Source organism: Alphaproteobacteria bacterium (assembly GCA_019635875.1).
GTDB lineage: Bacteria > Pseudomonadota > Alphaproteobacteria > Reyranellales > Reyranellaceae > JAFAZJ01.
The window spans coordinates 1-55,319 of sequence record JAHBYP010000008.1 but is presented as its reverse complement, the minus strand read 5'-3'; the positions used below and the strand labels follow the sequence as shown (position 1 = coordinate 55,319).

55 protein-coding genes (1 of these 55 running past the window's edge) are annotated in these 55,319 nt (G+C 69.9%); 19 read left to right on the top strand and 36 right to left on the bottom strand.

The annotated features are described in order from the left end of the window. The 11 genes from urtD to KF889_24160 form a co-directional block, all read right to left on the bottom strand. Positions 1-411, bottom strand: partial view of an urea ABC transporter ATP-binding protein UrtD gene (urtD, locus tag KF889_24210; protein ID MBX3502562.1) — the 5' end (the start) only. Its footprint begins 411 nt before the window's first position; the window shows 411 of its 822 coding nt (coding positions 1-411); it begins with the start codon at positions 409-411; the stop codon falls past the left edge of the window. After that, a complete protein-coding gene (urtC, locus tag KF889_24205; GenBank protein MBX3502561.1) occupies positions 357-1,520 on the bottom strand; it encodes an urea ABC transporter permease subunit UrtC in 1,164 nt (387 codons plus the stop codon). The genes urtD and urtC overlap by 55 nt, the downstream gene beginning before the upstream one ends. 10 nt (positions 1,521-1,530) lie before the next feature. After that, positions 1,531-3,156: an urea ABC transporter permease subunit UrtB gene (gene urtB / locus KF889_24200; GenBank protein MBX3502560.1), complete on the bottom strand. Its 1,626-nt coding sequence runs from the start codon at positions 3,154-3,156 to the stop codon at positions 1,531-1,533. Between the two features lie 133 nt (positions 3,157-3,289). Further along, positions 3,290-4,567 (bottom strand): urea ABC transporter substrate-binding protein, encoded by a 1,278-nt coding sequence (gene urtA / locus KF889_24195; GenBank protein ID MBX3502559.1) that lies wholly within the window; start codon positions 4,565-4,567, stop codon positions 3,290-3,292. Positions 4,568-4,810: 243 nt separating this feature from the next. Beyond that, positions 4,811-6,091 carry a cytochrome P450 gene (locus KF889_24190; GenBank protein MBX3502558.1) on the bottom strand — a complete coding sequence of 427 codons (1,281 nt, stop codon included), beginning with the start codon at positions 6,089-6,091 and terminating at the stop codon, positions 4,811-4,813. Then, positions 6,054-6,308 carry a DUF2442 domain-containing protein gene (locus KF889_24185; GenBank protein ID MBX3502557.1) on the bottom strand — a complete coding sequence of 85 codons (255 nt, stop codon included), beginning with the start codon at positions 6,306-6,308 and terminating at the stop codon, positions 6,054-6,056. Before KF889_24185 ends, KF889_24190 begins: the two co-directional genes overlap by 38 nt. Positions 6,309-6,312: 4 nt before the next feature. Further along, complete coding sequence (locus tag KF889_24180) at positions 6,313-6,573, bottom strand: DUF4160 domain-containing protein (protein ID MBX3502556.1); 261 nt, start codon at positions 6,571-6,573, stop codon at positions 6,313-6,315. Positions 6,574-6,589: 16 nt separating this feature from the next. Further along, entirely contained in the window at positions 6,590-8,380 is a 1,791-nt protein-coding gene (locus KF889_24175; GenBank protein ID MBX3502555.1) for an acyl-CoA dehydrogenase, read from the bottom strand. Positions 8,381-8,489: 109 nt separating this feature from the next. Continuing rightward, entirely contained in the window at positions 8,490-8,933 is a 444-nt protein-coding gene (locus KF889_24170; GenBank protein MBX3502554.1) for a type II toxin-antitoxin system HicB family antitoxin, read from the bottom strand. A 29-nt stretch (positions 8,934-8,962) separates the two neighbouring features. After that, complete coding sequence (locus KF889_24165) at positions 8,963-9,145, bottom strand: type II toxin-antitoxin system HicA family toxin (protein ID MBX3502553.1); 183 nt, start codon at positions 9,143-9,145, stop codon at positions 8,963-8,965. A 108-nt stretch (positions 9,146-9,253) separates the two neighbouring features. Then, positions 9,254-10,837 (bottom strand): FAD-dependent oxidoreductase, encoded by a 1,584-nt coding sequence (locus tag KF889_24160; GenBank protein ID MBX3502552.1) that lies wholly within the window; start codon positions 10,835-10,837, stop codon positions 9,254-9,256. Positions 10,838-11,093: 256 nt separating this feature from the next. Between KF889_24160 and KF889_24155 the strand changes: the two genes are divergently transcribed. From KF889_24155 to KF889_24140, 4 genes are all read left to right on the top strand, one after another. Then, complete coding sequence (locus tag KF889_24155) at positions 11,094-11,888, top strand: enoyl-CoA hydratase/isomerase family protein (protein MBX3502551.1); 795 nt, start codon at positions 11,094-11,096, stop codon at positions 11,886-11,888. Continuing rightward, positions 11,888-12,826, top strand: coding sequence for a hypothetical protein (locus KF889_24150; protein ID MBX3502550.1), 939 nt, complete (start codon positions 11,888-11,890; stop codon positions 12,824-12,826). The genes KF889_24155 and KF889_24150 overlap by 1 nt, the downstream gene beginning before the upstream one ends. 145 nt (positions 12,827-12,971) lie before the next feature. Next, complete coding sequence (locus KF889_24145) at positions 12,972-13,856, top strand: adenylate/guanylate cyclase domain-containing protein (protein ID MBX3502549.1); 885 nt, start codon at positions 12,972-12,974, stop codon at positions 13,854-13,856. Between the two features lie 76 nt (positions 13,857-13,932). Continuing rightward, complete coding sequence (locus KF889_24140) at positions 13,933-14,217, top strand: hypothetical protein (GenBank protein ID MBX3502548.1); 285 nt, start codon at positions 13,933-13,935, stop codon at positions 14,215-14,217. Between the two features lie 84 nt (positions 14,218-14,301). Here the strand turns inward: KF889_24140 and KF889_24135 are convergent, their stop codons facing one another. From KF889_24135 to KF889_24070, 14 genes are all read right to left on the bottom strand, one after another. Continuing rightward, positions 14,302-14,931, bottom strand: coding sequence for a TetR/AcrR family transcriptional regulator (locus KF889_24135; GenBank protein MBX3502547.1), 630 nt, complete (start codon positions 14,929-14,931; stop codon positions 14,302-14,304). Further along, on the bottom strand, positions 14,928-16,007 hold the full coding sequence (locus tag KF889_24130; protein MBX3502546.1) for an alpha/beta hydrolase: 1,080 nt from the start codon (positions 16,005-16,007) through the stop codon (positions 14,928-14,930). The genes KF889_24135 and KF889_24130 overlap by 4 nt, the downstream gene beginning before the upstream one ends. A 175-nt stretch (positions 16,008-16,182) precedes the next feature. Beyond that, positions 16,183-17,175 carry a tripartite tricarboxylate transporter substrate binding protein gene (locus tag KF889_24125; GenBank protein ID MBX3502545.1) on the bottom strand — a complete coding sequence of 331 codons (993 nt, stop codon included), beginning with the start codon at positions 17,173-17,175 and terminating at the stop codon, positions 16,183-16,185. A gap of 236 nt (positions 17,176-17,411) precedes the next feature. Then, positions 17,412-18,602 carry a CoA transferase gene (locus KF889_24120; GenBank protein MBX3502544.1) on the bottom strand — a complete coding sequence of 397 codons (1,191 nt, stop codon included), beginning with the start codon at positions 18,600-18,602 and terminating at the stop codon, positions 17,412-17,414. A 226-nt stretch (positions 18,603-18,828) separates the two neighbouring features. After that, on the bottom strand, positions 18,829-19,980 hold the full coding sequence (locus KF889_24115) for a TAXI family TRAP transporter solute-binding subunit (GenBank protein MBX3502543.1): 1,152 nt from the start codon (positions 19,978-19,980) through the stop codon (positions 18,829-18,831). 91 nt (positions 19,981-20,071) lie between these two features. Further along, complete coding sequence (locus tag KF889_24110) at positions 20,072-22,063, bottom strand: TRAP transporter fused permease subunit (protein MBX3502542.1); 1,992 nt, start codon at positions 22,061-22,063, stop codon at positions 20,072-20,074. Between the two features lie 37 nt (positions 22,064-22,100). Next, a complete protein-coding gene (locus KF889_24105; GenBank protein MBX3502541.1) occupies positions 22,101-23,261 on the bottom strand; it encodes a TAXI family TRAP transporter solute-binding subunit in 1,161 nt (386 codons plus the stop codon). A gap of 213 nt (positions 23,262-23,474) precedes the next feature. Continuing rightward, a complete protein-coding gene (locus tag KF889_24100) occupies positions 23,475-23,621 on the bottom strand; it encodes a hypothetical protein (protein MBX3502540.1) in 147 nt (48 codons plus the stop codon). 40 nt (positions 23,622-23,661) lie between these two features. Next, positions 23,662-23,901 (bottom strand): hypothetical protein, encoded by a 240-nt coding sequence (locus KF889_24095; protein MBX3502539.1) that lies wholly within the window; start codon positions 23,899-23,901, stop codon positions 23,662-23,664. A 6-nt stretch (positions 23,902-23,907) separates the two neighbouring features. Beyond that, the gene (locus KF889_24090) at positions 23,908-24,237 is read right to left on the bottom strand and encodes a hypothetical protein (protein ID MBX3502538.1); all 330 of its coding nucleotides are present in this window, start codon (positions 24,235-24,237) and stop codon (positions 23,908-23,910) included. A gap of 516 nt (positions 24,238-24,753) precedes the next feature. Continuing rightward, positions 24,754-26,433: a hypothetical protein gene (locus KF889_24085; protein ID MBX3502537.1), complete on the bottom strand. Its 1,680-nt coding sequence runs from the start codon at positions 26,431-26,433 to the stop codon at positions 24,754-24,756. Positions 26,434-26,567: 134 nt separating this feature from the next. Beyond that, on the bottom strand, positions 26,568-27,461 hold the full coding sequence (locus KF889_24080; GenBank protein ID MBX3502536.1) for a PRC-barrel domain-containing protein: 894 nt from the start codon (positions 27,459-27,461) through the stop codon (positions 26,568-26,570). A gap of 230 nt (positions 27,462-27,691) precedes the next feature. After that, entirely contained in the window at positions 27,692-27,871 is a 180-nt protein-coding gene (locus KF889_24075; protein MBX3502535.1) for a DUF1127 domain-containing protein, read from the bottom strand. 88 nt (positions 27,872-27,959) lie between these two features. After that, the gene (locus KF889_24070; protein MBX3502534.1) at positions 27,960-28,247 is read right to left on the bottom strand and encodes a hypothetical protein; all 288 of its coding nucleotides are present in this window, start codon (positions 28,245-28,247) and stop codon (positions 27,960-27,962) included. A 229-nt stretch (positions 28,248-28,476) separates the two neighbouring features. On the opposite strand from KF889_24070, the gene KF889_24065 reads away from it, so the two are divergent. From KF889_24065 to KF889_24035, 7 genes are all read left to right on the top strand, one after another. Beyond that, positions 28,477-29,487 (top strand): toprim domain-containing protein, encoded by a 1,011-nt coding sequence (locus KF889_24065; GenBank protein MBX3502533.1) that lies wholly within the window; start codon positions 28,477-28,479, stop codon positions 29,485-29,487. Positions 29,488-29,912: 425 nt separating this feature from the next. After that, a complete protein-coding gene (locus KF889_24060) occupies positions 29,913-31,232 on the top strand; it encodes a hypothetical protein (protein ID MBX3502532.1) in 1,320 nt (439 codons plus the stop codon). Continuing rightward, a complete protein-coding gene (locus KF889_24055) occupies positions 31,229-31,597 on the top strand; it encodes a hypothetical protein (GenBank protein ID MBX3502531.1) in 369 nt (122 codons plus the stop codon). The genes KF889_24060 and KF889_24055 overlap by 4 nt, the downstream gene beginning before the upstream one ends. 99 nt (positions 31,598-31,696) lie before the next feature. Next, complete coding sequence (locus KF889_24050; protein MBX3502530.1) at positions 31,697-31,906, top strand: hypothetical protein; 210 nt, start codon at positions 31,697-31,699, stop codon at positions 31,904-31,906. A gap of 84 nt (positions 31,907-31,990) precedes the next feature. Continuing rightward, positions 31,991-32,788, top strand: coding sequence for a hypothetical protein (locus tag KF889_24045; protein ID MBX3502529.1), 798 nt, complete (start codon positions 31,991-31,993; stop codon positions 32,786-32,788). A gap of 288 nt (positions 32,789-33,076) precedes the next feature. Further along, positions 33,077-33,649: a DUF1269 domain-containing protein gene (locus tag KF889_24040; protein MBX3502528.1), complete on the top strand. Its 573-nt coding sequence runs from the start codon at positions 33,077-33,079 to the stop codon at positions 33,647-33,649. 168 nt (positions 33,650-33,817) lie between these two features. Further along, positions 33,818-33,991, top strand: coding sequence for a hypothetical protein (locus tag KF889_24035; GenBank protein ID MBX3502527.1), 174 nt, complete (start codon positions 33,818-33,820; stop codon positions 33,989-33,991). Between the two features lie 98 nt (positions 33,992-34,089). On the opposite strand, the gene KF889_24030 is transcribed toward KF889_24035, so the two are convergent. The 4 genes from KF889_24030 to KF889_24015 form a co-directional block, all read right to left on the bottom strand. After that, positions 34,090-34,518, bottom strand: coding sequence for a DUF3592 domain-containing protein (locus KF889_24030; protein ID MBX3502526.1), 429 nt, complete (start codon positions 34,516-34,518; stop codon positions 34,090-34,092). 78 nt (positions 34,519-34,596) lie between these two features. Further along, positions 34,597-35,160, bottom strand: coding sequence for a hypothetical protein (locus KF889_24025; GenBank protein MBX3502525.1), 564 nt, complete (start codon positions 35,158-35,160; stop codon positions 34,597-34,599). A gap of 86 nt (positions 35,161-35,246) precedes the next feature. After that, positions 35,247-35,624, bottom strand: coding sequence for a cupin domain-containing protein (locus KF889_24020; GenBank protein ID MBX3502524.1), 378 nt, complete (start codon positions 35,622-35,624; stop codon positions 35,247-35,249). 145 nt (positions 35,625-35,769) lie between these two features. Further along, positions 35,770-36,744, bottom strand: coding sequence for a hydroxymethylglutaryl-CoA lyase (locus KF889_24015; GenBank protein MBX3502523.1), 975 nt, complete (start codon positions 36,742-36,744; stop codon positions 35,770-35,772). Positions 36,745-36,930: 186 nt separating this feature from the next. Here KF889_24015 and KF889_24010 point away from each other — a divergent pair, with 186 nt between their 5' ends. The 3 genes from KF889_24010 (at position 36,931) to KF889_24000 (ending at position 39,611) form a co-directional block, all read left to right on the top strand. Continuing rightward, positions 36,931-38,319 carry a PAS domain S-box protein gene (locus KF889_24010; protein ID MBX3502522.1) on the top strand — a complete coding sequence of 463 codons (1,389 nt, stop codon included), beginning with the start codon at positions 36,931-36,933 and terminating at the stop codon, positions 38,317-38,319. Positions 38,320-38,398: 79 nt separating this feature from the next. Next, positions 38,399-38,692, top strand: coding sequence for a hypothetical protein (locus tag KF889_24005; protein MBX3502521.1), 294 nt, complete (start codon positions 38,399-38,401; stop codon positions 38,690-38,692). 217 nt (positions 38,693-38,909) lie between these two features. Next, entirely contained in the window at positions 38,910-39,611 is a 702-nt protein-coding gene (locus KF889_24000) for a RibD family protein (protein MBX3502520.1), read from the top strand. Between the two features lie 130 nt (positions 39,612-39,741). Here KF889_24000 and KF889_23995 read toward each other — a convergent pair whose 3' ends face one another. From KF889_23995 to KF889_23980, 4 genes are all read right to left on the bottom strand, one after another. Beyond that, positions 39,742-40,434: a hypothetical protein gene (locus KF889_23995; protein ID MBX3502519.1), complete on the bottom strand. Its 693-nt coding sequence runs from the start codon at positions 40,432-40,434 to the stop codon at positions 39,742-39,744. 10 nt (positions 40,435-40,444) lie between these two features. Next, entirely contained in the window at positions 40,445-42,283 is a 1,839-nt protein-coding gene (locus KF889_23990; GenBank protein MBX3502518.1) for a caspase family protein, read from the bottom strand. A 188-nt stretch (positions 42,284-42,471) separates the two neighbouring features. Continuing rightward, on the bottom strand, positions 42,472-44,217 hold the full coding sequence (locus tag KF889_23985; protein MBX3502517.1) for a caspase family protein: 1,746 nt from the start codon (positions 44,215-44,217) through the stop codon (positions 42,472-42,474). A gap of 70 nt (positions 44,218-44,287) precedes the next feature. Beyond that, a complete protein-coding gene (locus KF889_23980; GenBank protein ID MBX3502516.1) occupies positions 44,288-44,656 on the bottom strand; it encodes a DUF2255 family protein in 369 nt (122 codons plus the stop codon). 79 nt (positions 44,657-44,735) lie between these two features. On the opposite strand from KF889_23980, the gene KF889_23975 reads away from it, so the two are divergent. Next, entirely contained in the window at positions 44,736-46,706 is a 1,971-nt protein-coding gene (locus KF889_23975) for an amylo-alpha-1,6-glucosidase (protein MBX3502515.1), read from the top strand. A gap of 89 nt (positions 46,707-46,795) precedes the next feature. On the opposite strand, the gene KF889_23970 is transcribed toward KF889_23975, so the two are convergent. Together KF889_23970 and KF889_23965 are read right to left on the bottom strand one after the other, a co-directional pair. After that, positions 46,796-48,307, bottom strand: a complete 1,512-nt coding sequence (locus KF889_23970) for a tripartite tricarboxylate transporter permease (GenBank protein MBX3502514.1) — start codon at positions 48,305-48,307, stop codon at positions 46,796-46,798. Between the two features lies 1 nt (position 48,308). Beyond that, positions 48,309-48,758, bottom strand: coding sequence for a tripartite tricarboxylate transporter TctB family protein (locus KF889_23965; GenBank protein MBX3502513.1), 450 nt, complete (start codon positions 48,756-48,758; stop codon positions 48,309-48,311). A 375-nt stretch (positions 48,759-49,133) separates the two neighbouring features. On the opposite strand from KF889_23965, the gene KF889_23960 reads away from it, so the two are divergent. From KF889_23960 to KF889_23945, 4 genes are all read left to right on the top strand, one after another. Further along, entirely contained in the window at positions 49,134-50,201 is a 1,068-nt protein-coding gene (locus KF889_23960; GenBank protein ID MBX3502512.1) for a phosphotransferase family protein, read from the top strand. A gap of 180 nt (positions 50,202-50,381) precedes the next feature. Further along, positions 50,382-51,002: a TetR family transcriptional regulator gene (locus tag KF889_23955; GenBank protein ID MBX3502511.1), complete on the top strand. Its 621-nt coding sequence runs from the start codon at positions 50,382-50,384 to the stop codon at positions 51,000-51,002. Positions 51,003-51,396: 394 nt separating this feature from the next. After that, the gene (locus tag KF889_23950) at positions 51,397-52,185 is read left to right on the top strand and encodes a hypothetical protein (protein ID MBX3502510.1); all 789 of its coding nucleotides are present in this window, start codon (positions 51,397-51,399) and stop codon (positions 52,183-52,185) included. Between the two features lie 254 nt (positions 52,186-52,439). Further along, positions 52,440-53,327 (top strand): hypothetical protein, encoded by an 888-nt coding sequence (locus KF889_23945; protein MBX3502509.1) that lies wholly within the window; start codon positions 52,440-52,442, stop codon positions 53,325-53,327. A gap of 207 nt (positions 53,328-53,534) precedes the next feature. On the opposite strand, the gene KF889_23940 is transcribed toward KF889_23945, so the two are convergent. After that, positions 53,535-55,142, bottom strand: coding sequence for an AMP-binding protein (locus KF889_23940; protein ID MBX3502508.1), 1,608 nt, complete (start codon positions 55,140-55,142; stop codon positions 53,535-53,537). Positions 55,143-55,319: the final 177 nt, after the last annotated feature.

The following is a 55,319-nucleotide window of genomic DNA, read 5'->3' as shown; positions in this document are numbered from 1 at the left end:
GCGGCTGTCGCGCGCGGCGAGCTCGAGGTTCTCGAACACGGTGAGGTTCTCGAACACCGTGGGCTTCTGGAACTTGCGCCCGATGCCGAGATTGGCGATCGCCGCCTCGTCGAGCTTGGTGAGGTCGGTGTCGACGCCGTAGATCACCGTGCCCTCGTCGGGCCGCGTCTTGCCGGTGATGACGTCCATCATGGTCGTCTTGCCGGCGCCGTTGGGGCCGATCACGGTGCGCAGCTCGCCGCGGTCGATCACCAGCGACAGCTCGTTGAGCGCCCTGAAGCCGTCGAAGCTCACCGACACGCCGTCGAGATAGAGCAGCGTCTCGGTGCGGCGCGGCGTGGCGGTGCGTTCTGCGCTCACGTCGCGGCCTCCGCCGCCTGAGCCTGTCGTGCCGCCGCGCGCGCGCGCCAGCGCTCGCGCTGGTCGGCGACCAGGCCGACCACGCCGCGCGGGAAGAGCAGGGTGACGACGATGAACAGCAGGCCGAGGAAGAACAGCCAGACCTCGGGCGCCGCGCCGGTCAGCCAGGTCTTGGCGATATTGACCAGGAAGGCGCCGATCACCGCGCCGGCCAGGGTGCCGCGGCCGCCGACCGCGACCCACAGCGCGATCTCGATGGACGCCGCGGGCGAGAACTCGCCGGGATTGATGATGCCGACCTGCGGCACGTAGAGCGCGCCGGCGACGCCCGATAGCATGGCGGCGACGACGAAGACGAAGAGCTTGGCGCCGGTCACCGAGTATCCCAGGAAGCGCACCCGGCTCTCGGCATCGCGCACCGCCAGCAGCACGCGGCCGAGCTTGGAGTTCACGATCCAGCGGCAGATCAGGAAGGTGGCGCCCAGCCCGACGGCCGAGGCGATCAGCAGGCCGACGCGCGTCGACTGCGCCTGCACCGGGAAGCCGAGGATGTCCTTGAAGTCGGTCAGCCCGTTGTTGCCGCCGAAGCCCATGTTGTTGCGGAAGAAGGCCAGCAGCAGGGCGAAGGTCATCGCCTGGGTGATGATCGACAGATACACGCCGGTGACGCGGCTGCGGAAGGTGAGCCAGCCGACGATCAGCGCCAGCAGGCCGGGCACCAGCACGACCATGATGACGGCGAACCAGAACATGTCGAAGCCGTGCCAGTACCAGGGCAGCTCCTTCCAGTTCAGGAACACCATGAAGTCCGGCAGCACCGCGTTCTTGTAGACGCCGCGATCGCCGATCTGGCGCATCAGGTACATGCCCATGCAGTAGCCGCCGAGCGCGAAGAAGGCGCCCTGGCCGAGGCTGAGGATTCCGGCGTAGCCCCAGATCAGGTCCATCGCCAGCGCCAGCATGGCGTAGGTGCAGTACTTGCCGATCAGCGGGATCAGGTAGTCCGGCACATGCGCGAACGAGCCGGTGGCGACCACGCGGTTGAGGATCGGCAGCAGCACGACAAGCGCGAAGCCGAAGGCGAGGAAGACGATCCAGCCTTGCGGCGTGAGCAGCGAGCGGCGCGGCGCGCCTGCCAGGGTGGCGGTGGTGTCGGTCATCGCCGCCTCCTCACGAATCGGCCGCGCGGCCCTTGAGCGCGAAGAGACCGCGCGGGCGCCGCTGGATGAAGAGGATGATGAAGACCAGCACGGCGACCTTGCCGAGCACCGCGCCGGCCACCGGCTCGAGCAGCTTGTTGATGATGCCCAGCGACAGCGCGCCCACCAGCGTGCCCAAGAGGTTGCCGACGCCGCCGAACACCACGACGAGGAAGGAGTCGACGATGTAGATCGTGCCGAGGTTGGGGCTGACATTGCCGACCTGGCTGAGCGCCACGCCGGCGATGCCGGCCAGCCCCGAGCCCAGGCCGAAGGTCAGCGCGTCGATGCGCGCCGTCGGAATGCCCATCGCCGCGGCCATGTCGCGGTTCTGCGTCACCGCGCGCATGTGCAGCCCGAAGCTGGTCCGGCGCAGCAGCGCGACGATGGCCAGCAGCACCATCAGGCAGAAGACGATGATGTAGAGCCGGTTCCAGGCGATGAAGAAGCCGGGGATCAGCTCGAAGCCGCCGGTCATCCAGGCCGGGTTGGCGACCTCCTTGTTCTGTGCGTCGAAGATCGAACGCACCGCCTGCTGCAGGATGAGACTGAGCCCCCAGGTCGCCAGCATGGTGTCGAGCGGCCGGCCGTAGAGGAAGCGGATCACCGTGCGCTCGATCAGGATGCCGACGGCGCCGGCGACGACGAAGGCGATCGGCACCGAGATCACCAGGTAGAAGCCGACCAGCTCGCGCGGCAGCAGGGCGCGGCAGACGATCTGCACCGTGAAGGCGGTGTAGGCGCCCAGCATGATCATCTCGCCATGCGCCATGTTGATCACGCCCATCACGCCGAAGGTGATGGCCAGGCCCACGGCGGCGAGCAGCAGCACCGAGCCCAGGCTGATGCCCTGGAAGACGTTCTCGGCGACGCCGATGACCGCCAGGGTGCGCTCGATCGAGGCCAGCGCCTCGGCGGCCGCCTTGCGCACCTCTTCCGGCGCGTCCCTGTCGTTGCTGACGCCGGACAGCAGGTTCTTGACCTGCGGATCGGCGGTGCCGGCCAGCGCGGCGATCGCCTTGACGCGCTCCTCGGGCGGGCCGGCACTGACCTTGGTGGCGTTGAGGCTGAAGCGGATGGCCGCCAGCACCTCGGGATCGCGCTCGCTCTTGAGCGCGCGCTCCAGCGCCTCGGCGGTCTCCGGCGTCGGGCTCTTGAAGGCCTCGCGTGCGGCGGCCAGGCGGGTGGCGCGATCGTCGCTGAACAGCGAGAGCTTGGACAGCGAGGCCGAGATCACGCCGCGCAGCCGGTTGTTGGCGCGCACCTTCTCGACGTCGTCGGCCGGCAGCTCGCCCAGCGCCTTGCCGCCGACCGCCTCGAAATAGCGGCTGCCGTCGGCGATCAGGGCGGCGCCGTCGGCCTTGCGGACATAGAGATTGCCGTCGCTCAGCGCCTTCAGCGCCGGCACCGCGCGGCCGTCGCCCAGCGCGCCGAGCTTCTCGGCGGCCTCGAGCTTCTCGCCGAAATCGTCGGAGGCGAGCCTTTTGATCAGCTCGTCGAATTGCTGCGCGCAGGCCGGGGACACGAGCGCCGTCGCTGCCAGCGCGACCCCCACCGCCACAGCCACGGCGCGCAGGCGCACCATCAGCCACGACATCGCACGATTCCTTGGGATCTTGGTTTGCTTGGCTGGCCTGCCGTCCCGCGCCAGGCGGGACGGCGGCTCGCGGAAAAAGCGGGTCGCGCCGGTTGGACTCGGAGCGACCCCAGACTACTGAACGCTTAGCGGACTAGTACTTCGGCTTCTCGCAGTTGCCGCAGACCCAGGGATAGGTCCAGTCGGCGGTGAGCTTGGCGCTCTCCGGGATGTACTTCGACCAGGCGTCGGCCTTCACCGGGCCCTTGGTCTGCCAGACGATCTCGAACTGGCCGTTGGCCTGGATCTCGCCGATCAGCACCGGCTTCGACAGGTGGTGGTTGGTGTTCATCACCGACTCGAAGCCGCCCGGCGCCATGACCTTCTGGCCGTAGAGCGCCTGGCGCACCGCGTCGACGTTGGTCGTGCCGGCCTGCTGGACGGCCTGGACCCACATCTTGAAGCCGATATAGGTGGCTTCCATCGGATCGTTGGTGACGCGCTTGTCGTTCTTGATGAAGGCCTTCCACTGCTTGATGAAGGCGTCGTTGACCGGGCTCTTCACCGACTGGAAGTAGTTCCACGCCGCCAGATGGCCGACGAGGTTGCGGGTGTCGATGCCGGCGAGCTCCTCCTCGCCGACCGAGAAGGCCACCACGGGCACGTCCTTGGCCTTGATGCCGGCGTTGGCCAGCTCCTTGTAGAACGGCACGTTGGCGTCGCCGTTGATGGTCGAGACCACGGCGGTCTTCTTGCCGGCCGAGGCGAACTTCTTGATGTCCGCCACGATCGTCTGCCAGTCGGCGTGACCGAACGGCGTGTAGTTGATCATGATGTCTTCCTGCTTCACGCCCTTGGCTTTCAGGAAGGCCTCGAGGATCTTGTTGGTCGTGCGCGGATAGACGTAGTCGGTGCCGGCCAGGACCCAGCGCTTCACCTCGCCGCCTTCCTTGCTCATCAGGTACTCGACCGCCGGGATCGCCTGCTGGTTGGGCGCGGCGCCGGTGTAGAAGACGTTGCGCGAGCTCTCCTCGCCCTCGTACTGCACGGGGTAGAACAGCAGGCCGTTGAGCTCCTCGAACACCGGCAGCACCGACTTGCGGCTCACCGAGGTCCAGCAGCCGAACACGACGTCGACCTTCTCCTTCTGGATCAGCTCGCGGGCCTTCTCGGCGAACAGCGGCCAGTTCGAGGCCGGGTCGACGACCACCGCTTCGACGCGGCGGCCGAGCAGGCCACCCTTCTTGTTGATGTCGTCGACCATCATCAGGACGGTGTCCTTCAGCGTGGTCTCCGAGATCGCCATGGTTCCCGACAGCGAGTGCAGCACGCCGACCTTGATCGGCGGTTGCTGCGCCACCGCGCCGAACGACCAGGCGGCGATCGCGCCAGCCACGGTCGCGGCACCCGCCAGCATCGACAGCTTCTTCATGCTTGTAGTCTCCCCGTGCCGCGGCACGCCCCCCATGGGCGTCGCCCACACGCCGGGTAGGGGAGAGCAAGACTCGGGCCAGTCGGTTGGGGAGAACAGGCAGCCCGCCCCTTTTTTCGGCAGGCGATTGCCGGATTTCGATTCATCTCCGGGCAGCCCGGGATGTGGCGCTCAGAAATGCGCCACTGACGGTTCCAGAGCTCGGAACGCCGGCCACAATGTGAACAATTGACTAGGAATTAGTCATATCATCACTGGATAGGAGGCAAATCCCCGGAAGCGGGCACGTCCACCGCGAACCGGCCTGCCATTCTGTCGCAGCCCGGGGAAGCGCTCCAGCAGCCGGGCGATGGCGATGGTGCCCTCCATCCGCGCCAGCGTGGCACCCAGGCACATATGGATGCCCGAGCCGAAGGCGAGGTGGCGGTTGGGCGTGCGGCCGATGTCGAAGCGGTCGGGGTCGGGGAACTCGGCCGGATCGCGGTTGGCGGCGCCGATGCCGATATGGATGTAGGTGCCGGCGTCGAGCCGCTGCCCGGCGATGTCCAGCGGGCGGGTGAGCTTGCGATTGCCGAGCTGGTTGGAGCTTTCGAAGCGCAGGCCTTCCTCGATGCAGCCGCGGATCAGCGACGGATCCTCGCGCAGCCGCGCCATCTGGTCAGGAAAGCGCAGCAGGGCGTCGACGGTGTTGCCCACGAGGTTGGTCGTGGTCTCGTGGCCGGCGTTGAGCAGGAAGATGCAGTTCTGCACCAGCTCCTCGCCCGTCAGCCGCTCGCCCTCGACCTCGCCATGGATCAGGGCGCCGAGCACGTCCTCGTCGTCGGCCGGCCGCTTGCGCCGCTCGGCGACCAGCGACTCAAGATAGGTCGCGAACTCGCGCACCGCCTCGTGGCCGGCGCGCATCCTGTCCTCGGGCACGGTGGGCTCGAGCGCACCGAGGATCGCCAGCGAATAGCGGCGGAACGGCCCGCGATCCGCCGCCGGCACGCCGAGCATCACGCAGACCACCTCGACCGGCAGGGCGAAGGCGAAATCCTCGATCAGATCGATCGCGCGCGCCTCGGCGGCTCGATCGAGCAGCCCGTCGACCAGCGCCACGACACGCGGTTCCATCGCCTTGAGCGCGCGCGGCGTGAAGGCCGCGGCCAGCAGGCGGCGCACGCGGGTGTGCAGCGGCGCGTCGTTGAACACCAGGCTGGTGGTGTGATGGCGATAGAGCGGCGTGCCCTCGCCGTACTTGGCGGCGAACTCCGGCCGCTTGTCCGAGCTCATCGCGGCGTCGCGGTAGCACAGCGCGGCGTCGGCGTAGCGCGAGACGAACACCGAGCCGTCGGGCAGCCGCTTCACCGGCGCGAAGCGGCGCAGCGCGTGATAGACCGGGAAAGGGTCGTCGAGGAACGAGGGCTCGAGCCGCGCCAGATCGAAGCGCGAAGCGGCGTCGCGCGCTTCATCTTCGGGCAGCTCGATCAGACCCGCGCCGCCCATCTCACTGGACGAGCCAGAAGCCCGATCCGCGTAGCGCATGGTGCATGGCGTCAGGTGCCAGATCGGCGCCATTCGGCCAAGTGACCGCGCCATGATCGACGTAGGCTTGAGCGAAAAAGTCGGGATCGCTTAGCGGCGCGAAGACGCCGTAGAGACTTCTTTGATCGATTTCGACGATACCGGCCACGCCGTCGGAGAAGCGCACATTGAGGCGCCGCTCCGGCATGGCCGACACCTCAACGACCTTCGGCAGCATGAACTTACTCCAGTGGGGCAACGTTCTTCAGCGCTTCATGGGCGCGAGCACGATGCCAGTTTTCACGCAGTTCGTCTTGGTGCAGCTCAGCCCAGTCGAGCACCAACTCAAGCGCTCGACGGGACAGGCGCCCCTCCAGGACATCGAGCGTCTCGATGTCGATAGTCGCTTCCTGCTCGCCGTAAACAGCGTGAAAGTGCGGCGGAGCGTGGTCCCGATAATACATCCGGATAAGGATTCCGAAAAAGGCGCTAATCGTTGGCATTGCGACGATCTTCCTCTCAGAACTGCTCCTCGCTCAGCGCGAACACCGTGCGGCCGGAGGCCTTCATCGGTGCCACCAGCGCCGTGCCCTGGGGCAGCAGGGTGTCGGTGAAGAAGCGCGCGGTGACGATCTTGGATTCGAGGAAGGCGGGGTCGCCGTCGCGGCTCATCAGTCTCTGCGAGGCAGTCAGCGCGCCTTTCGCCAGCACGTAGGCGCCGAGCGCCAGGCCGCAGAGCCTGAGGTAATGCGCCGAGCCGGCGAGCGTGGCGCCGATCTCCTTCGCCACGTTGCCGGCGACCCAGTCCGTCGCATCGTCGAGGGCGGCGGCGGCGGCGAGCAGGCCGTCGCGGATCGCGGCGAGATCGTCGCCCGGCGCCCTGGCCAGCGCGTCGGCCAAAGACCGCATGTCGGCGACCAGCGCGCGCAATGTCTCGCCGCCGTCGCGGGCGATCTTGCGCGCCACGAGGTCGCGCGCCTGGATGCCGTTGGTGCCCTCGTAGATCGGCAGGATGCGCGCGTCGCGCTGGTGCTGCGCCGCGCCGGTCTCCTCGATGAAGCCCATGCCGCCATGGATTTGCACACCCAGCGACGCGACCTCGCCGCCGGCATCGGTGAACCACGCCTTGATGATCGGGATCAAGAGGTCGAGGCGCAGCTGCGCGCGCTTGCGCTGCGCGGCATCGGGATGGCGCAGCGCGAGGTCGGTGGCGGCGGCGCCGTAATAGCCCAGCGCGCGCATCGCCTCGATGGTCGCCTTCATGGTCATCAGCATGCGGCGCACGTCGGCGTGGCGGATGATCGGCACGCCGTCGTTGGACGCCTGGGTGTCGTCCTTGCTCTGCACGCGGTTGCGCGCGAAGGCGAGCGCCTGCTGGTAGGCGCGCTCGGCGATCGACAGGCCCTGCACGCCGACATTGAGCCGCGCGTTGTTCATCATGGTGAACATGTAGGAAAGCCCGCGGCCTTCCTCGCCGACGAGGTAGCCGACCGCGCCACCCTGGTCGCCGAAGGCCATGACGCAGGTCGGGCTGGCGTGCTGGCCGAGCTTGTGCTCGATGCTGGCCACCCGCACGTCGTTGTGTTTGCCCAGGCTGCCATCGGCGTTGACCAGCATCTTGGGCACGATGAACAGCGAGATGCCGCGCACGCCGGCCGGTGCGTCGGGGGTCCGTGCCAGCACGAGATGGACGATGTTCTCGGCCATGTCGTGATCGCCGTAGGAGATGAAGATCTTCTGGCCGCTGATCAGGTAGTGATCGCCATTCTTCACCGCCTTGCAGCGCAGGGTGCCGAGATCGGAGCCGGCCTGCGGCTCGGTGAGGTTCATGGTGCCGGTCCATTCGCCGCTCACCATCTTCGGCAGATAGGTCTGCTTCTGCGCCTCGGAGCCGTGATGCTCGATGGCGTCGATGGCGCCCTGGTTCAGCAACAGCACCAGCGCGAAGCCCATGTTGGCGGACTGCCACATCTCCTGCACCGCGGTGGCCAGCAGCCACGGCATGCCCTGGCCGCCGAACGCCGGATCGAAGGGCAGCGAGTTCCAGCCGCCCTCGACCATCTGCTTGTAGAGATCGGGGAAGCCGTCGGGCGTGCGCACCACGCCGTTCTCCAGCCGCGCACCCTGCACGTCGCCGTGGCGGTTGAGCGGCGCCAGCGCGCCGCCGGCCAGCTTCGCGGCCTCCTCGAGCACGGCGTCGACCATGTCGTCGGTGGCGTTCTCGTAGCCGGGCAACGCGGCGATCTCGGACAGGCCGGCGACCTCGCGCAGCGCAAAGCGCATGTCGGCGAGTGGCGCGGTGTAGGTCATGACGTTTCCTCGGAGACGGACGGCGTGAATTGCCGGTCACCATAGGCGGTACGCCCCGGCACCGGCAACCGGACGCAGACTTCCCCGGCCCTGTGGCGTTCCGCGTAGGCTATGCTGCCGACCGCCGCCGACCTGTCGACTTGACCTTTCTTGCCCAGGCCTTCTGGCCCGCAGCCTGCAGGGCGTGAAAGGTGATGAAGCTCGAGCGCGTCATTCCCTCGTCGGCGGCGGCGCGATCGATCTTCTCGAGGAGATGCTCCCGCAGGCTGATCGTCACCGGCACCGCTTTTGTCTTGATCGGCGGCGCGGGCACCCACACCAGAGAGGCGCCCCTTGCCCGCTTGAAGGCGGGCTGGATGTCGGTCGGCGGCGGAATCTCCTGACCGGTGTCGAGCGCAGCCTCGATCCATCCCGCAAGCGCGTCTACAGCGCTCTCGCCGGCCTCGACGAAGCTGTCGGCCACCGTCACACAGCCGGGCAAGTCGGGAAACTCGACCTCGTATTGCTTGGTCGCCGCGTCTCGCTTGATCAACCCGTAGTAACCCCTGGCCATCGTCCGCCCTCCTTGGCGTCCGGCGCCGGCTAGATGACGCCGGCGGTCTTGAGGATGTTGTGAAGCGTGCCCGTCGGCAGTGTCTTCTTCGGATGCGGTACCACCACGACGCCGCTGCGCGTCGGGTGGGTGAAGATGTGGTGGTCGCCCTTTACGCGATTGAGCTGCCAGCCGATCGCCTCAATGGTCTTGATCGCTTCCCGGCTGCTCATCCGTTTCATCAACGTCTCCTAGATAATACGTATAAATTAACATTTCAAGCGCGGAGCCTGAGTGGCGAGCTACGCATTTTCCTGTGATGGATCCGCGGTGACGATGGCTCACGCCGCCCGCGCCACGCGCCGCGCGCCGGTGATCTCGTTGGCCACGCGCAGGCCGCTTTCGACGGCGCCGTTCATGAAGCCCGTGTAGTCGGTGCTGGTGTGCTCGCCGGCGAAGAGCAGGCGGCCGCCCAGCTCGGGCTGGCCCTCCATGCCGAAGAAGCCCACGTAATGGCCGGGCTTCTGGCAGGAGTAGGAGCCCAGCGCGAAGCGATGCCGGCTCCAGTTCATGAAGCGCTGCCGTCCGGTAAACTCGGCGCGGATGCGCGGATCGAGGCCGCCGAGATAGTCGACCGCCGAACGGCCCCTGCCGTCGAAATTGCGCCCGGCCTCGCCGCCGAGGAAATTGGTGAGGATGCCGTTGGCGCCGTCCTGGCTGCGGCTGGTCTCCCAGAAGCCCTGGTGTGCCGAGTCGGTGGTGATGCCGCCGGTGAAGGCCGGCAGCTTCGCGCCCGGCGTGCGCCAGATGCGCGAGCTGAAATCGAGCATCGACTTGGTATTGGTGCCGAAATGGTACTCGGCGATGGCGCGCTGCTTCACCGGATTGAGCGGCAGCGCCTTGACGCCCTCGACCTGGCGCAGGGTGGTGAAGGGGATCGCCATCACCACGCGCGCCGCCGGCACGCTGACCGTGCGGCCGCCCTGGTCGAACACCAGCTCGAGCGCCTGGCCGCGTTCGCGGATCGCCGTCAGCACGTGGCCGGTGCGCACCGCCGCGGCGCTGCCGGCGCGCTTGACGATCGCCTGGTGCAGCGCGCGCGTCAGGTTCGAGCCGCCGCCGGCGATGCGCCAGCCCTCGTCGCTGTCGCCGTACAGGTTCGACTTGTCGGGGTTGACCAGCAGGATGAGGTTGAGCGCCGATTGCCGGTCGGCCTCGTCGCCCATCTCGCCGACATAGCTGACGCGCACCATGTCGCGCACCCAGGGCTCCAGCTCGCGGACGCTGTCGAGATACTCGGCGAGCGACATGCGGTCGAAGCGTGCCGCGCCGCGCGGCGTCGCCCAGGTGACGTCGAGCCGGCGCGTCGGTCCGCCGATCTCCTGCTGCGCGCGCCGCGCGGCGCTCATCAGCGGCGCCAGCCCGCGCTTGAACTCCGTGCCGCTGTAGACGCGCCCCTGGTGGACATAGAGGCTCTCGGTGAGCCATGCGCCCGGCGTGCCGAAGCTCTGCAGCGCGACGCCGAGCTCCTTGCAGACGCCCTGCAGCGCCTCGTGGTCGCTGTCGACCAGCTCGGCGCCCAGCTCGACGAACTGCCCCGCCGCGTTGAAGCGCTCGGCCGTCCACACGCGGCCGCCGATGCGCGAGGAGCCCTCGTAGAGCGTCACCGGCACGCCGCGTTTGCCCAGCTCGTAGGCCGCCGTCAGCCCCGCCAGCCCGGCGCCGACCACGATCACCGGCTCGCCCGAGTAGCGTGCCGCCGCGGCCTGCGGCGGCTCCGCATCGGCACAGGCCGCCAGCGGCCCGGCCGCGATCGCCAGCCCGCCCGCACCCCTGAGGAAGGAGCGCCGCGACAGCGCGCGCTCGCCCACCGCCGCCTCGATCAGGCCGCGACGCATCAATCGAAACAACGGGGTACGGGACATCGAAGGCTCCTCCCTTGAGCGCTGACCATTACCTGACAGAGTAGCATAACCTGTTACCTTCCCCCGGAGGGGGAAGGTGCCCGAAGGGCGGAAGGGGGATGTCGAAGACGGACACCGCTTTCGTTGAGGCATCCCCCATCCGTCGCGCTTCGCGCGCCACCTTCTCCCTCCGGGGGAAGGGAGGGAGCCCGGCGCCCGATCCGTCGTCCGGACCGGACGCATTCCCGCCTCAAACGCAAGGCGGTATGATCGGTCCATGACCGACACAGTCCTGCTCACCATCGACGGCCCCAGGGCCACCATCACCCTGAACAACCCGGCGAAGCACAATCGCCTGGACAACGACGACATCCGCGCCCTCATGGGCCATCTCGACACGGTCGAGCGGGCCACCGACGTGCGCGTGCTGGTGCTGACCGGCGCCGGCGAGAAGACCTTCTGCGCCGGCTTCGACCTCGGCACCCTGCGCGCGCGCGGAGCGACGCAGCCCAAGGAGGGCGCGGCGAAGGAGGCGCAGGGCAAGAGCGGCTTCGAGCTGCTGTGCGATCGCCTGGAGTCGCTGCGCGTGCCGACCATCGGCGCCTTCAACGGCGGCGTCTATGGCGGCGGCACCGACCTCGCCATCGCCTGCGACTTCCGGGTCGGCATCAAGGGCATGCGCGCCTTCGTGCCGCCGGCTCGGCTGGGCCTGCACTACTACCCCAGCGGCATGCGCCGCTTCATCGAGCGCGTCGGCCCCGGCGTCGCCAAGCGCTTCTACCTGCTGGCCGAGGAGTTCGACGGCGAGGAGCTGCTGCGCGTCGGCTATGTCGACTGGCTGGTCGAGCGCGCCGAGTTCAGGACGCATGTCGACCGGCTGGCCGCGACCGTGGCCGACGGCGCGCCGCTGGCGCTGCAGGCGATGAAGCTCGCGCTCAACCAGATCGCCGCCAACCGGCTCGACGAGGAAGCGGTGCGCGCGCGCATGAAGGTCTGCGCCGAGTCGGAGGATCTGCGCGAGGGCCTCGCGGCGCTCGCCGCCAAGCGCAAGCCGGTGTTCAAGGGACGCTGATGGACGCCGTCACCCGGCGCGCCGCGCTCGCCGGCGCGCTCGCCGCGTCGATCGCCGGAATCCGGCCGGCGACGGCGCGCCAGCTCGCCTTCCAGCAGCGCCCGTCCGGCGCGGCGGTCGATTTCAGCTTCGCCTGGCGCGACCTGGAGCGGCGCGAGCGGCGCATCGCCTTTCGCCTGCCGGCGGCCGAGGTCGAGGCGGCAATGCAGTCGTTCCGCGACTTCAGCATCCCCGACCTCTATCGCCACGTCGAGGCCGCGGCGATCGAGGCCGGGCAGCGCGAGGGCGTCACGGTCACCACGCAACGCGTCGGCGAGGCGGTCGACTTCGCCATGCAGGGCGATCCGCAGCGCGTGCGCCGGCTGAACCAGCGCTTCCCGGCGATCCTCGACAATGCGCGCGGCCTGTACCTGGTGAAGCACTATCGGCGCGCCGAGGGCGACGCGATCTATGTCGACCATGCCGCCGCGGCGCGGCATTTCGGGCCGATCCTGCGGCCGGTGGCCGAGGCGCTGCGCGCGCTGGGCGGCGACGAGCGTGCCCTGGTCGGCCACGCGCTGCATCTCGTGCAGACGATTCCCTACGACGATTTCCGCGATCCGCGCAGCTCGGGCGGCGGGCTCGACTTCGCCGCGCCACCGGCGATGTTCAAGATCAACAAGGGCGAATGCGACAGCAAGAGCGTGGCCCTGGGCGCCATCCTGCGCACCCTGGCGCCGTCGCTGCAGCAGGTGTTCGTGACCCTGCCGGGCCACGTCTTCCTCGCCGCCAGCCTGCCGGCGCAGCGCGGCGACGATATCGTGCCGCATGGCGGGCGCGCCTATGTCGCGCTGGAGGCCACCGGCCCCGACCTCGCGCCCGTCGGCGTCGCCGGCCAGCGCAGCGCCGGCTTCATCGCCCAGCGCAGCGGCTACCGCGTGTTCCCCGTGCCGCCGTGAGCGGCTTTGCTGCCTTGTCTTCCCCCGGAGGGGGAAGGTGCCCGAAGGGCGGAAGGGGGATGTCTCAACGACTCCCGAGTCCGTCTTCGACATCCCCCATCCGGCGCTACGCGCCACCTTCCCCCTCCGGGGGAAGGTAACGCCCATGCAGCGCCGCGCCGCCGCGATCCTGATCGCCGACATCGCCGGCTACAGCCGGATGATGGAGGGCGCGCAGACGCGCACCCTGACCGACCTGATCGCGCTGCGCCGCGAGGTGTGGATCCCGGCGATCACCGCGCATGGCGGCCGCGTCGCCAACACCGCCGGCGACGCGATCCTCTCGGAATTCGCCGGCGCCGTCGCCGCCGTGACCTGCGCGCTCGACCTGCAGGCGGCGATGCTGCGGCGCAATGCCGAGCTCGAGGACGAGCGGCGCATGCTGGCGCGCATCGGGCTCAATTTCGGCGAGGTGCTGGTCGGCGCCGACGGCGACGTCTTCGGCGAGGAGGTCAACCTCGCCGCGCGCCTGCAGGGCCTGGCCGAGCCGGGCGGCATCTGCGTCTCCGACCGCCTGCGCGAGAGCCTCGGCGACGACATCGCCTGCGTCTTCGAGGATCTCGGGCCGCGGCAGCTCAAGCACATCGCGCGGCCGGTGCGCGCGTGGCGCGTGCTGCCCGGAACCGCGGCGGCGCAGGCGCCGTCGCGGCGCGTCGCCTGGCGGCTGGTCGGCAGCGGGCGCGACGGCGTCGCCGTCGAGCTGGCGCTCGAGGCGGCGATCCTGCGCGGCCCCGAGGGGCTGATCTTCGGCCGCCAGTCGCGCTATTGCGACCTCGCCTGGCCGGATGACAGTTTGTCGCGCCGCCACGCGCGCTTCCGCATCGACGCGGCGGGAGGCCTGAGCGTCGAGGACCTCGATTCGACCAATGGAACCCATGTCGGGGGCAAGCGGCTGACGGCTTTCGAGGCCGCGTCGCTGGCACCGGGCACGACGATCCGGCTGGGCGAGATCAACGTAACCGTGTCCGACGGCCGGGGCGGCGGGGGGTGACAAACCCGGCGCGCGCCCCTATGTCTTGTGACAAATCCGTGCGCGACGAACCGCGCCTGGATGGGAGGCTGAGAGGATGCCGCTCTACCGTACGCTCGCGCGTCTGCCCCTTGGTGTCTGGCTGCGCCTGATCGCGCTCGCCTTCGCGGCGGCGGCGTTGCTGGCGTTCGGCGTCGCGGTGATCGCCGTGGTGGCGATCGCGCTGGCGATCGGCGTGCTGATCTACAAGGCGCGTTCGTGGTTCGGCGGGCTGTTCGAAAGCGCCGCCTCGATGGCCCGCGGCACGCCGCGCCCGGTGCCGGCGCGCGTGCAGCGCGCCCGCGCCACCGACGCCGAGTACACCATCATCGAACGCCGCTGATCGGCGCACTTCTGTCATCCCGAGCGCAGCGAGGGATCCAGGGGTCAATCCTGGATCCCTCGCTGCGCTCGGGATGACAGCAGGTCAGCGCCGCGCCGCGTTGACGCCGCCGAGCGCCAGCCGGGCGGCGAAGCGGGCCGCCTCGACCGCGTCGACCGGGGTGCGCGTCACCATCACCATCGAGATCTCGAAGGCGATGCCGCCGATCGCCGCCGCCAGATAGGGGACGTCGAGGGGCGGCAGGATGCCCGTGGCCATCGCCTCGCGCAAATCGTCGATCAGCACGCGGTGCAGGGCGCGCACGTCGGGCTTGTCGAGGAGCGTGCGGATGGCGGTGACGTTGCGCTGCGCCAGGGCGACCAGCTCGGGATCCTCGGCGATGAACTCGAAATAGACCTGGAAATGGCGGCGCAGGAATTCCTCGGCCGTGCCCGCCCTGGCGCGGCCCTGGCGGTGGCGGCGCACCAGCTCGTCGGTCAGCTCGCCGACCACGGCGGCGAAGATCGCGTCCTTGTCCTCGAAGTAGTTGTAGAACGTGCCGGTGGCGAGATCGGTGCGGCGCACGATGTCGCGCACGCTGGCGGCGCCGAAGCCCATCTCGGCGAACACGGCGCGCGCGGCGGCGAGCAGGGCGGCGCGGTTGCTGGCCTTCTTGCGCTCGCGCAGCTTGCCGCGGGCGCGGCGCGGCGTGGCGTCCTCGACCTGCTGCGTCATGACAGGTTCGCCAGCTCGTGGCGCAGGCCGGCGACGATGTCGTCCATGGCGCGCGCCGCGGCCTGGACCACCGCGCTCATGCCGACGAAGCCGTGGATCAGGCTGTCGAAATTGCGGTGCACGACCTTGACGCCCTGGGCGCGGAGCCGGTTGGCATAGGCGATGGCCTCGTCGCGCAGCGGATCGAAGCCGGCGGTGTAGATCAGCGCCGGCGCCGAGCCGGCGAGATCCTCGGCGCGCAGCGGCGAGACGCGCGGATCGTCGATCAGCGCCTGATCGTCGCCGAGGTAATTGGCGCGCGCCCACTCCATGCCCTTGCGCGTCAGGAAGAAGCCCTCGCCGAACAGCTCGTAGGATCGGCTGTCCATGCGCAGATCGGTGGCGGGATAGACCAGCACCTGCAGCGCCGGCTTCACCGCGTCGTGCCGCACCTCGTTGGCCAGCACGGTGGCCAGCGTGCCGCCGGTCGAATCGCCGGCGACCACCAGCCGCGTGGCGTCGATGCCCAGCAGCTCGGCCGATCGCGCCAGCCAGCGCCAGGCGGCGAGGCAGTCCTCGAGCGCCGACGGGAAGCGGTGCTCCGGTGCCAGGCGATAGTCGACCGCGACCACGACGCAGCCGGCGCGCGCGGCGAGGAAGCGGCAGGGCGGATCGTAGGCGTCGAGGCTGCCCAGCGACCAGCCGCCGCCGTGCAGCCACAGGATCGCCGGCACGCGCTGCGCGCCCAGACCGAAGGGCCGGTAGATGCGCAGCGGCAGCTTGCCCCCGGGCCCGTCGAGGGCGCGGTCGACCACCTCGCCGATCTCCGGCGTCCTGAACGGCGTCATCGGCACCGACAGCGACAGCATGGTCTCGGTGAACACCGGCCGTCCCTCGGCCACCGGCATCTCGTGGAAGGCGGGATGGCCGGATCGCTCGAAGACCTTGAGCAGCCACTGCGCGCGGGTGTCGAGCGTCTGGCCGTCGAGCATGACGGGCGCGCCGCCGGTGGCGACGTTGATCCACGACAGCGGCATGCGCAGCGCCAGCTTGCCCAGCTTGGCCTTCAGCAATTGGGTGAACTCATGCCCGTCCATGCCGGCAACCTATCACCGCCACGGGCGACGGGGCTACACGCCCCTGCCTTCCCCCGGAGGGGGAAGGTGCCCGAAGGGCGGAAGGGGGATGTCGAAGACGGACACCGGCTTCGTTGCGGCATCCCCCATCCGGCGCTACGCGTCACCTTCCCCCTCCGGGGGAAGGTAAAGCGAGCTATTGCGGCGTGACGCCCAGGCTCTTGACCAGCTCCATCCACACCGGGCCTTCCTCGTCGATCACCTTTTTCATGAAGGCGTGGTCGCGCGCGCCCTCGTCGATGCCGAAGGTGTCGAGGATCTTCTGCACCTTCTCGGTTCTGCCGCACTCGACGAACAGCGCCGAAAGCTTCTCGACGATCTCCTTCGGCGTGCCGGTCTGGTAGAAGGCGCCGATCCAGCCGCGCAGCTGGAAGCCCCGGGCGGTGACGCCCTGCTCGAGGAAGGTGCCGACATCGGGCAGCTTCTTCATGCGCGTGGTCATCGGTACGGCGATAGCGCGGCCGGTGCCGGACTGCAGGACGCCGGCCGAGGCGGCGTAGCTGCCGCTGCCGGCGTGGATCGCGCCCGAGGCCAGGTCCTGCCACATCGGTGCCTCGCCGCGATAGTGCACCGCCTCCATGCTCAGCCCGAAGAACTTGTTGAGCTCGGCGACGACGACGTGGCTGTACGAGCCGGCGCCGTAGGTGCCGATGCTGACCTTGTTCTTGCGCGCGAAGTCGACGAACTCCTTGATGTTCTTCGCCGGCACGTCCTTGTGGACGATGAACGGCAGATGGCCGGCGCTGAAGAAGGCGACCGGCACGAAATCCTTGTCCGGATCGTAGGGCAGCTTCTTGAACAGCACCTTGTTCATCACCATCGTCGTCGAGATGGTGAACATCAGGTGATAGCCGTCGGGCGGCGACTTGGCGGCCTGCTCGGCGCCGATCGCGCCCGAGGCGCCCGTCTTGTTCTCGACGATGAAGCTCTGGCCGAGCTTCTGCGAGGCGTACTCGCCGTAGGTGCGCGCCCACACGTCGGTGAGCCCGCCGGCGGGGAACGTCACCGTCACCTTCACCGGCTTGCTGGGCCACGCCGAGGCCTGGCCGCGCACAGCGGGCGCCGATAACGCAACGCCGGCGCCGATGGCGCCGGCGACAAACCCCCGTCGGTTTACTGACACAGACATGACCAGTTTCCTCCCATTGCAGAGCGCCTTGTGATTGGGCGCGCGACTGTATGGGCGGGCTCTGGCAGCGGCAAGAAAACCAGGTAGGCGTTGCGCAGCGCGGAATGTTTCCCTTCCCCCGGAGGGGGAAGGTGGCGCGCAGCGCCGGATGGGGGATGTCGAAGACGGACTCCACTGTTCGTCTTCGACATCCCCCTTCCGCCCTTCGGGCACCTTCCCCCTCCGGGGGAAGGCAATCAGACGACGCGCTGTTTGCGCAGTTCGGCGATCTGGTCCTTGGTGTAGCCCAGCCCGGCGAGGATCTCGTCGGTGTGCTCGCCGAGCGTCGGCGGGCGGCGGGTGATCTCCAGCGGCGTGCGCGAGAGCTTCACCGGCTGGTCGAGGATCGGATAGGGCTTGGCAAGCCCCGGATAGTCGATCTGCTTGAAGAAGCCGGCGGCCTTCACATGCGGATCGTCGAGCGCCTCCTGCGGCGTGTAGATCGGCCCGGCCGGCACGCGCGCGGCCGCCAGCTGCCTGAGCACGTCGTCGCGAGTCCGCGTGGCGCACCATTCCTGCATGATGGCGCTGATCTCCTCGCCGTTGTCGCCACGCGCCAGGTCGTCCCTGAAGCGCGGATCCTCGATCAGCTCCTCGCGGCCCATCATCCGGCACCAGCGCACGAAGAGCGGCTGGCCGATGGCCAGCACGTAGATCCAGCCGTCCTTGCACTGGTACGAATCGCCCGGGCCGGCGGTGAAGGCGCGGTTGCCGACGCGCTCGCGGTTGAGGTTGAGCATCGCCTGCTCGATCAGGATCGGGTTGGCGATGTTGAGCGCGCTCTTGAGCAGCGCGGTCTCGACCATCTGGCCCTTGCCGCTGGTCTCGCGCTCCTTCAGCGCCGCGAGCACGCCCACGGTGCTGAGCGCCGCCGACATGAAGTCGACATAGGGCGAGGCCATGCGCACCGGCTTGTCGCCGAAGCCCGACAGGTGGGCGGCGCCCGACATCACCTGGCCGATGGTGTCGAAGCCGACGCGATCGGCGTAGGGGCCGACCGAGCCGAAGGTCGAGTTGGTGACGACGATGATGCGCGGATTGATCGCCGACAGCGTGTCGTAGTCGAGGCCCATCTCCTTGAGCGTCTCGAACGGCAGGTTGGCGATCACGATGTCGGCGGTCTTCACCAGCCTGGCGACGATCTCGCGCCCCGCCGGCTTGGTCGGGTTGAGCGTCATGCCGCTCTTGTTGCGGTTCATCTGGAGGAAGGTGATGCCCTCGCCCTTGCGCGCCTCGTCGACCGGCGAGACCCAGCGGTCCTCGCTGCCGTCGAGCTTCTCCAGCCGGATCACCTCGGCGCCCATGTCGCCCAGCAGCGCGCCGCAGAACGGGCCGGCGATGTAGCGGCCGAAATCGAGAACCCGGATACCCGCAAGAACGCCCGGCATTGAACTCGTTCCCTCCCATGGGCCGCCATGAACGGCGGTTCATGTTGCATACGGGTGCAGGAGTGTCCAGCGCAGGGGTAGCTGCGGGTCTACCTTCCCCCGGAGGGGGAAGGTGGCGCGCGCAGCGCGACGGAAGGGGGATGCCTCAACGCAACCGGTGTCCGTCTTCGACATCCCCCTTCCGCCCTTCGGGCACCTTCCCCCTCCGGGGGAAGGCAAGAGGTGCCTACTCGAACACCGGGTCCATGCCGGCCTTGGTCAGTGCCGCCTTGCGCGCCGACATCCAGCCGATGTGGAAGGCCTCCTTGTCGGCCGGCGGCGCCTTCATGAAGGCCGTCCACGCTTCCATCAGCACCGCCTGGCGCTTGAGGATCTTCTGGTTGTGCGCCTCGTGCTCGGCCTTCCACACGCCGGCCTCCTTCAGCGCGCGCACCGCGCCGGCGTGGTGCGGCACCACCCAGCTCAGCGTCTGCCGCTCGGCCGCCAGGCCGTCGGCGCCCGGCGCGGCGGCCTTGTAGTGCGGGTAGTTCACCAGCATCGCCTTGGTGATGCTGTAGACCAGCTCGGGATCCTGCTGGGCATAGGCGACGAACATCGGATAGGCGTAGCCCGGCATCTCGATCGCGTTCTGCGGCGAGAGCCCGCCGGCGCCGCAGGTCGCGCGGTGCTTGGTGAAGTAGGGCGCGACCTTGTTCATGCGCGCCCAGCCTTCCGTATCGGCGTGCGGCGTGGCCATCCACACCAGCCCGCGCGGCGAGGTCTCGAGCTCGCGGGCCACCCCGGTGATGGTCGAGACCGCGGCGGCGTCGACCTCGTTGTTCATCATGCCCTTCCACATCGCGCCGAAGCTGGAGAACTCGACCAGCCGCACGTCGGAAGGCGTCAGCCCGCCGAAGGCGAGGAAGCCGAAGGCGTTCTGGTTGAGCGCCGGCGAGCCGACCACGGTGCCGACGCGCTTGCCCTTGAGGTCCTTGACCGTCTGGGCGCCGGTGTCCTTGGCGACGCCCAGCGCGATGCCGTTGCACGAGTTGGCGCCGAGCATCATCTGCAGCGGCTGCGGCCCCCATTCCTTGACCGCGAACTCGAGCACCGCCTCCTGCGCGAAGTACAGCCCGATGCCCATGGCCGAGAACTGCGCCCGGCCGGCGCGCAGCGGGTTGAGCCGCGCCACGTCGTTGCCCGCCGGCAGCACGCGCAGGTCGCTGTTGTGCTTTTCCTTGAGCGCCTTGCCGACGGCGACGGCGACGTTGAAGCCGGACGAGCCGGTATCGTAGGCGGTGGCGGAGAGCGTCGGCGGCAGCTTGATGTCCTGCGCCGCCGCCGGCGGGATCGCCGCCAGGGCGGCGAGGATCGATGCGATGAATGCCTTGCGAATCATGTCGAGTGCTCCTGCGATCGAACGCGTTGCACTACGCCCACCACGCTCCACAACCTCCGCTGCCGATCCTCCTCCTTTTCTGCCTCAGGCCTCAAGCCGCTGGCGCGCGCCGCGCCATGAACCAGGCGAACGCCAGCGCCGGCGCCGAGACCGCCAGGGCCGCCAGCGTCATCTGGATCGGCGACAGCGGCATCAGCCCGCCGCCCGGCGCGGCGAACATCAGGCCGCCGACGACCAGGGCGATGCGCACCGGCCATTCCAGCACGCCGCAGCGCCGCAGGTCGCCGATCATGCCCTGGTAGCCCTGCAGCCCGCCGCACACCAGCGTGATGCCGAGCAGCGCGGTGGCGAAATGGCCGAGGAAGTCGAGCGTGTCGCCCTGCAGCACCAGCGAGGGGTTCATGACGAAGAAGAACGGCACGAAGTAGATGATGCTGCCGATCTTCATCGCCTGCACGCCGGTCGCGATCGGGCTGGCCTTGGCGACCGAGGCGCCGGCGAAGGCGGCCAGCGCCACCGGCGGCGTGATGAACGAGACCATGCCCCAGTACATGATGAACAGGTGCACGGCGAGCGGGTTGAGCCCGACCTGCATCAGGCTCGGCGCCAGCAGCACGGCGAGGAAGATGTAGCAGGCGGTGATCGTCATCCCCATGCCGAGGATGAAGCTGGTCAGCGCGCCCATCAGCATCAGCAGCAGCGGCTGCCCGCCGGCCATGTGCAGCAGGCCGTTGGTCAGCGAGCCGGTCAGCCCGGTCAGCGAGAAGGCGCCGACCAGCAGGCCGATGCCGGCGAGGATGGCGACCAGCTCGATGAACACCCGGCCGTTGCCCTCGAGGAAGCCGATCACCTCCCTGCGGCCCCAGCGGCGCTTGGAGAACAGCTGGTTGAGGATCAGCAGCAGGCCGGCGGCCAGCCACGGCGCCCAGTTCTCGCGCTTCATCACCAGCAGCAGCACGACCAGCAGGACGATGACGAAGATGAAGTACCAGCCCTCGCGGAACACCTTGCCGAGATTGGGCATCTCCGCCGCCGGCAGGCCGACCATGGAGTTGCGGCCGGCGTTGAAGTCGATCTGCATGAACAGCGCGAAGTAGTAGAGCGCCGCCGGCACCGCCGCCGCCAGCGCCACCTCGGCGTAGGAGATGTTGAGGAACTCCGCCATGATGAAGGCGGTGGCGCCCATCACCGGCGGCGCCAGCACCGCGCCGGTCGAGGCGCAGGCCTCGATGGCGCCGGCGACCGAGGCCTTGAAGCCGGTGCGCTTCATCGCCGGGATGGTCATCGTGCCGGTGGTCAGCACGTTGGAGATCACGCTGCCGCTCATCGAGCCGAGCAGGCCGGACGAGAAGATCGAGACCTTGGCGGCGCCGCCCCTGTAGCGGCCGCACAGCGCGAAGGCGAAGTCGATGAAGAACGAGCCGGCGCCGGTGTACTGCAGCGCCGTGCCGAACACCAGGAAGCCGATCACCAGCTCGGCGAAGGCGCGCATCGGGATGCCGAGCACGCTCTCGCGCGAGAAGACGTGGTAGGCCGCCGTGTCGAGCACCTCGACCGAGGGTGCCGTCAGCGGCGCCGGCATGACGCTGGCGAACACCGGAAACAGCGAGAAGCTGGCCATGATGAAGAACAGCACCCAGCCGCCGGCGCGCCGCAGCGCCTCGAGCACCAGCGCCCACATCGCCACGGCGCTCCAGATCGCCCAGCCGGGCGCGGCGGTGGCGGCGCTGTACTCCCAGCCGGCCGCCGCCGATTCGCGCGCCGTCCAGATCAGGCTGATGGCGATCGCGCTGGCCAGGGCGAACAGCGCCAGGTCGTAGATCGGCACGCGATCGACGTGCAGCCCCGGCTTCAGCGGATAGACGATGAACGCCAGCGGCAGGAGGAGGAGAACCAGTCCCCAGAAATACTCGGTGTCGAGCAGCGTGAAGTCGACGAAGAAGCGCAGCGTGAACTGCTGGTTGAAGCACAGCGCCATGGACACGACGGTCCAGGCGATCAGCAGCGCGCGCCACGCCGGTGAGAGGTGCCGGGTGCGGGAAGGTCCCGTACCCGGCAGCTCGTCGGCGGATGTTTCCGACATGGATGTTACGGACGGATTTGCCGTGCGGCGCCGACGCCTACTCGAAGACCGCGTCCATGCCGGCCTTTTCCAGCGCCGCCTTGCGCGCGGCCATCCACGCCTTGGTGAACGCCGCCTTGTCCTCCGGCGGATTGGTCTTGAGGAAGGCGGTCCACGCCTCGCCCAGCGTGTCCTGGCGCTTGACCAGCATGTCGTTGTGCTTCTGCGCCGCCTCGGTCCAGACGCCGGCCTCCTTCAGCGCCTTCACCGTGCCCGGGTGGTAGGGCAGCACCCAGTCGAGGATCTGCTTCTTGACGTCGAGGCCGTCGGCGCCCGGCGCGCCGGCCTTGTAGGCGTCGTAGTTGACGATCATCGTCTTGGCGACGTTGTAGACCAGATCCGCTGACTGCGAGGCGTAGGTCATGAAGATCGGGTAGGGATAGGTCGGCAGCTCGAGCGCGTTGGTCGGCGACAGGCCGGCGGCGCCGCAGGTCACCTTCTGCGGATAGAAGTACGGCCCGAGCTTGTGCAGGCGCGCCCAGCCTTCCTTGTCGGCGGCCGGCGTCTGCGGCATGACGATGCCGCGCGGCGAGGCCTCGACCTCGCGCACCTGCCCCGTGATGGTCGAGGCGATGGCGGCGTCGACCTCGTTGTTCAGCATGCCTTTCCACATCGCGCCGAAGCTGGAGAACTCGACCAGCCTGACGTCGTCCTTGGTCAGGCCACCGAAGGCGATGATGGCGAAGGCGTTCTGGTTGAGCGCCGGCGAGCCGACGACGATGCCGATGCGCTTGCCCTTGAGGTCCTTGAACTCCTTGACGCCGGTGTCCTTGGCGACGTTGAGCGTGATGCCGTTGCACGAGGCCGCCGACAGCAGCAGCTGCAGCTTCTGCGGGCCCCAGTCCTTGGCGGCGAACTCGAAGACGCCCTCCTGCGCGAAGTAGCCGCCGATGCCCATGGCCGAGGCCTGGGCGCGGTTGGCCTTCAGCGGCGAGAGCCGGGCGATGTCGTTGCCGGCCGGCAGCACGCGCACGTCCGTGTTGTGCTTCTCCTTCATCATCTTGCCCAGCGCGACGACGATGTTGAAGCCGGAGGTCCCGGTGTCGTAGGCCGTGAAGGTCAGCGACGTCGGCAGCTTGAGGTCCTGGGCGATCGCCGGGCCGGCCGCCAGCGCGGCCGCCGCGATCGCGCCGGCCATCACAACGGATCTACGCTTCATCGTTTCACTCCCTAATGCGCTTGATTGCACCCATGGCCGTCGCGCTGCCGCAAATTCACTGTGCGGAACGACGCGTCCGTCGGCCGGCCGCACCCTAGCCCACGCCCCCGCGCAAGAGAAGCGCGTCGCGCGCACAGACGGTCGCAGGCGATGGCCGTCGCCGAAACGCACGCAGCACAAGGTTACGCCACCGCAGGTGGTATCGCCTGCGCGTCAGCCCGCCGTCGAGCGGAGCCTGGTGGCGTGGCTGGCAGCGAGCTTCGAGGCGCCGGCCTCGCGCACACGGACCTGCAGCCAGCGAGAATCGTAGAGCTTGTTCTCGGCCTTGTTGAGGATCGGGCTGCGGCCGCTCAGCAGCAACTGGCTCCGCCCTCCGGCTGCGTGCAATCGCGGTCGTGTCTCAGCTTGAACCATACGGTGGCGGAAGCGCCGCCAGCTCGGCGCGTAGCCTGTCCCGCTCCGCGAGATCCCCGGCAAGGCCTATCTCAAGAACAGTGAGTTGCGTCCGCGCGGCGCTGGCGGCGATTTCGTTGCGACGCAATTCTTCTATGACGCCGTGTTGAGCGCCGATCGCAGCTTGGGCGAGAGCGATCCGTTCCTCGACGCTCTCCAGCAGCGCGTGGAGTCGGGCGCGCTGCATGGGCCATCAACCGAACAAGCCGGACGGGAGTCGGGCGTGACGCTTCGGCGGCTGGCGCTTTGAGGGCGTTGCCCTCGCTCCCCTGATGGCGGCCGCGTATCCACTGTCAGTGATCTCAAGCGAACCGCCCTTCCTGCTTGCCCAGTTGCGACGTTCAAGACAGGCGAGCGCGGTCAGGCAGGCGCGGGAATCGCAGCCGCGCTCATGCATCCTGAGTTCGAACTCCGGCCACGGGAGCTTCTGGCGGCCCATCAGGGCGATGACTTCGAGGGCGGCAATTGCCTGATAGGGCAACCGACGACGCCGACTCATGCGTGGGTCCTGGTGATCGAGCATGGCTGCTCCGATGCCAGCGGCGGGCGGGAGCGCACTCACTTCTCCCAGTCACCGGCGCCCGGAACTCGGCGTCAGCCGGTGATGAGTGAATGATGCTCACCTTCCCGTGGTGCTGTCCAACTGCAAGTTCATGCAATTCGCTGCCGAGCAGGGCACTTTATATCGGGGCGGCGCAGACCCGGCGCAGGCTGCGGTGCGTCAATCATCGCAGGACGTGCTGACCTGCGTGATGTCCGACCTGCCCGCTACCGTGCCGATGGTCTGGCCGGCGCACTCGGCACGGCCACGGCAGCGTTGCAGGGTCCCTTGGGCGACCTCGCCGTTGACGAGCCGGAGCGGGATGGCGATCCGCGACAGCTCGCATGGCCTCGGCAGCGGAGGCGGGCGTCTGCGCCATCGCGCTGCCCGGTGGGCGGCGGCTTGCCCGGCACACTCAACCTCGTCGTCTTCAGCACGGGCGATGACACCGCAGCGCGCGAAGCGGAGCGCGCGACAGCGGGCGACGAAGGGCGTGCGCTAGCGACCGCCACCACCGCCAGCACCGCCGCCCGCGCCGCCAGCACCGCCACCTGCGCCGCCAGCACCGCCGCCCGCGCCGCCAGCACCGCCACCCGCGCCGCCAGCACCACCGCTTCCGCCGGCACCACCGCCCGCGCTGCCAGCACCACCGCTGCCGCCGGCACCACCGCCCGCGCTGCCGGCACCACCGCTGCTGCCAGCGCCACCGCTGCTGCCAGCACCACCGCTGCTGCCGGCGCCGGCACTGCCAGCACCCGCGCCGCCTCCGCCGCCCGGACCGCCACCACCGGCGCCGCCACTGGCGGATGCCGAGGAGATGCCGCTGCCGCCGTCGCCGTGGATCCTGCGGTCGGCGGGCCAGGATCGGGACGCGCCGGGCTTCACCTTGAACAGGCGTTCCATCCAGTTGCCGCGCGCCGGCGGTGGCGGCGGCGGCTGCGGCTGCATCCGGGGTCGCGCCGGCGGCGGCACGTAAGCGGCGCGCCAATCGGCCTGGGGCTGCCTCCTGTCGGATGCAGCGGGCGGCAGCTTGGCCTTGGGTGGTGCCGGTCGCGTGCCGGTGGCCTTGGCCGTCACCGGTGGCGCCGCCGGCTGGGGCGGCGCGGGCGTCGACAGGATATCGAAGGGCAGCAGAATGCCGCCGCGTCCCGGGCCCGTCGACGAGGACTGCGGCGGCGATGCGCGCGCCTCGTCGCCCGGCGCATTGGGCGACGGCAGTGCCGGCGTCACCACGATGCCGGCCGCATAGGGCGTCATCGGCGCCGGCAGCGGTTCGTCGAGCCCGCCCGGGGCGGGCGCCGGCGGCGGCTCGCGTGCGGCGTCGCCCGGCGCATCGATCGATCGTGGCGCCGCTTGCGCCTCGGTGCTGGCCGCGTGGGATGTCGTCGGCGTCGGCTGCGGTGCGTCGTCTGAGCCCGAGGCCGGCGGCGCCGGCGGCGGCTCGCGCTCATCGTCGCCCGGCGCGTCGGGCGAGGGCGGCGCCGGTTTCGCGGCCATGTCGGCGGCCTGGGGTGCCGCCGGCGCCGGAAGCGGCGCGTCGTCGACGCCGAAGACCGGGGCCGCCCCCGGTGAAGCGCCCGCCTGCGCGGCCGATGCCGTCCTGATCTCGCCGCGCCATTCGGACGGGCTGTCACTGGCGGCTGGCGGCTTGCCCGGCGACGGTGCGGGCTCGGACGTGCTGCCGTGCGCGGCGGCGTGCTGCGGCTCGCGCCCGGCATGCGCCGGCAGGGAGAAGGTGCCGGTGTCGATGACCAGCGCGGTGCGCGCCGCGACGACGCCGTCATGCTCGCCGGGCTCGCCGCCTGGCCCCGGCCGGCCCGCGCTCACGGCGACGACCATCGCGGCATGCGCGGCGGCCGACAGCAGCACGACGAGCGGCCATGCCAGCCGCTCGCGCCACCAGGGCCGCGGCGCGTCCATGGGAATGTCCACGTCATCGTCCGCGCCACCGCGGCGCGGCGCGTCCGTCGAGGCATGGAACGAGGCGTCGCCGGGCCGGTCGAGCCCGATCAGGGTGCCGCATTCGCGACAGCCGATGCTTTCGACGACACAGCCACAGGCGCCGCAATGCGAGCCGCTGGTACGGTTCCAGACAATGGTGCCGCCGCAATCCTCGCAGGCCAGCGCGCGCGCATCCAGGCCGCAGGACGGACAGGTGGTAGCAACAACCAGACTCATGCGAGGCCCCCAACGCGCGCATCCGGGAACGGCACGAGCGGAGCGGAGTTGCCGTGGCGATGAAAAAAAGACGGACGCCCCGCAGGGCGTCCGTCCCGTCCGCGATCAGCGACGGAGCGCTACTGATTGCGCTACTACTTCCGCTCCGCCTCCTCGCGGTCCCAGGTGTAGTCGGGCATCGACTTCAGCGAGTCCTTGGTCCAGTTGCTGAGCAGGACCAGCGTGTTGCCGTCGCGCCGCATCTGCAGGTCGCTCCACTTCACCGCCACGCGCTTCGTGCCGATGCCGAGGAAGCCGCCGACCGAGACGACGACCATCTGGATCTTGCCGTCCTTGTCGACATAGACGTCGTTGACGTCGCCGATGTTCTCGTTGGCGGTGTTGCGCACCGAGGCGCCGATGATCGCATCGGCCGAGATGTGGCCGTCGGCGTTGAAGTCCTTGGTCGGCTGGATCTGCGCGCCGCCCGGCGGCGGGGTGCGATCAGCCGTGGTGCGACCCGGCGGCGGCGCGGTGCCCGGCACCGTGGTCGGGCGGTCGGCCGTGGTGCGCGGTGCGCCCGGCGGCGGCGCGGTGCCCTCGCGATAGACGCCGCGGTCGGTGAAGACCTGGCCGCGATAGCCCGCCTCGCGATACTTGTACTCGGGCATCGCCTTGAGCTGGTCCTTGGTGAAGGCAGTCGTCACCCTTTCGCCATTATCGGCGATGGTGAGGTCGTGCCAGGAGACGCGCACATTGCGCTCGCCCATGCCAAGGAAGCCGCCGACGCCGATGATCACGCTGTCGACCTTGCCGTCCTTGTCGAGATAGATCGCCTCGATCTCGCCGATGGTCTCGCCCTGCGCGTTCTTGACGTTGCGGCCGATCAGCTTGCGCGTGTCGGCGGTGAACGCAGGCGCGGTGGCGCGATCCTGCACGCGCTCCTGCGTCGGCGGAGCGGGCGAGGCCGGCGGTGGCGCCGACTGGGCGTAAAGCGACGCCGCGCCGAAGGTGCTCAGCGCGGTTGCGATCAGGATCGGTTTGAGCATGTCGGATCCTCCTGTTGCCGAAAGAGATGCCTGCACAACGGCTCCTTCGGGCCCGGAGTTCCCGACATGCGCGGCGCACTGCGCCGGCCATTCCACCGCCGGCCAGCGGGGGAAGGCATGAAGTGCGGCCATATGCGATGGCCGTGCCCGCTCGTCGCGACAGCGCAAAGCAAGCCGGCGACCGGTGGAGGCCGGCCGCCGGTGCGGTGAGCGTGACGCCGTGGGGTGCGTCAGGCCCGCCAGAAGGGCTTGCTGGCCTCGAAGACGAGCGAGCCGGGGTTGATCCCGAGATCGCGCGCGTCGCGGACGCTCAGCCTGGCGATCTCGGCCCGCTCGCGCGACCGCTTGCGCCACAGCGCCAGCGTGGCGGTCACGCGCGAGAGGATGCTCTCGGTGGGATGGTCGCGCAGTTCGGCGACGGCGAAGATGCTCATGGTGTTCTCCTGTGCGTCTGGGCTCGCGTGGAACCGCGCGTTGCCGACATGCGCCGGCGGCGGCTCAGCGCGCCGGCAGCTCGATCGCGAGCAGCACGACGCCGCGGGCCGCGGCACCGCTGCGCTCGATGCCGTTCAGCTCGCGGCCGTTCGGTTCGAGGGCGTTCAGCTCGCGGCCGTTCAGCTCGCGGCCGTTCAGCTCGCGGCCGTTCAGCTCGAGGCCGTTGTAGCTGAGGCCGTTGTAGGTGAGGCCGTTGGTGCCGCCGCCGTTCTGCGAGACGGCGGCCTGGGCCGGGGCGGTGGCGGCGATCAGGCTGGCGGCGATGGCGGCGAACGCCAGAGACTTGACCATGGGGATCTCCCTCTTTCCTTGCGAGTGCGGGCGGCGGATTGCCGTCCCGCGATGGCCGGGAAGATGCCAGCCCTGTGTCACGGCGATGTCTCGCGCGGCCGTGTCTTGTGTCGCGTCTGTCACGCGTAGGGGTGGAAATAATCGCTGTGCCGCAACGATCCGATGGTCGTTGTCGACACCGCTAGGGGTTTGAATCGCGCCGGCGGAAATTCCGTGGCTCCCTGTGCGCATGAATGCACGGGCTGAATCCCTGGCGCGGGCGCTGGGCGGAAGGAAAACGGGCAACACCTGGACGGCGCGCTGCCCGGCGCACGAGGACGGCACGCCGAGCCTGTCGATCGCCCAGGCCGGCGAGCGGGTGCTGGTGCATTGCCATGCCGGCTGCGGCCAGGACCGGCTGCTCGACGTGCTGCGCCGGCGCGGGCTGTGGTGCGCCGGGAAGCGGCCGCGCGGTTGGCATCCGCCGCCGCCACGGGCGAAATCGCCGCCGCGCGAGGCGGGCTATGCGCTCAAGCTCTGGCACGAGGCCAGGCCGGCGCGCGGCAGCCTGGTCGAGACCTGGCTGGCGTCGCGCGGGCTCAGCCTGCCGCAGGGCGCGACGCTGCGCTTCCATCCCGGGCTGAAGCATCGCGACACCAACACCTGGTGGCCGGCGATGGTGGCGCTGGTGCAGGGCGGGCTCGACGGCAGGCCGCAGGCGATCCACCGCACCTTCCTGGCGCGCGACGGGCGGGCCAAGGCGCCGGTGCCCGGTCCGCGCCTGGCGCTCGGTCCGTGCCGCGGTGGTGCGGCGCGGCTGAGCGAAGCCGGCCCGACCTTGATGATCGGCGAGGGCATCGAGACCTGCCTGGCGGCGATGCAGGCCACCGGCCTGCCGGCGTGGTCGGCGCTGTCGACCGGATTCATGACCCTGCTGGAGCTGCCGCCCGAAGTGCGCGAGGTGATCGTGCTGGCCGACGGCGACGATGCCGGCGAGGCCGCCGCGCTGTCAGCCGCCCGCCGCTGGCTGCGCGAGGGCCGCACCGCCCGCATCGCCCGCCCGCCGCGCGGCCTGGATTTCAACGACCTGCTCTTGAGCCCTTCTCCCCGCGAAGGCGGGGAGAAGGTGCCGAGCGCCAGCGAGGCGGATGAGGGGCTTCTCGCGCAACGACCAGCATCGTCTTCGTCGAAACGCCGTGAAGCCCCTCATCCGCCCTTCGGGCACCTTCTCCCCGCCTTCGCGGGGAGAAGGGAAGAGTAAGAGGACCGAGCCATGAAAGAGGACATCGCCGACGTCAGCCAGGTCGCGCGCCCGTCTTCTTCGCTTCCCCCGGAGGGGGAAGGTGGCGCGCGCAGCGCGACGGAAGGGGGATGTCTCAACGACGCCGCCGTCCGTCTTCGACATCCCCCTTCCGCCCTTCGGGCACCTTCCCCCTCCGGGGGAAGGAAATAAGAGGACGCGTCCATGAAAGAGGATATCGCCGACGCCATCGACGACGCCGAGCCGCCGCCCGGCGAGGCGCCGAAGCCGCCGCCGCCGCGGCGCACCGGCAGCCAGGCCGATGCGCTGGTGCGGCTGGCGCAGGAGGCGGTGCTGTTCCACGCGCCCGACGGCACCGCCTATGCCGACGTGATCATCGACGAACACCGCGAGACCTGGCCGGTGAAGTCCAAGGGCTTCCGCCAATGGCTGGCGCGGCGCTTCTACGAGGATGTCGGCGGCGCGCCAATGCCGATGCGCTGGGCGCGGCGATCAACCTGCTCGAGGCCCGCGCGCGCTATGACGGGCTGCAGATCGCCGTGCATGTGCGCGTCGGCGGCGCCGGCGGAAAGCTCTACCTCGATCTCGGCGATGCCGAGTGGCGCGCGGTCGAGATCGACGCCCAGGGCTGGCGCATCGTCGAGGCGCCGCCGGTGCGCTTCCGCCGCGGCAGCGGGGCGGCGGCGCTGCCCGAGCCCGAGCGCGGCGGCGGCGTCGAGGCCTTGCGCGCCTTCCTCAACCTGCGCGCCGGGCAGGATTTCGTGCTCGCCGTGGCCTGGCTGCTGGCCTGCCTGCGCGATCGCGGTCCCTATCCGGTGCTGGTGCTGGCCGGCGAGCAGGGCTCGGCGAAGTCGACCGTGTCGCTGATGCTGCGCATGCTGGTCGATCCCGCCGCCGCGCCCTTGCGCGCGCTGTCGCGCGAGGAGCGCGACCTCTTCGTCGCCGCCACCAACGCCCATGTCCTGGCCTTCGACAATCTCTCCGGCCTGCCGCCGTGGATGAGCGACACGCTGTGCCGGCTGAGCTCGGGCGCCGGCTTCGCCGTGCGCCAGCTCTACACCGACCAGGACGAGCTGGTGTTCGACGCCGCCCGCCCGGTGATCCTCAACGGCATCGAGGACATCGTGACAAGGCCCGACCTCGCCGACCGCGCGCTGTTCCTGACGCTCGAGCCGATCGCCGCCGAGCGCCGCCGGCCGATGGCCGAATTGTGGGCCGAGTTCGAGGCCCAGCGGCCGAAGCTGCTCGGCGCCCTGCTCGGCGCGCTGGCGCACGGCCTGAAGCACCTGCCCGGCACCGCGCTGCCGCGCCTGCCGCGCATGGCCGACTTCGCGCTGTGGGCCACCGCCTGCGAGGGCGCGCTGTTCGAGAGCGGCAGCTTCTGGCCGGCCTACGTCACCAACCGCGGCGCTGCCATCGAGGACGTGATCGACGCCGACCCGGTGGCGAGCGCCATCGTGACGTTCATGACGTCAGTGCCGTTCTGGACAGGCACTTGCAGCGATTTACTGGCGCTGCTGGAGGCGAGGGCCGGCGAGCGGACGGTGAAGTCACGCGACTGGCCGGGCAACGCGCGCAAGCTCGGCAACCGGTTGCGCCGCATCGCCACGGCGTTGCGCGAGGCCGGCACCGACATCCGCTTCGAGCGCACCGATGGCGCGCGTGTCATCCACCTCTCTTCAAAAGGAAAAGAGGCGGAAACAACGTCCGAAACGGCACGGACGTCATGGAGCATGGAGCTGTGAGCCCGATCGAGGCGCTGCGCGCGGCGCGCCAGCACGGCCTGCACGTGCTGCCGGCGCGTGGCGGCGGCCTGCGCCTGGTCGCTGCCATGGCACCGCCTGCCTGGGTGATGGACGCGCTCAGCGAGCACAAGCCGGCGATCATCGCCCTGCTGCAGCCCGACGCCAGCGGCTGGACCGGCGAGGACTGGCAGATGTTCTTCGAGGAACGCGCCGCGATCCTCGAATATGAGCACGGCCTGCCGCGCTCCGAAGCCGAGACCCGCGCCCGCGAGCAGACCGAGACCGAACGCGCGCTGCGGCTGTCGTATGCCCAGTCGCGGCGCGCTTCTTGCCTTCGGGCCGCGCCGCTCCAGCGGCGCTCATGATGCGTCGCTGGAGCGACGCGGCCCGAACGGCGACGAAGACCGCTGCTGCCCGGGGCGATCCGCTTGATACCGGCGGGTGGCGGTGGCAATGATGACGGCATGCCGCCGGGCCTGGCCGCGCGCGTCGAGCGCCTCGAGAAGGACGTCGCCGAGATCAAGGGCGACGTGAAGACGCTGACGGCCATCACCGCCCGGATCGACGGCCGCGTCTCGGTGCTGCCGACCACCTTCCAGATCACCACCTGGTTCGTCGGCGTCGCGATCGGGCTGGTCGGCCTGGTGTTCGCGATCGCGCGGCTGGCGAGATAGGCCCCGGCGCCTCGTTCACCGCCCTGTTCCCTGCGTAACAGACGCGCTCGGGCATGGGGCCCATCCTGCTCGCAGGAGGATCGCATGCTCAGGTTCGAACCCTATCCGATCACGATCAACGGCTCGAGGAAGGACGACGCGATCCGGGCGGAAGTCCGGGCGCGCTTCGAGAAGGGCGAGATCACCGAGAACCAGAAGATCGAGGAGCTGGTCCGGCTGCAGCCCAACAAGTGGGACTACGTCGCCGATTCGAGCCCGGAGGCGATCCACTACGAGGGGCGCGTCAAGGCGCTGCTGAGCTACATCAGGGCGAACACGCTGGGCCTGTGCCTGCTCGACATGCTGCGCATCGGCGGCACCCTGCCGATCTGGATCATCCCCTACGATTCGGATCAGATCGAGTTCCAGGGCGACGGCAACGCCAACGTCACCTGGGCACCCCAGGCCTATGTCGGCACCCGGGCGGTTCGCGTGGCGTACTCCTTCGACATGTTCACCTACTCGTCTTGGGGAAGAGAGCCGGGCTCACGCGCCGACGAGGTGCTGTTCCACGAGATGGTCCACGCCTATCGGTACGCCAACCCGACGGTCAGGATGAAGCAGGACACGGTGCTGCCCGGCTACTCGGATCACGAGGAGCTCCTCGCCCACCAGCTCAGCAACGTCTATCGCTCGATGATGGGCGCCAAGAAGTTCAACCTCGACTACAAGACGAAGAAGCTGACGACGGCGGCCGAGTGCGAGGCGGCGCTGCGCTCCAGCCGGCAGCTGATGGATGCCCTGAAGCTCCTGCTCGACAGCGATCCCTTGGCGAAGCGCGTCGCCAAGCTGAAGACGCTCTACAACCCGTTCGCCGACTTCGAGCGGCTCAAGCGCGGCTGAGGCGACGCTTCGAACGGCGCGCAAAGCCGCCGCCGCAAAAGGATCACAGTCGCGCCGCGTTGCCGCGCGCCGCTCCGCGCGTTTGACCCTCGCGCTGGAGGGTCCGATGCACGACACCGCTTCGCCGAAGAGCCGCGACACCGAGGGCATCGCCAGCATCTTCTGGCTCGTGATCCTGATCCTCGCGCTCGGCATGCTCGGCGCGCTGCTCTGGCTGATGCTGCAGTAGCCGGCCGGCGCAACCCGGGCCGGCATCTCCCGTTGATCGGCATTCACGGGAGGTGAGCCATGGCGGAGCTGGTGGTCGTCGGATTCGACAATCCGCAGGAGGCGGACCGGGCGCTCACCGAGCTCGGCTGGCTGCAGAAGGAATACCTGATCGATCTCGAGGACGCGGTCGTCGCCATCCGCACCGCCGACGGAAGGGTGCGGCTGAAGCAGAGCGTCAACCTGGTGGCCAGCGGCGCCGCCGGCGGCGCGCTGTGGGGCGGCATGTTCGGCGCGCTGATCGGCCTGCTGTTCCTCAACCCGCTGATCGGGCTGATCACCGGCGCGGCCTTCGGCGCCGGCTCCGGCGCGCTGTCGGGCAAGCTCGCCGATTACGGCATCGACGACGACTTCATCCGCTCGATCGGCCAGACCCTGCGGCCCGACACCTCGGCGCTGTTCGTGCTGGTGCGCAAGATCCAGCCCGAGAAGGTGCTGGCCGAGCTCAAGGGCTTGCGCGGCCGGGTGATCCGCTCCTCGCTCTCGCCCGAGCAGGAGGAGCGGCTGCGCGAGGCGCTGTCGAATTCCGGCGTGAGCCTGCCCGGCACGCCGCCCGCCGCCGGCCCGGCACCGCTGCCGGCGCCGCCGGGCTGACGCGACGCGTCCCGGACGGCTTGAAAGCAGCTGCCGGTCGGGGCGCGCCACTCCAGTGGCGCGTCTTGTCGATCGTCCGCCGCGCCACTGGAGTGGCGCGTCCCCAGCCTCTTGAGGGCCATTGCCCAGCCCAGGAAGGTTCCGCTCTCGGACGAGGACTGGAAGCGCGTGGAGCGCGTCGCCGATCACATTTCGGAGCCCGGCTTCAAGCCGTCGGTCGGCCAGGTCGCGAGCGTGCTGCTGAGCATCGTCCTGCGCGACATCGATCGCTCGCTCGAGGCGGCGGTGAAGCGCGTGATCTCCCTTCCCCCGGAGGGGGAAGGTGGCAGCGCGAAGCGCTGACGGATGGGGGATGCCTCAACGAAGCCGGTGTCCGTCTTCGACATCCCCCATCCGCCCTTCGGGCACCTTCCCCCTCCGGGGGAAGGCAAAGCCAGGGCCTATGTCGGAGTCGCGGGCCGCCGCAGGTCCTTCGGCCGCAGCCCGAAGAACACCGCCACCAGGCCCAGGGTGCCGAGGATCGTGGGGAAGAACCACATGGCCATGAAGCTGCCGGCGACGACCTTGTAGGCCGTCTCGGGCCGGTAGTAGACGCTCAGGATCTCGCCGGGCTCGTAGTGGCTGGTCGAGCGATCGACCTGCGCGGTGCGCCGGCCGCGCGGGCCATCGTAACGGACCACGACGGCGTAGAAGGTCAGTCCCTTGCGCGCCCCGGACCCGATGCGCTGGCTCTTCACGACCTCGGCGCGGGCGTGCTGGTGCGTGCGCATGACGCCGATGTTGTCCACCACCATCCACGCGGTGAAAGACAGCAGGAGCACGCCGAGGCCGGTGAAGACCGACAGCATCAGAAGTCGCAGAGGCTGCATCAATTCGTACAAGCGGGGGATGCTCCGGCAGGGTGCGACGGCTCCATTGGCAGAGCCGGACCGGCACGTCCAACCGAATCAGTACGCGGCGTCGAACCCCAGGCCGGCGATGCGGCGCAGCGTGCCGTCGGGCAGGGCCTCGATCACCGGACCGTCCCAGTACATGCCGGCGCCCTGGTTGAGCTCGGCGGCGTGCACGCGCACGTCCCACAGCGCGGCGAGCTCCTTCATCATGACCAGCCCGTCGAGATTGGCCACGCCGCAGCCGCGGAACTCGAAGCGTGTGTTGGCGTGGCCGGAGAAATAGGGCTTGAGGCTGGCGAAGGTGGCGCGCCGGCTGCGCACGTCCGCGACGGTGAAGGTCCGGTCGCCCAGCATCGCCTTGCCGGTGGGAATGTCGTCGCGCAGGTCGAACACGACGGCATGCGCCCACAGCCGCAGCGCGCTGATCGAGCGCTGCATCATCGACACCGACCGGGTGACCTGGACGACGAAGGAGTCGAAGCGGTCGCCCTGCGGCGTGAACTCCACCAGAACGGTGGGGTTGGCGCTCATCCTGTTGTTGGTGCGCACGGCGAGCGCCACCTGGTTCATGCCCTTGCCAAGCATGTCGACGACATCGACCCTGAGCGTCTGGTTCATCGGGCGACTCCCTTGCCCATCACCAGACTATACCCGCCGCCCGTCGGTACCCTGACGGGCCTCACGCCGCAGGGAGCTCCGGCGGATCAGCCCTGGTCGAAGAACCGGTTGGGGCTGAGGAACACCGCCAGCATCACCGCGCCCTCGCGCGTCCAGGCCTCGTGGCGGCTGCCCTTGGGGCGCCAGACATAGTTGCCGGCGGTGCAGACGCCCTGGTGGTCCTCGAAGCTGCCTTCGAGCACCCAGGTCTGCTCGATCTCGACATGCTCGTGCAGCGGCAGGCGCGCGCCGGGCGCCCAGCGCATCAGCGCGGTGAGCAGGCCGCGCTCCTTGTCCTCCATCAGGATCTTCCACTCGACGCCCTCGAAGCGCGTCTTCTCCCAGGCGATCGCGCCGACATCGACATAGCGTGAGGCGAGCGGTCCGGTGGTCGGCGTCGGCGCCGGCTGCGTGGTGTCGGGCATGGGATTCCTCCTTCTGTTTTTCCTTCCCCCGGAGGGGGAAGGTGGCGCGCAGCGACGGAAGGGGGATGTCGAAGACGGACTCCTGCGTTCGGCTTCGACATCCCCCTTCCGCCCTTCGGGCACCTTCCCCCTCCGGGGGAAGGAATCAGGCTGCCGCCGCGGCGAGCGCCTGCTGGCGCTTGCGGATGGCGGAAAGCGAGCCGCCGCGCATGACGTGGCCGGGCAGCTTGCGGCCGACGACCTCCTCGGCGACGAACGCCGCCTCGATCAGCGCCTCGAGGTCGAGCCCGGTCTCGATGCCCATCTCCTCGCACATGAAGGCGAGGTCCTCGGTGCAGATGTTGCCCACCGCGCCCTCGGTGGCGGCGAAGGGACAGCCGCCCAGCCCGGCGATCGACGAATCGAAGCGGCTCACGCCCAGCCGCAGCCCGGCATAGGCCGACGCCATGCCGACGCCGCGCGTGTCGTGCAGGTGCAGCGCGATCTCCATCTCGGGCCAGCGCTCGCGCACCGCGCCGATGGCGCGCTCGACGCGCCGCGGCGTCGCCCAGCCCATGGCGTCGGTGAGCTTGATGCCGCGGATGGTGACGCCCAGCCGCTTGGCCTCGTCGAGGATCTGCTGCACGCGCTTGACGACGCGCCTGGGGCCGACGTCGCCCTCGTAGTTGCAGCCGAAGGCGCCCAGCACGATGCCCCATTCGACCGGGATGTGGTGCTGGCGGAAGATCGGCATCCAGCCGCGCTGCTCGACGAAGGCGTCCTTCACCGACTTGCCGATGTTCTTGCGCGAGAAGGTCTCGGTCGCCGTGGTGCGCAGCGAGCCGTGCACGTCGAGCGGGCCGCTGAGCGCGCGTTCGAGGCCCTGCTGGTTGAGAAAGAGCGCGCTGTAGCCGACGCCCGGCTTGCGCCTGATGGCGGCGGCGACCTGCTCGGCGTCGGCCATCTGCGGCACGCGCTTGGGATTCACGTAGGACACGCAGGCGATGCGCTTGAGCCCGGTCTCGGCCAGCGCCTCGATCATGCGCACCTTGTTGGCGACCGTGATGCCCGCCGGCTCGGACTGGAAGCCCTCGCGCGGGCCCTCTTCGTCGATGCAGACACGCTTGGGCAGATCGGACATGGGGATTCCTCCGGTGATGTCCACAGGCTACCTCCGGGCCACCCGCTTGCCAACGCGATCCGGATGCCGGCCGCCCCGGCTCCTGCCCGCACGCGGGGAGAAAGTGAAATAAGGCAGCGATGGCGCCGACTCGCTGCTGGTGTCCTGTGGAGCCCTCCATCATCATGCCCGGGGGGAGTATCGAGAATGCAGTTCTCCTTCGGGTTCCAGGTCTATCCCTGGCTCGACAAGCTGCTCAGGATCAGGAACCGGCACGCACAGGCGTACGGCATCGCGCTGCTGCTGGTCGCGCTCGCCGTGCTCGCGCGCTGGCTGGTGCACGACTACGTCGGCGACACCACGCCGTTCATCACCTTCTTCCCGGCCATCGTCCTCGCCACCCTGGTCTGCGGGCTGTGGCCCGGTGTGCTCGCGGCGGTCTTGTCAACGGTGGCCGCCTGGTACTTCTTCGTGCCGCCGTTCGGGAGCCTCGAGGTGAAGGAGCCGGGTTTCGTCCACCTGGCGCTGTTCCTCGGCGTCAGCGCGCTGAATGTCGCCGTCGCGGCGCTGCTCAACTGGCTGGTCGATCGGCTCGTGGCGCAGCAGCGCAACATCCGCCTGCTGCTCGACTCGGCGCCCAACGGCATCATGCTGGTGGACGGCGCCGGCAGGATCCGGCTGGCCAACGCGTCGATGGGCCAGCTGTTCGGCTACAAGCCGGCCGAGCTCGCGGGCAGGCCGGTCGATACCCTCGTCCCGCAGGACCGGGTCGAGGCGCATCGCGCGCTGCGCAGCGAATACCAGCGCAAGCCCGAAGCGCGGCTGATGGGCGTGGGTCGCGACCTCGCGGGACGGCGCAAGGACGGCAGCGAGTTCGCGGTCGAGATCGGTCTCAACCCGGTGGGTGACGAGGAGCGGCCGGCGGTGCTGGCGACGGTGATCGACATCACCGCCCGCAAGCGCGCCGAGGAGGGCCAGCGCGTGCTGATGGAGGAGCTGCAGCATCGAACGCAGAACATCTTCGGGGTGATCCAGAGCATCATCGCCAGCAGCCTGAAGGGCGTCACCGACATCCCGGCCAGCGTCGCCGCGCTGCAGGCTCGCGTGCAGGCGCTGTCGCATGCCTACCTGCTGGCGCCGACCTCGTCGGAGGGCGTGCCGTTGCCCCGCCTGCTCGAGCGCCAGCTCGCACCGTACAGCCGGCAGCACACGATCGAGGGCTGCGACGTCACCCTGAAGCCGCGCGCGGCCGAGCAGTTCGCGCTGATCGTGCACGAGCTTGCCACCAACGCGGTGAAGTACGGCGCGCTGTCGACGCACACGGGCCGCGTGGCGATTACCGGCGATCTTGAGGAGACGACGGCTGGTCCGACCTTCGTGTTCGCCTGGCTCGAAAGCGGCGGCCCGCCCGTCGCCCCGCCGCAGCGCAGCGGATTCGGCAGCGTCATCCTGCGCCGGATGGCCGAGGGCTTCGCCGAGCGGGTCGACATGAGGTACGAGTCCGACGGCTTCACCTACCGCCTGCATCTCGACCTCGACGACATCGCCGCCGGCGCCGGCGCGGACGCCGCGGTCGAGCGTGCCCGCAACGCCTGATCCCGGCGGCCGTTGGCGCTGGCGCTGCCCGAATGGCGCCACGAACGGTGCCTATCAATCGCGCTGCCGGGAGGTCTCCATGCGCAGCATCTTCTCCATCCTCGCCGTCGCTGCGTTTGCCGTGCCGACGCTCGCCGCCGCCGACCCGTGGAAGGACGAGAGCGGACAGGGCCGCCGCCACCGCGCGCCGGCGCCCGTCATCGTCGTGCCGGCGCCCACCATCGTCGTCCCCGCCCCCTACGTGGCGGTGCCGCAGCCGCACTACGCGGCGCCGACGCCGATCCCGCCCGGCCACCTGCCGCCACCGGGCGAATGCCGCGTCTGGTACCCCGACCGACCCGCCGGCCACCAGCCGCCGCCGCAACGCTGCTGAACGGACTGCCCGCGCTGAAGTGATCAAGCTGGGGTAGCCTTCCCTTCTCCCCGCGAAGGCGGGGAGAAGGTGCCCGAAGGGCGGATGAGGGGCTTCGCGGTGTCTCGACAACAACGCTGTTTGTCGTTGCGCGAGGAAGCCCCTCATCCGCCTCGCTGGCGCTCGGCACCTTCTCCCCGCCTTCGCGGGGAGAAGGGAAGGCGCAGAGGAGGCCCGCATGAAACCCCACGTCATCTGCCACATGGTGAGCAGCATCGACGGGCGCACGCGGCGCAGCCGCTGGCGGCCGGAGGGCAGCGATGGCGAGTTGTTCGAAAGGCTGCACGATCGCATCGGCTGCGACGCCTGGCTGGTCGGCCGCGTCACCGGCCACGAGTTCTCGCGGCGCAAGGGCGAGGCCTATCCCGCCCATGACGGCCCGCCGATTCCGCGCGAGCCTTTCATCGCCCGGCGCGGCGCCGCGGCTTACGGCGTGGTGCTCGACGCGCATGGCAAGCTGTGCTGGGGCCGGCCCGACATCGGCGGCGATCCGATCGTCGTGGTGCTGGGCGAGCAGGTGGGCGACGCGCATCTCGCCGGCCTGCGCGCCGAGGGCCACTCCTACATCTTCGCCGGCAGGCAGACGCTCGACCTCGCCCTGGCGCTGGAGATCCTCAATCGCGAGCTCGGCATCCGGCGCCTGCTGGTCGAAGGCGGCGGCACCGCCAACGGCGCCTTCCTGCGCGCCGGCCTGATCGACGAGATCAGCATCGCCATCCAGCCGGTGGTCGACGGCGGCAAGGGCGTCTCGGCGAGCTTCGACGCGCTTGCCGACGCGCCGTTCACGCCCGCGCCGCTGACCGCGATGACGCTCAAGAGCTGCGAGGTGCTCGACGGCGGCGCGGTGTGGCTGCGCTATGAGCTGACCAACGCGCGCTGAATCCCTTCCCCGGAGGGGGAAGGTGCCCGAAGGGCGGAAGGGGGATGTCGAAGACGAACACCTGAGTTGTTGAGACATCCCCCTTCCGTCGCTGCGCGCCACCTTCCCCCTCCGGGGGAAGGGAAATCGATCACCGCAGGCGCACGAGGCGGCCGGCGATCGGGCTCTTGCCCGGCGCGGCGTCGGCCGAGACCTGGAAGACCAGCTGCCGCTCGCCGGCGCGCGCGAGATAGAGGCCGCCGGGCGTCAGCGCGACGCCGGCATCGGCGAGATCGGCGAAGGCGCCGCGCAGCAGCTTCGCGGCCGGCAGCTCGATCATCAGCGTCTCGCCCGACGCGTCGAGCCGCTCGAGGCTGAGCGCGCCGCCGCCCTCGAGCTCGATCAGCGGCGAACGGCCGTGCAGGACGAATTGCGGCCTGGGCAGCGCGGCGCGCTTCTGGCGGCCGGGATCGCGGAACACCGAGGCCGTGCTCTGCCGGGTCTGCTCCGCGGCGAGCTCCATGCGGCCGCCGTCGCAGGCGATCCTCACCCGCTCGACGGCGCCGCCGGTGACCTCGCTCTGCTCCTGGCCGATGCGCACGGTGCCGCCGCGGATGCGCTCGCGCCAGCACGAGCGGATGTAGCCCAGCACGATGCCGTCGCGCGGCCCCAGCGCGATGACCTGGCCGGGCGCGACGTAGTCCATGAACGCGACGCCCTCAGGCTTGCCGACGACATCCTCGACCAGCGCCACCGGCGTCTGCGCCTGCGCGCGCGCGACGCCCGCGGCGAGCAGGATCGACAGCGCGAACGATGCGACCCGGAGCACGCCGCCGCTCAGCATGCGATCGCCTTCACTGCGCGCGCTGGATGGACAGGCGGAACGACATGCCGCTCGCATTGGTGGCCTGCGCCGTCAGCGAATTGCCGCTGGCGGTGCCGCTGAGGATCATGTCGAAGGGCTGGCCGGCGATCGGGCTGCCCGGCGGGGCGACGCCGGTGTAGCGCACGCGCACCTGGCCGTCGGGCTGCACCGTGCCCTCGAAATTGTGCGTCACGCCGCGCGCCGAGGCGGTGCCGCTCAGGCGGGTCTGCGAGATCTGCACGCGGGCCGGACCGCAATTGCCTCCGGCGCGGCACATCTGGCCGAGCCAGGTGCCGTCGAACGAGGCGCCGCCGGGGGCGATCGTCGCCACCTGCGGCGCGGCCGCCGGCGCCGGCGTGGGCGCGGCGGCCGGCGGCGGCGGTGGCGCCGCCTTGGCGCGCTCGGCCTCGGCCTTGCGGCGCTCGTCCTCGATCTTCGCCAGCGCGCTCTGGCCTTCCTGCGTCAGCAGCGCCGCCTGCGTCGCGGTGAGATAGCCGGTCGGCGGCTCGCTGCGCGCGCGCTGCCAGTTGGTGATCATCTGGCGCGTGCGCGGGCCGAAGGCGCCGTCCGCACCCATGGTGTCGAAGCCGCGCGCCGTGAGCGCCGCCTGGATGCGCTTGCGGTCGATGTCGTTGAGCTTCAGCGCCGCCTCGACGCTCTCGACCGATTTCTTCTCCTCCTCGGCCGCGGCGCGCCGTCGGGCTTCCTCGGCCGCCGCGGCCCGCCGGGCTTCCTCCTCGGCGGCGCGCCTGGCATCGGCATCCGCCTTGCGCCGTGCTTCCTCGGCGGCGGCGACCCGCTGGGCTTCGTCGGCGGCCGCCTTGCGGCGCGCTTCTTCGCTGGCGGCGGTCGAGCGGCGCCGTTCCTCCATGGCCGCGGCCGTCTTCAGCTCCTCCAGCCGGGCGCGCGCGAAATCGGCATAGACGCCGTCGGGGAAGCGCTTGAGGAAGAGCTCGAACATCGCCGGGTTGTTGCTGGCCGCGATGCTCGCCCACGCCGTCTGCTCGAGCGTCGTGGATGGCAGCGGTTGCGGCACGGGCGCGGGCGCGGCGACAGGCGGCGGTGGAGGCGGCGGCGGTGCGGCCGCGGCGGCGTTGAAGACGAAGTCGCCGCGGAACGAGGAACTCACCCACGGCGTCTGCTTGTTGGCCGTGGCGCGCGCCACGCCGTCGATGGTGCGCTTGAAGACCTCCTCGAGCTTCAGCCCGGGCTCGGCGATCGCCTTCAGGAGCTCGGCCGTGTAGACGCCGTTCTCGCCGTCGCCGTCGGCCGCCGTGTCGCCGGGCGCGGTGGCATAGGCGATCACCGTGCCGCGCGGCGCGTCGGTCTGCGCCAGGCCGCGGCTCGTGGACCGGAAGCGGCGCGCGAAGGGGTTGTCGCGGCAGGCGTCGAGGATCACCAGCGAGAGCCGCGCGCGCGCCTCGTCGAGCCGGCCCAGCACGTCGTTGATGTCGACGGTCTCGTACTTGACGTCGTATTCGTTGGCCAGCGCCGCGTCGATCGGCAGCAGATAGTTGAGCCCGCGCACCTGGATGCCGTGACCGGCGTAGTAGAAGAGACCGACGCCGCCGGGCGCGACCTTGCCGGCGAACTCGTGCAGCGCCTCGACGAAGCTGCGCCGCGTGGCGTTCTCCCTGAGGATCACCTCGAAGCCGGCCTCCTGCAGCACCCTGGCCATGGCGCGCGCGTCGTTGACCGGATTGCGCAGCGGCTCGGCGTTCTGGTAGGCGCCGTTGCCGACCACCAGCGCGACCCGCGATTCCTTCGCCCAGGCCGCCTGTGCGCACAGCCCGAGCAACGCGACCACCACAAAGATGAGACGAGCCATCCCCCAAGCTCCCCCGTGAACGCTCGAATAATACCACATCCGGCCCATGGTCACAGGGCGCGGGCCGGTCCGGATTGCCTGTCATCCCGAGCGCAGCGAGGGATCCAGTGAAGGCGCCTGGATCCCTCGCTGCGCTCGGGATGACAGCGGTAGTTCATCAGCGGTGTCGGCGGCAGGAACAGACGCCCCTAGCGGCTTCCGACAAGCGAGCAACGCGTGCCGTGCTCGGGCAACACGACTGTAGCCTGGATAGCGGTAGCCGAGATCGTGCCGGTGACGGTCACCCGATTATGGGTGTGGCTCATGGCGAAACTGCCATTGGCCTGCACCGCGCCACTGATCGCAGTGGTGCTGTATTCAGTGAGTCGCCCGATGACCGTCAGCCGGATGTTGGCGCTCACCGAACTGCCGCTGACCGTGAAGCTCGCGAAGTGCGCCTCCACACATGACGATGAGACTCGCCAGCTGCCGTCGCGCGCGCCCGGCGCGATGGCGGCAGGGGCGGCGGCCTGCTGCGGCCGGGCGGGCGCGGGTGCCGGGGCCGGTGGTGCCGCCCTGGCGCGCTCGGCCTCGGCCTTGCGGCGCTCGTCCTCGATCTTCGCCAGCGCGCCCTGGCCTTCCTGCGTCAGCAGCGCCGCCTGGGTCGCGGTGAGATAGCCGGTCGGCGGCTCGCCCCGGCTGCGCTGCCAGTTGGTGATCATCTGCCGCGTGCGCGGGCCGAAGGCGCCGTCGGCGCCCAGCGTGTCGAAGCCCCGGGCGGTGAGCGCCGCCTGGATGCGCTTGCGGTCGATGTCGGCCAGCCTCAGCGCCGCCTCGACGGCTTCGACCGATTTCTTCGCCTCGTCGGCGGCGGCGGTGCGCCGGGCTTCCTCGGCCGCCGCGACCCGCCTGGCTTCCTGCTCGGCAGCCTGCCGCGCGGCGTCGGCATCGGCCTTGCGGCGAGCCTCACCGGCGGCAGAGCGGCGCCTCTCCTCCAACGCGGCGGCCGTCTTCAGCTCCTCGAGCCGGGCGCGCGCGAAATCGGCATAGACGCCGGTCGGGAAGCGCTTGAGGAAGAGCTCGAACATCGCCGGGTTGTTGCTGGCCGCGATCGTCGTCCACGCCGTCTGCGCATCGGCCGCCGGCGGCGCCGGCGCGGCGGCGACGGGCGGTGAGGGCTGGAGCGGTGGTGACGGCGGCGGTGCGGCCGCGGCGGCATTGAAGACGAAGTCGCCGCGGAACGAGGAGCTGACCCACGGCGTCTGCTTGTTGGCCGTGGCGCGCGCCACGCCGTCGATCGTGCGCTTGAAGACCTCCTCGAGCTTCAGCCCGGGCTCGGCGATCGCCTTCAGGAGCTCGGCCGTGTAGACGCCGTTCTCGCCGTCGCCGTCGGCCGCCGTGTCGCCCGGCGCGGTGGCATAGGCGATCACCGTGCCGCGCGGCGCGTCGGTCTGCGCCAGGCCGCGACTGGTCGAGCGGAAGCTGCGGGCGAAGGGATTGTCGCGGCAGGCGTCGAGGATCACCAGCGAGAGCCGCGCGCGCGCCTCGTCGAGGCCGCTCAGCACATCGTTGATGTCGATCGTCTCGTACTTGACGTCGCGCTCGGTGGCGAGCACGGCATCGACCGGCAGCAGGTGATTGAGCCCGCGCACCTGCATGCCGTGGCCGGCGTAGTAGAACAGGCCGACGCCGCCGGGCGTGACCTTGCCGGCGAACTCGTGCAGCGCCTCGACGAAGCTGCGCCGCGTGGCGTTCTCGCGCAGGATGACCTCGAAGCCGGCATCCCGCAGCACCCTGGCCATGGCGCGGGCATCGTTGACCGGATTGCGCAGCGGCTCGGCGTTCTGGTAGGCGCCGTTGCCGATCACCAGCGCGACGCGCGATTCCTTCTGTGCCCAGGCCGCTTGCGCGCAGATCCCGATCAGCGCGGTCAGCACGACAATGAGACGAGCCATCCCCCAACCGCTCCCCGTGCTCTTGCTTTTGCAGCAAACATATCACATCGGGTGCATGATCGCATCGGCGTCAGCCGCCCGCCGGATCGAGCCGCAGCGTGGTCGACAGGATGTCGGGCTTCACCATCGCCTCGGCATAGGGGCTGGGCCGGTACTTGCGCAGGAAGGCCTCGCTGACGCGCGCGATGGCGCCCTCGTCGCGCACCGGGACCGCCTCGACCTCGAGCGTCCGCCCGCCGGCCTCCAGCGCCGCACGGCCGCCTTCGGCGAGATCGCGGTACCATCGGCCGGCGCCGCCGCGAAAGGAGCGCACGAAGATGGTGCCGTCGCTGACGACCGCCCATATCACCACCGATGTCCCGGGATGGCGCGCGGTGCGGATCGCCAGCTCCCTGACGGTGGCGACGGTGTTCAGCGTATCGGCATCGAACTGCGCCATGTCGCGTCCTCCGTCCGGCTTCTGATCGGGGCCGACCCAGTATAGCGTCGGCCGGACGGCCGAGGGAGAGCGACACGGCATGGCAAAGAGCCCGCACGCGCTCAAGCACAACGACTGCTTCGCCGTCTTCGACGAGGCCGGCGCGCTGCAGGGCCTGTTCCACCACGACACGCGCCATCTCGCGCGGCTCGACCTGACGATCGACGGCGAGCCGCCCGGGACGACCCGCACGCGGCCGAGCGAGGACAACACGCTGCTGCTGACGGCGCTGCGGCATCGGCAGATCGCGCTCAGCCGCATCCGCTTCGTGTGGCAGGACTGCCTGCACGAGCGGCTGCGTCTGCGCAACGCCGGCGCGGCGGCGCATCGTGTCACGCTCGATCTCGCCTTCGCCGCCGACTTCGCCGACCTCTTCGAGGTGCGCGGCCATGATCGTGCGCGGCGCGGCGAGACGCTGCCCGCCAGCATCGCCGCCGACCACGTGGTGCTCGCCTATCGCGGCCTCGACGGGCGCATGCGCACGACGCGTCTTGCCTTCGACCCGCCGCCGCTGCGCCTGGTCGAAAGCGGCGCGCGCTTCGAGCTCGACCTCGCGCCGCACACCCATCGCTCGCTCTTCGTCCGTATCGCCTGCGAGTGCGCGCCTTCCCCCGGAGGGGGAAGGTGGCGCGCGACAGCGCGACGGAAGGGGGATGTCGAAGACGGACTCTTGCGTTCGTCTTCGACATCCCCCTTCCGCCCTTCGGGCACCTTCCCCCTCCGGGGGAAGGAGGAGTTCTTCGATGCCCGCCGCGCGGCGCGCCGCCGGCTGCGCGATGCGCTGGCGCGTGCGACGGCGGTGTCGTGCGCCGATCCCGCGATCGACGCCGTCGTCCAGCGCGGCATCATCGACCTCTACACGCTGGTGAGCGAGCTGCCCGAGGGTCCCTATCCCCATGCCGGCATCCCCTGGTTCAACACGGTGTTCGGCCGCGACGGGCTGATCGCGGCCCTGCAGACGCTGTGGCTCGATCCCGGGATCGCGCGCGGCGTGCTCGGCCACCTCGCGGCGACGCAGGCGGCGACCAGCGATCCCGCCGCCGACGCCGAGCCGGGCAAGATCCTGCACGAGGCGCGCCAGTGCGAGATGGCGGCGCTGGGCGAGGTGCCGTTCGCCCGCTACTACGGCAGCGTCGACGCCACGCCGCTCTTCGTCATGCTCGCCGGCGCCTACCTGCGGCGCACGGGCGACATCGACACGCTGCGCCGCCTGTGGCCCAACGTGCAGCGGGCGCTGGCGTGGATCGAGAGCCGCGGCGACGGCTTCGTGACCTATGAGCGGCAGAGCGAACGCGGCCTGCGGAACCAGGGCTGGAAGGACAGCCCCGACTCGGTCTTCCACGCCGACGGCACATTGGCCGAGGGCGCGATCGCACTCTGCGAGGTGCAGGCCTATGTCTACGCCGCCTGGCGCGCGGCCGCCGCCATCGCGCGCCGGCTGGGCGAGCCGGATGCGGACCGGTACGAGGCTCGCGCCGAGAGCCTGCGCCGCGCCTTCGACACGCATTTCTTCGACGAGCGGCTCGGCACCTACGTGCCGGCGCTCGACGGTGAGCGGCGGCCCTGCCGCGTGCGCGCCTCGAACGCCGGCCACGCGCTCTTCACCGGCATCGCCTGGCCCGAACGCGCCGCCGCGGTCGTGCGCGGCTTGATGGAACAGCGCAGCTTCAGCGGCTGGGGCATCCGCACCGTGGCCGCAGGCGAGGCGCGCTACGATCCGGGCAGCTACCACAACGGCTCGGTGTGGCCGCACGACAACGCGCTGATCGCGGCAGGCTTCGCGCGCTACGGCTTCCGGCGCGAGGCGGCGCTTGTGTCCGAGGCGGTGTTCGCCGCCGCCGCGCATTTCAAGCGCCTGCGTCTGCCCGAGCTCTTCGGCGGCGATGCGCGCCGCGACGGGCAGGGGCCGACGCCCTATCCCGGCGCCTGCAGCCCGCAGGCCTGGGCGGCGAGCGCACCGCTGCTGCTGCTGCACGTCGCCAAAGGCAATCAGGCGGACGAGCGGCCGTGATGCTGTCCCGGGCAGCGCGCCTCTGTCATCCCTCGCTGCGCTGGGGATGACAGTGGTGCGCGCTCCGGCCGTCGTTCAGGCCGCTTCGATCAGTCGCCCTCTTCCTGGAACGCCTCCTGGCGCTTCTTGCGGAAATTGGGCAGCACCATCAGCAGCAGCAGGATGGCGGTGACCGTCAGCAGGCCGGCGCTGATCGGCCGCGTCACGAACACGCTGGGATCGCCGCGCGAGAGCAGCATGGCGCGGCGGAAATACTCCTCCATCTGCGGGCCGAGCACGAGGCCGAGCAGGAACGGCGCGCCCTCGCAGCCGAGCTTGAGGAAGAGGTAGCCGACCACGCCGAAGGCGGCGACCATGAAGACATGGAACGTGCTGTTGGCCAGCGAGTAGGCGCCGATGCAGCAGAACAGCAGGATCGCCGGGTAGAGGAAGCGGTAGGGCACCGTCAGCAGGCGCACCCACATGCCGATCATCGGCAGGTTGATGATCACCAGCATGGTGTTGCCGATCCACATCGAGGCGATCATGCCCCAGAAGAGATCGGGCTTCTTGGTCATCACCTCGGGGCCCGGCTGGATGCCCTGGATGATCATCGCGCCGACCATCAGCGCCATGACGGCGTTCGACGGGATGCCGAGCGTCAGCATCGGGATGAACGAGGTCTGCGCCGCGGCGTTGTTGGCCGATTCCGGCGCCGCCACGCCGGCCACCGCGCCCTTGCCGAATTCCTGCGGCGTCTTCGACAGCCGCTTCTCCAGCGTGTAGGACGAGAAGGCGCCCAGCGTCGGGCCGCCGCCCGGCAGCACGCCGAGCAGCGAGCCCAGGGCGGTGCCGCGGACCACCGCCGGGATCGCCTGGCGCACCTCCTCGCGCGTCGGCCACAGGCTCGAGATCTTGGCGGCCACCAGGTCGCGCCCGCTCATGCGCTTCTCGAGGTTGGCGATGATCTCGGCGATGCCGAACAGGCCCATGGCGATCGGCGCGAAGTCGATGCCGTCGGAAAGCTCCGGCACGTTGAAGGTGTAGCGCTGCGCGCCGGTGTTGACGTCGGTGCCGACCAGGCCGAACAGCAGGCCGAGGAAGACCATGGCGATCGCCTTGACCACCGAGCCGCTGGCCAGCACGACGGCGGCGACCAGGCCCAGCGCCATCAGCGAGCAGTACTCCGCCGGCCCGAACTTCTGGGCCATCTCGGTGAGCGCCGGCGCGAACATCACGATCAGGATCGTGCCCACGGTGCCGGCGAAGAACGAGCCCACCGCCGAGATCGACAGCGCCGCGCCGGCCCTGCCTTTCTGCGCCATCTTGTAGCCGTCGAGCGCGGTGACCACCGAGGAGGCCTCGCCCGGCAGGTTGACCAGGATGGCCGTGGTCGAGCCGCCGTACTGCGCGCCGTAGTAGATGCCGGCGAGCATGATCAGGGCGGAGGTCGGCGGCAGCTTGAAGGTCAGCGGCAGCAGCATGGCGATGGTCGCCACCGGGCCGATGCCGGGCAGCACGCCGATCAGCGTGCCGACCATGCAGCCGATCAGGCAGTACAGCAGATTTTCGAAGGTGAGCGCGACGCCGAAGCCCAGGATGACATGGTTCAGAATCTCCATGTCACCAGACCCCACGGATGATGCTGATGTTCATGTCCAGCCCGAGCTTGAAGATGCCGATGCACAGGATGATCAGCGTGATGCTGGCGAGGACGGTCTCGACCAGCTTGAACTCCTGGCCGCCCAGCGCGGCGAGGAAGATCAGCGCCACCACCGCCGGCGCGAGGCCGGCGCGCTCGAACAGCAGGGCGAAGACGATCACGCCGATGGTGATCATCGTCGTCGGCTTCCAGCGCAGCCGCTCGACCGTCTCGCCGGGCGAGAGTATCGCGCGCACGGCGATGACGATGCCCAGGCCGATCAGGATGTAGCTCAGCATGCGCGGCACGTAGCCCGGCCCCATGCGGATCGGCGTGCCGACGGCGAGACTGCTTCCCATGAAGAGGGCGAGCACGCCGAAGCCGGCGAACATCAGCCCGGCCCAGAGGTCCTTGCTGAACAGGCGATCCACGAACTTTCCTCCCGATAGCCGCCTTGCGCCGCTCGGGCTGGTCGGGCGCGTGGCCGCGTGCGCCCGCCTACGGCTTTTTCGTGGGCGCGACTCTTTGCACAATTCGCCGGGCCTCCCAAGCAAATTGCGCGGTGCCGCGAGAGGCCCGCGCGTCTCCGCGCGATTGTCAGGAAATCGCAAGCATCGCGCGCCGCCATGGGCTTCCGCGTTGCGGATGGCGGCGGCGATGCTCAAAATTGCGGCGCTCGCACGCCGGCGCGGCATCGACGGTCGCGGAAGGGACTCCCGCTGGGCGGAAGCCGGCGCGGCGGGCCGTTGCGCCGGCGGCGTGGCTCGACGCAGACTTGGCCCGACGGGTTCGAGGCGGGGACGGTCATGGCGGCGCGCGGCGCGGAGTTCATCGGCACGATGGCGGTGCAGGACAAGCACCGCTTCGACGTCGGCGCGCTCGAGCGCTTCATGGCCGGCCATGTCGAAGGCTTCCGCGCACCGCTTGCCGTCGAGCAGTTCCGCGGCGGCCAGAGCAATCCGACCTATCGGCTGAGCGACGGGGCGGGCCGGCGCTACGTGCTGCGGCGCAAGCCGCCGGGCAAGCTGCTGCCCTCGGCGCACGCCGTCGACCGCGAGTTCCGCGTCATCGCCGCGCTGAACAAGACCGACGTGCCGACGCCGCGCGCCTACGCGCTGTGCGAGGATGACGGCGTCATCGGCACCGCCTTCTACATCATGGAGTTCTGCGACGGCCGCGTGCTGTGGGATCCCATGCTGCCCGATCAGACGCCGGCGATGCGGCGCGCCATCTACGAGGCCAAGGTCGACGTGCTGGCGCGCCTGCACAAGGTCGACTACCAGGCGGTGGGCCTGGGCGATTTCGGCCGTCCGGGCAGCTACGTCGCGCGCCAGATCAAGCGCTGGGGCGGGCAGTACAAGGCCTCGCAGACCGAGACCATCGAGGCCATGGACAGGCTGCTGGAGTGGCTGCCGGCCAATGCGCCGCAGGCCGACAGCACGACCATCGTCCATGGCGACTACCGGCTGGACAACATGATCTACCACTCGAGCGAGCCCCGTGTGCTGGCGGTGATCGACTGGGAGATCTCGACCCTGGGCGATCCGCTGGCCGAGCTCAGCTATCTCTGCATGATGCACCGCGTGCCGCAGGAGCAGGGCGGCATGCAGGGCGTCGACATCGCCGCCCTGGGCATCCCGGGCGAGGCCGAGATGGTCGACATGTACGGCCAGCGCACCGGGCGCGCCTCGGTGCCCGACTGGGAATTCTACATGGCCTACAACCTCTTCCGCATCGCCTGCATCCGCCAGGGGGTCTATGCCCGCGGGCTCGACGGCACCGCCTCGAACCTCAGGGCGGTCGATTCGGGCAGGCTGGTGCGGCCCAACGCCGAGCTGGCTTGGCACCTGGCCCAGGGCCTGGGCGCGCGCTGAAATGCCCCGAGCCGCCGGAATGCCTAAAATGGACGCAGGGTTACGGCTTCGCTACAGTGCGCCTCCCTCGAGGCGGGACTGACAACCGCGCCCGAAACGACAAGGACAACGCAGGGGAGGTCGCCCGCCGTGGCGCGACGAACCGCAAGAGCCGCAACATCAGCACCAGGCGCCCGCGCCATGCCGCCCTCGGAAGCCATCGAGGCGGCGGCGTTCGACCTGTTCGCCCGCCGCGGCTTCCAGATCACCACGGTGCGCGACGTGATGCGTGCCTGCGGCCTGACCCAGGGCGCGCTCTACAACCATTTCTCGTCCAAGGACGACCTGCTCGCCACCATCATCCGCTCGACCCAGGGCGTGCTGGAGAAGGAGTGCGGCGAGGCGCTGGCCAAGGCCGGCAGCGATCCGGTCGCCCGCCTGCGCGCCTTCACCCACATCTACACGCTGCGCCACGCGCGGCGGCGCATCGAGGCGGTGGTCGCCAATCGCGAGTTCGAGTGGCTCGACAACACCCGCCTGCAGGAGATCCGCGCCAGCCGGCGGCGCATCCGCGACATGCTGGTGCGCGTGCTCGAGGAGGGCGCGCGCGCCGGCGTCTTCCGCAGCCTGCGCCGCGGCGGCAAGGACGACCTGAAGATCGTCGCCATGGCGATCCTCAACCAGTGCACCTACGTCGCCTACTGGTTCCGTCCCGGCGGCGCCTGGAGCGACGAGCAGGTCGCCGAGCTGCACGCCGACATGTCGCTGCGCATCGTCGGCGCACCGATGCGCGAGAGCACCAGCGCGATCGCCGCCGATTGATGTGTCATCCCGGGTGCAGCGAGGGATGACGAGTGCCGCGTGGCAGCGACCATCTGCCAGGCCACTGAACATGCAGGAAGATTCGTTCGATCAGCGGCCGTGAAGGTTCCCGTGAGAATCTTGCACGCGAATACCCATGATCTCGGTCCGTATCTTCTTCACGCGTGAAGCAATCAGGGAATCGAACAGGATTCAAAGACGTTGCAAATCGTTGTTGAGACACTCGCGGCGGCGCGGTTGTGAATCTTCGCGCGTTATTCGCATCTGATTCATGCGGTTTGGCCTCTAACTGGTTCATTTTGACTTAGATCCATTGCCTCAAGCGGATAAAAATCGCTTCATATTCAGCGTCCATATTTTGCCAAAAGTCATTGTTCGTCTTGGGGGTTTCCCGATGCTATTTGCATCGACGCTTCGCACCGGGTTCGTCCGGTCGCTGACCGTGCTGTTCGCCGCCACAACGCTCGCCGCCCTGTTCGGCGCGACGGCCGGTGCGCAGCAGGTTGCCCGCGTGCCCAGCGGACAATGGAAAGCCGTGCTGGTCTCTGGCTCGTCCTCGGTTTCGGCCTATGACGCGGCGGCCTTTGACCTTGGTCAGCGCCTGCGCGCGCGTGGGGTAGCACGCGTGGCGACGGCGCTGACCGGCGGCACGGGCGATTTCCAGGCCAGCCGCGCCGGCATCCGCCAGGCCCTGGAGTGGCTGGGCAGCGACCAGGGCGCCTGCCTGTTCTTCGCCACGGGCCACGGCAACGTCGCCGGCCTCCATCTCGACGCCGATCGCCGCGGCCGGACGCTGACGCCGCGCGAGCTCAACCGCATGCTCGACGAGCATTGCGGCGACCGCCCGACGGTGGCGATCATCTCCGACTGCGACGCCGGCGTGTTCCTCGACTCGCGCATGCGCCAGCCCAACCGCATCCTGATCGCCGCCTCGGCCAAGGGCCGCAATTCCTACGGCGCCAAGATGAGCGATCGCTACGTCAACTTCGACCGCTGCCTGATGGCCGCCATCGACTCGGGCGCCGCGACCTGGCGCGAGGCGTTCGAGCGCACGCTGCCCTGCGTGCAGGAGCGCGAGACCTGGCTGGGCGTGCAGCCATCGCAACCGCAGGCGTTCTTCGGCGCCCATGTCGCCAACCTGGCCGTCCCGGGCGCGACGCAGGCCGTGGCCCAGCTGCGGTGACCTCAGGGATCTGATCGACGGCTGATCGTCGACTGGGCCTCGCTCCCGGGCTTGCGGAGCGGGGCCCTTTCTTTTTCCGGCACAGGAAAGGCCGTCCGACCGGCCGGCAGCCCTGATTTTTCACGTTCGATTCACGAGAATTGGGCCGAGGTCCTTTCATTTTGACTCACCTAAACCGCCGCGGATCGCTAAGATCAGCCTCATATATCGGTTTAGTATTCGCCTAAAAGTCATTGTCATAAAGGGGATTTTCGATGCCATTCGCATCGTTGCAGCGGACGCGACTCGTCCGCCCACTCGTCACGCTGTTCGCTGCCGCTTTCCTGGCCTCGTCGCTCAGCGCCTGTGTCACCTCGTCCAGGGGCGGCGATGCCCTGTCGTGGGGTGCGCCGGCCGCGTCGAGCCGGATCGCCAGCCTTGAGGACCTGGTCGACGGCGGCAGCGGCCCGCAGACCCGGCAGATCGCGCAGGTCGCGCCGCAGGAGTGGAAGGCGGTGCTGGTGTCGGGCTCGTACTCGATCCTCGCCTACAACAACGCCGCGATGGATTTCGGCCAGCGCCTGCGTGACCGCGGCGTCGAGCGCGTCGCCACGGCGCTGACCGGCGGCGTGGGCGGCTTCAATGCCAGCCGCGCCGGCATCCGCCAGGCGATGGCGTCGCTGGGCGGCGGCCAGGGCGCCTGCCTGTTCTTCGCAACCAGCCACGGCAACATCGCGGGCATCCGTCTCGAGGCCGAAGGCGGCAACCGCGTGCTGACCCCGCGCGAGCTCGATCGCCTGCTCGAGGAGCATTGTGGCGACCGGCCGACCGTGGCGATCCTGTCGGATTGCGACGCCGGCATCTTCCTCGACTCGCGCATGCGCCGGCCCAACCGCATCCTGATCGCCGCCGCGGCCAGGGGCCGCGATTCCTATGGCGCCCGGATGAGCGACCGCTACGTGAACTTCGACCGCTGCCTGATGGGCGCGATCGACAGCGGCGCCACGACCTGGCGCGACGCCTTCCAGCGCACGCTGCCCTGCGTGCAGGAGCGCGAGGCCTGGCTGCGCGTGCGCCCGTCCGAGCCGCAGGCGTATTTCGGCGGGCAGGTCGCCAACCTCGCGCTGCCCGGCGCGCCCTCGCTCTCCGCCCGGCTGCAATGACGCCGGCCTGACCAACGGCCGGCCATCGACAGGGCGCCGCTGCACGCAGTGGCGCCCTTGGCTTTTCTCCTTCCCCCGGAGGGGGAAGGTGCCCGAAGGGCGGAAGGGGGATGTCGAAACCGGACACGGGAGTCCGTCTTCGGCATCCCCCATCCGGCGCTGCGCGCCACCTTCCCCCTCCGGGGGAAGGAAAAATCGATCGCGCCGTCAGTCGCCGCGCAGGCGTTCCTCGGCGATCTGCCTGAGCCTGTTGCGCTGGATCTTCGGGCCGTTGGCGCTGGGCGTGGTCGGGAAGGCGTCGATGGTGAAGATCCGCGCCGGCGTCTTGTAGTTCGCCAGCCCGGCGCGGGCATGGGCGATCACCGCCTGCTCGTCGAAGCCGCCCTCGGCCGCCGGCACGACGAAGGCCACGGCGCGCACGCCCTCGCGGCCGGACGCCGCCACCACCTGCACGTCGCCGACCATGGGATGGTCCATGAGGTGCTGCTCGATCTCCAGCGGGTTGACCAGGAAGCCGCCCAGGCGCAGCGCGTCGCCCATGCGGCTGAGATAGGTGAAGCTGCCGTCCTCGTGGGCGATGCCGAGATCGCCGGTCCTGAGGTAGCGATCCTCGGTGAAGGCCGCGTCGGTGGCCGCCGGATCGCCGTGGTAGCCGACCATCATCGAGGGGCCGATCAACTCGAGCTCGCCGGCGGTACCGGCCGGCTGCACCTCGCCGCTCTCGGGGTCGCGCGTGCGCGCGCCGGCCAGCGGCGAGACCGGATGGCCACCGCCGCGGGCGCGCGATTCGATGTCCTGCTCGGCGCGCCAGGCGGCGAACAGCGCCTGCACCTCGCTCATGCCGTAGAGCCCGACCATCTTCAGGCCGCGCTTGTCGGCGCGCCACGGCAGGTCGGCGAGCGCGGTATTGAAGTTGGCGTAGCCCGCCCAGCGCACCGAGGGGAAGGGCACCTCCGCATTGCGCGTGGCCAGCAGGCGCTCGTAGATCTCGTCGAAGCCGAACAGCAGGTCGGGCCGGTGGCGGTCGATCAGGTCGGCGGCTTCCGCCGGCTCGAAGGCGTCCATCAGCACGATGGGTTGCCCTGCCGCCAGCGTGGCGATCGCGGTGTTGAAGCCGTAGACGCCGCACAGCGGCAGCCAGCCCATGCCGGGTGCGGCGATCCTGAAGCCGCGCGCCACGCGCAGGCAATGCGCGGCGATCGCGCCCTGGCGGTGCAGGACGAATTTCGGCGCCCGGGTGGTGCCCGAGGTGGTGAAGATGTTGCAGCCCGAATCGGCGCCGCCATGGATCACGTCCATCGGCGCGCTCTCGACGAGGTCGTCGAAGGCGACGCGGCGCAGGCGCTCCACGGCGGGCGGCACCAGCACCGGCTCCTCGCCGACGATCACCACGCCGCTCAGCCCGGCCAGCGCCTCGGCCGGCACGTCGGCCAGGATGCCGAGGAAGTCGATGCGCCGGAAGCCGGGCGCGCAGGCCAGCACCTTGGCGCCCGAGCGCGCCACGATGTCGGCGACCTCGACGGCGCGGAAGCGCGTGTTGACGGCCACGGCGATGGCGCCCAGCCGGCAGCAGGCGAAGTAGAGCGCCAGCCAGGCCGGCACGTTGGGCAGCCACAGCGCCACGCGATCGCCCGGGCCGACGCCGAGATGAGCCAGGCCCTGCGCGGCGCGGCGCGCGAGGTCCTCCAGCTTCGCCCAGCTCACGCGCTGCTCGCCGGCGACGATCGCCGTGCCGGCGGGCTCGCGCGCGGCGTGGCCGGCGAGCAGGGCGGTCAGGTCGTTGGCGATCAGCAGGCGCGGGCGGGACTCGGTCATCACCTTCCCGCCTACGACAGCCTCAGCGCCGCGTCCAGCCTCGGGGCTGTCGCACATGGCGTTCGGATTTGCCTTCCCCCGGAGGGGGAAGGCAATCGCATATGGGTGGGCCTTCTGCTCCCTCTCCCCGCTTGCGGGGAGAGGGTTGGGGTGGGGGGCTGCCGCAAGTGACGCACC

Excerpts from the sequence above, each read along its gene's own strand:
- urtC (MBX3502561.1), bottom strand. The coding sequence starts at position 1,520 with ATGACCGACACCACCGCCACCCTGGCAGGCGCGCCGCGCCGCTCGCTG.
- urtB (MBX3502560.1), bottom strand. The coding sequence starts at position 3,156 with ATGTCGTGGCTGATGGTGCGCCTGCGCGCCGTGGCTGTGGCGGTGGGG.
- urtA (MBX3502559.1), bottom strand. The coding sequence starts at position 4,567 with ATGAAGAAGCTGTCGATGCTGGCGGGTGCCGCGACCGTGGCTGGCGCG.
- KF889_24190 (MBX3502558.1), bottom strand. The coding sequence starts at position 6,091 with ATGCGCTACGCGGATCGGGCTTCTGGCTCGTCCAGTGAGATGGGCGGC.
- KF889_24185 (MBX3502557.1), bottom strand. The coding sequence starts at position 6,308 with ATGCTGCCGAAGGTCGTTGAGGTGTCGGCCATGCCGGAGCGGCGCCTC.
- KF889_24180 (MBX3502556.1), bottom strand. The coding sequence starts at position 6,573 with ATGCCAACGATTAGCGCCTTTTTCGGAATCCTTATCCGGATGTATTAT.
- KF889_24175 (MBX3502555.1), bottom strand. The coding sequence starts at position 8,380 with ATGACCTACACCGCGCCACTCGCCGACATGCGCTTTGCGCTGCGCGAG.
- KF889_24170 (MBX3502554.1), bottom strand. The coding sequence starts at position 8,933 with ATGGCCAGGGGTTACTACGGGTTGATCAAGCGAGACGCGGCGACCAAG.
- KF889_24165 (MBX3502553.1), bottom strand. The coding sequence starts at position 9,145 with ATGAGCAGCCGGGAAGCGATCAAGACCATTGAGGCGATCGGCTGGCAG.
- KF889_24160 (MBX3502552.1), bottom strand. The coding sequence starts at position 10,837 with ATGTCCCGTACCCCGTTGTTTCGATTGATGCGTCGCGGCCTGATCGAG.
- KF889_24155 (MBX3502551.1), top strand. The coding sequence starts at position 11,094 with ATGACCGACACAGTCCTGCTCACCATCGACGGCCCCAGGGCCACCATC.
- KF889_24150 (MBX3502550.1), top strand. The coding sequence starts at position 11,888 with ATGGACGCCGTCACCCGGCGCGCCGCGCTCGCCGGCGCGCTCGCCGCG.
- KF889_24145 (MBX3502549.1), top strand. The coding sequence starts at position 12,972 with ATGCAGCGCCGCGCCGCCGCGATCCTGATCGCCGACATCGCCGGCTAC.
- KF889_24140 (MBX3502548.1), top strand. The coding sequence starts at position 13,933 with ATGCCGCTCTACCGTACGCTCGCGCGTCTGCCCCTTGGTGTCTGGCTG.
- KF889_24135 (MBX3502547.1), bottom strand. The coding sequence starts at position 14,931 with ATGACGCAGCAGGTCGAGGACGCCACGCCGCGCCGCGCCCGCGGCAAG.
- KF889_24130 (MBX3502546.1), bottom strand. The coding sequence starts at position 16,007 with ATGGACGGGCATGAGTTCACCCAATTGCTGAAGGCCAAGCTGGGCAAG.
- KF889_24125 (MBX3502545.1), bottom strand. The coding sequence starts at position 17,175 with ATGTCTGTGTCAGTAAACCGACGGGGGTTTGTCGCCGGCGCCATCGGC.
- KF889_24120 (MBX3502544.1), bottom strand. The coding sequence starts at position 18,602 with ATGCCGGGCGTTCTTGCGGGTATCCGGGTTCTCGATTTCGGCCGCTAC.
- KF889_24115 (MBX3502543.1), bottom strand. The coding sequence starts at position 19,980 with ATGATTCGCAAGGCATTCATCGCATCGATCCTCGCCGCCCTGGCGGCG.
- KF889_24110 (MBX3502542.1), bottom strand. The coding sequence starts at position 22,063 with ATGTCGGAAACATCCGCCGACGAGCTGCCGGGTACGGGACCTTCCCGC.
- KF889_24105 (MBX3502541.1), bottom strand. The coding sequence starts at position 23,261 with ATGAAGCGTAGATCCGTTGTGATGGCCGGCGCGATCGCGGCGGCCGCG.
- KF889_24095 (MBX3502539.1), bottom strand. The coding sequence starts at position 23,901 with ATGCAGCGCGCCCGACTCCACGCGCTGCTGGAGAGCGTCGAGGAACGG.
- KF889_24090 (MBX3502538.1), bottom strand. The coding sequence starts at position 24,237 with ATGCTCGATCACCAGGACCCACGCATGAGTCGGCGTCGTCGGTTGCCC.
- KF889_24085 (MBX3502537.1), bottom strand. The coding sequence starts at position 26,433 with ATGAGTCTGGTTGTTGCTACCACCTGTCCGTCCTGCGGCCTGGATGCG.
- KF889_24080 (MBX3502536.1), bottom strand. The coding sequence starts at position 27,461 with ATGCTCAAACCGATCCTGATCGCAACCGCGCTGAGCACCTTCGGCGCG.
- KF889_24070 (MBX3502534.1), bottom strand. The coding sequence starts at position 28,247 with ATGGTCAAGTCTCTGGCGTTCGCCGCCATCGCCGCCAGCCTGATCGCC.
- KF889_24065 (MBX3502533.1), top strand. The coding sequence starts at position 28,477 with ATGAATGCACGGGCTGAATCCCTGGCGCGGGCGCTGGGCGGAAGGAAA.
- KF889_24060 (MBX3502532.1), top strand. The coding sequence starts at position 29,913 with ATGGCTGGCGCGGCGCTTCTACGAGGATGTCGGCGGCGCGCCAATGCC.
- KF889_24050 (MBX3502530.1), top strand. The coding sequence starts at position 31,697 with ATGCCGCCGGGCCTGGCCGCGCGCGTCGAGCGCCTCGAGAAGGACGTC.
- KF889_24045 (MBX3502529.1), top strand. The coding sequence starts at position 31,991 with ATGCTCAGGTTCGAACCCTATCCGATCACGATCAACGGCTCGAGGAAG.
- KF889_24040 (MBX3502528.1), top strand. The coding sequence starts at position 33,077 with ATGGCGGAGCTGGTGGTCGTCGGATTCGACAATCCGCAGGAGGCGGAC.
- KF889_24030 (MBX3502526.1), bottom strand. The coding sequence starts at position 34,518 with ATGCAGCCTCTGCGACTTCTGATGCTGTCGGTCTTCACCGGCCTCGGC.
- KF889_24025 (MBX3502525.1), bottom strand. The coding sequence starts at position 35,160 with ATGAACCAGACGCTCAGGGTCGATGTCGTCGACATGCTTGGCAAGGGC.
- KF889_24020 (MBX3502524.1), bottom strand. The coding sequence starts at position 35,624 with ATGCCCGACACCACGCAGCCGGCGCCGACGCCGACCACCGGACCGCTC.
- KF889_24015 (MBX3502523.1), bottom strand. The coding sequence starts at position 36,744 with ATGTCCGATCTGCCCAAGCGTGTCTGCATCGACGAAGAGGGCCCGCGC.
- KF889_24010 (MBX3502522.1), top strand. The coding sequence starts at position 36,931 with ATGCAGTTCTCCTTCGGGTTCCAGGTCTATCCCTGGCTCGACAAGCTG.
- KF889_24005 (MBX3502521.1), top strand. The coding sequence starts at position 38,399 with ATGCGCAGCATCTTCTCCATCCTCGCCGTCGCTGCGTTTGCCGTGCCG.
- KF889_24000 (MBX3502520.1), top strand. The coding sequence starts at position 38,910 with ATGAAACCCCACGTCATCTGCCACATGGTGAGCAGCATCGACGGGCGC.
- KF889_23995 (MBX3502519.1), bottom strand. The coding sequence starts at position 40,434 with ATGCTGAGCGGCGGCGTGCTCCGGGTCGCATCGTTCGCGCTGTCGATC.
- KF889_23990 (MBX3502518.1), bottom strand. The coding sequence starts at position 42,283 with ATGGCTCGTCTCATCTTTGTGGTGGTCGCGTTGCTCGGGCTGTGCGCA.
- KF889_23985 (MBX3502517.1), bottom strand. The coding sequence starts at position 44,217 with ATGGCTCGTCTCATTGTCGTGCTGACCGCGCTGATCGGGATCTGCGCG.
- KF889_23980 (MBX3502516.1), bottom strand. The coding sequence starts at position 44,656 with ATGGCGCAGTTCGATGCCGATACGCTGAACACCGTCGCCACCGTCAGG.
- KF889_23975 (MBX3502515.1), top strand. The coding sequence starts at position 44,736 with ATGGCAAAGAGCCCGCACGCGCTCAAGCACAACGACTGCTTCGCCGTC.
- KF889_23970 (MBX3502514.1), bottom strand. The coding sequence starts at position 48,307 with ATGGAGATTCTGAACCATGTCATCCTGGGCTTCGGCGTCGCGCTCACC.
- KF889_23960 (MBX3502512.1), top strand. The coding sequence starts at position 49,134 with ATGGCGGCGCGCGGCGCGGAGTTCATCGGCACGATGGCGGTGCAGGAC.
- KF889_23955 (MBX3502511.1), top strand. The coding sequence starts at position 50,382 with ATGCCGCCCTCGGAAGCCATCGAGGCGGCGGCGTTCGACCTGTTCGCC.
- KF889_23950 (MBX3502510.1), top strand. The coding sequence starts at position 51,397 with ATGCTATTTGCATCGACGCTTCGCACCGGGTTCGTCCGGTCGCTGACC.
- KF889_23945 (MBX3502509.1), top strand. The coding sequence starts at position 52,440 with ATGCCATTCGCATCGTTGCAGCGGACGCGACTCGTCCGCCCACTCGTC.
- KF889_23940 (MBX3502508.1), bottom strand. The coding sequence starts at position 55,142 with ATGACCGAGTCCCGCCCGCGCCTGCTGATCGCCAACGACCTGACCGCC.